General features: G+C 64.3%; 53 protein-coding genes and 1 tRNA gene. 24 read left to right on the plus strand and 30 right to left on the minus strand.

The features are described 5' to 3' along the window. The 5 genes from flgM to K8I04_06815 all read left to right on the plus strand — a co-directional run. The coding region (flgM, locus tag K8I04_06795; protein MBZ0071417.1) for a flagellar biosynthesis anti-sigma factor FlgM at positions 1–201 on the plus strand (201 nt) is incomplete at its 5' end. 7 nt (positions 202–208) lie between these two features. Next, entirely contained in the window at positions 209–697 is a 489-nt protein-coding gene (locus K8I04_06800; protein MBZ0071418.1) for a flagellar protein FlgN, read from the plus strand. Positions 698–802: 105 nt separating this feature from the next. Beyond that, positions 803–1,540, plus strand: a complete 738-nt coding sequence (locus K8I04_06805) for a flagellar brake protein (protein ID MBZ0071419.1) — start codon at positions 803–805, stop codon at positions 1,538–1,540. 84 nt (positions 1,541–1,624) lie between these two features. Then, positions 1,625–1,700: transfer RNA gene (locus K8I04_06810), tRNA-Ala, on the plus strand. A gap of 180 nt (positions 1,701–1,880) precedes the next feature. Further along, positions 1,881–3,074, plus strand: coding sequence for an integrase arm-type DNA-binding domain-containing protein (locus tag K8I04_06815; GenBank protein MBZ0071420.1), 1,194 nt, complete (start codon positions 1,881–1,883; stop codon positions 3,072–3,074). Between the two features lie 59 nt (positions 3,075–3,133). On the opposite strand, the gene K8I04_06820 is transcribed toward K8I04_06815, so the two are convergent. From K8I04_06820 to K8I04_06865, 10 genes are all read right to left on the minus strand, one after another. Continuing rightward, a complete protein-coding gene (locus tag K8I04_06820) occupies positions 3,134–3,604 on the minus strand; it encodes a hypothetical protein (GenBank protein MBZ0071421.1) in 471 nt (156 codons plus the stop codon). A gap of 241 nt (positions 3,605–3,845) precedes the next feature. After that, on the minus strand, positions 3,846–6,428 hold the full coding sequence (locus K8I04_06825) for a relaxase domain-containing protein (GenBank protein ID MBZ0071422.1): 2,583 nt from the start codon (positions 6,426–6,428) through the stop codon (positions 3,846–3,848). Between the two features lie 69 nt (positions 6,429–6,497). After that, the gene (locus K8I04_06830) at positions 6,498–6,794 is read right to left on the minus strand and encodes a hypothetical protein (GenBank protein MBZ0071423.1); all 297 of its coding nucleotides are present in this window, start codon (positions 6,792–6,794) and stop codon (positions 6,498–6,500) included. After that, entirely contained in the window at positions 6,784–7,032 is a 249-nt protein-coding gene (locus K8I04_06835; protein ID MBZ0071424.1) for a hypothetical protein, read from the minus strand. The genes K8I04_06830 and K8I04_06835 overlap by 11 nt, the downstream gene beginning before the upstream one ends. Further along, positions 7,025–7,324, minus strand: coding sequence for a hypothetical protein (locus K8I04_06840; protein ID MBZ0071425.1), 300 nt, complete (start codon positions 7,322–7,324; stop codon positions 7,025–7,027). The genes K8I04_06835 and K8I04_06840 overlap by 8 nt, the downstream gene beginning before the upstream one ends. Before the next feature lie 302 nt (positions 7,325–7,626). Further along, on the minus strand, positions 7,627–9,420 hold the full coding sequence (locus tag K8I04_06845) for a type IV secretion system DNA-binding domain-containing protein (GenBank protein MBZ0071426.1): 1,794 nt from the start codon (positions 9,418–9,420) through the stop codon (positions 7,627–7,629). Positions 9,421–9,841: 421 nt separating this feature from the next. After that, the gene (locus K8I04_06850; GenBank protein ID MBZ0071427.1) at positions 9,842–10,549 is read right to left on the minus strand and encodes a hypothetical protein; all 708 of its coding nucleotides are present in this window, start codon (positions 10,547–10,549) and stop codon (positions 9,842–9,844) included. Between the two features lie 162 nt (positions 10,550–10,711). Beyond that, the gene (locus tag K8I04_06855; protein ID MBZ0071428.1) at positions 10,712–12,634 is read right to left on the minus strand and encodes a DotA/TraY family protein; all 1,923 of its coding nucleotides are present in this window, start codon (positions 12,632–12,634) and stop codon (positions 10,712–10,714) included. Continuing rightward, positions 12,594–13,094, minus strand: coding sequence for a DotA/TraY family protein (locus K8I04_06860; GenBank protein MBZ0071429.1), 501 nt, complete (start codon positions 13,092–13,094; stop codon positions 12,594–12,596). Before K8I04_06860 ends, K8I04_06855 begins: the two co-directional genes overlap by 41 nt. 371 nt (positions 13,095–13,465) lie before the next feature. Next, on the minus strand, positions 13,466–13,870 hold the full coding sequence (locus tag K8I04_06865) for a hypothetical protein (GenBank protein ID MBZ0071430.1): 405 nt from the start codon (positions 13,868–13,870) through the stop codon (positions 13,466–13,468). Between the two features lie 537 nt (positions 13,871–14,407). Here K8I04_06865 and K8I04_06870 point away from each other — a divergent pair. Then, positions 14,408–14,596, plus strand: coding sequence for a hypothetical protein (locus K8I04_06870; GenBank protein MBZ0071431.1), 189 nt, complete (start codon positions 14,408–14,410; stop codon positions 14,594–14,596). Between the two features lie 459 nt (positions 14,597–15,055). Here the strand turns inward: K8I04_06870 and K8I04_06875 are convergent, their stop codons facing one another. The 8 genes from K8I04_06875 to K8I04_06910 all read right to left on the minus strand — a co-directional run bounded on the left by K8I04_06875 (position 15,056) and on the right by K8I04_06910 (position 21,438). Next, a complete protein-coding gene (locus K8I04_06875) occupies positions 15,056–15,352 on the minus strand; it encodes a hypothetical protein (protein ID MBZ0071432.1) in 297 nt (98 codons plus the stop codon). A 44-nt stretch (positions 15,353–15,396) separates the two neighbouring features. Next, complete coding sequence (locus K8I04_06880; GenBank protein MBZ0071433.1) at positions 15,397–16,503, minus strand: AAA family ATPase; 1,107 nt, start codon at positions 16,501–16,503, stop codon at positions 15,397–15,399. Beyond that, positions 16,500–16,886 (minus strand): hypothetical protein, encoded by a 387-nt coding sequence (locus K8I04_06885; protein MBZ0071434.1) that lies wholly within the window; start codon positions 16,884–16,886, stop codon positions 16,500–16,502. Before K8I04_06885 ends, K8I04_06880 begins: the two co-directional genes overlap by 4 nt. A gap of 203 nt (positions 16,887–17,089) precedes the next feature. Further along, positions 17,090–17,527 carry a hypothetical protein gene (locus K8I04_06890; protein ID MBZ0071435.1) on the minus strand — a complete coding sequence of 146 codons (438 nt, stop codon included), beginning with the start codon at positions 17,525–17,527 and terminating at the stop codon, positions 17,090–17,092. Beyond that, complete coding sequence (locus K8I04_06895) at positions 17,524–17,733, minus strand: AlpA family phage regulatory protein (GenBank protein ID MBZ0071436.1); 210 nt, start codon at positions 17,731–17,733, stop codon at positions 17,524–17,526. The genes K8I04_06890 and K8I04_06895 overlap by 4 nt, the downstream gene beginning before the upstream one ends. Before the next feature lie 879 nt (positions 17,734–18,612). Then, complete coding sequence (locus tag K8I04_06900) at positions 18,613–19,656, minus strand: NADP-dependent oxidoreductase (GenBank protein MBZ0071437.1); 1,044 nt, start codon at positions 19,654–19,656, stop codon at positions 18,613–18,615. Between the two features lie 328 nt (positions 19,657–19,984). After that, positions 19,985–21,235, minus strand: a complete 1,251-nt coding sequence (locus K8I04_06905) for an MFS transporter (GenBank protein ID MBZ0071438.1) — start codon at positions 21,233–21,235, stop codon at positions 19,985–19,987. Next, positions 21,232–21,438 carry a DUF3014 domain-containing protein gene (locus K8I04_06910; GenBank protein MBZ0071439.1) on the minus strand — a complete coding sequence of 69 codons (207 nt, stop codon included), beginning with the start codon at positions 21,436–21,438 and terminating at the stop codon, positions 21,232–21,234. Before K8I04_06910 ends, K8I04_06905 begins: the two co-directional genes overlap by 4 nt. A gap of 465 nt (positions 21,439–21,903) precedes the next feature. On the opposite strand from K8I04_06910, the gene K8I04_06915 reads away from it, so the two are divergent. Both K8I04_06915 and gdhA read left to right on the plus strand, forming a co-directional pair. Then, positions 21,904–23,010: an MFS transporter gene (locus K8I04_06915; protein MBZ0071440.1), complete on the plus strand. Its 1,107-nt coding sequence runs from the start codon at positions 21,904–21,906 to the stop codon at positions 23,008–23,010. 151 nt (positions 23,011–23,161) lie between these two features. Then, on the plus strand, positions 23,162–24,508 hold the full coding sequence (gene gdhA / locus K8I04_06920) for an NADP-specific glutamate dehydrogenase (GenBank protein ID MBZ0071441.1): 1,347 nt from the start codon (positions 23,162–23,164) through the stop codon (positions 24,506–24,508). Positions 24,509–24,662: 154 nt separating this feature from the next. On the opposite strand, the gene K8I04_06925 is transcribed toward gdhA, so the two are convergent. Beyond that, a complete protein-coding gene (locus K8I04_06925; protein MBZ0071442.1) occupies positions 24,663–24,878 on the minus strand; it encodes a hypothetical protein in 216 nt (71 codons plus the stop codon). A 311-nt stretch (positions 24,879–25,189) separates the two neighbouring features. Between K8I04_06925 and K8I04_06930 the strand changes: the two genes are divergently transcribed. Both K8I04_06930 and K8I04_06935 read left to right on the plus strand, forming a co-directional pair. Further along, positions 25,190–25,396 (plus strand): cold-shock protein, encoded by a 207-nt coding sequence (locus K8I04_06930; protein MBZ0071443.1) that lies wholly within the window; start codon positions 25,190–25,192, stop codon positions 25,394–25,396. A 112-nt stretch (positions 25,397–25,508) separates the two neighbouring features. Beyond that, positions 25,509–25,775: an RNA-binding protein gene (locus K8I04_06935; protein ID MBZ0071444.1), complete on the plus strand. Its 267-nt coding sequence runs from the start codon at positions 25,509–25,511 to the stop codon at positions 25,773–25,775. A gap of 107 nt (positions 25,776–25,882) precedes the next feature. On the opposite strand, the gene K8I04_06940 is transcribed toward K8I04_06935, so the two are convergent. The 4 genes from K8I04_06940 to K8I04_06955 form a co-directional block, all read right to left on the minus strand. Beyond that, entirely contained in the window at positions 25,883–26,143 is a 261-nt protein-coding gene (locus tag K8I04_06940) for a GIY-YIG nuclease family protein (GenBank protein ID MBZ0071445.1), read from the minus strand. 25 nt (positions 26,144–26,168) lie between these two features. Further along, positions 26,169–26,588 carry a SprT-like domain-containing protein gene (locus K8I04_06945; protein ID MBZ0071446.1) on the minus strand — a complete coding sequence of 140 codons (420 nt, stop codon included), beginning with the start codon at positions 26,586–26,588 and terminating at the stop codon, positions 26,169–26,171. A gap of 432 nt (positions 26,589–27,020) precedes the next feature. Continuing rightward, complete coding sequence (locus K8I04_06950; GenBank protein ID MBZ0071447.1) at positions 27,021–28,541, minus strand: DEAD/DEAH box helicase; 1,521 nt, start codon at positions 28,539–28,541, stop codon at positions 27,021–27,023. Between the two features lie 243 nt (positions 28,542–28,784). Next, positions 28,785–29,282: a hypothetical protein gene (locus K8I04_06955; protein MBZ0071448.1), complete on the minus strand. Its 498-nt coding sequence runs from the start codon at positions 29,280–29,282 to the stop codon at positions 28,785–28,787. A 419-nt stretch (positions 29,283–29,701) separates the two neighbouring features. Here K8I04_06955 and hyfB point away from each other — a divergent pair, with 419 nt between their 5' ends. The 6 genes from hyfB (at position 29,702) to K8I04_06985 (ending at position 37,234) form a co-directional block, all read left to right on the plus strand. Continuing rightward, positions 29,702–31,720: a hydrogenase 4 subunit B gene (gene hyfB / locus K8I04_06960; protein ID MBZ0071449.1), complete on the plus strand. Its 2,019-nt coding sequence runs from the start codon at positions 29,702–29,704 to the stop codon at positions 31,718–31,720. Then, positions 31,705–32,670, plus strand: a complete 966-nt coding sequence (locus K8I04_06965) for an NADH-quinone oxidoreductase subunit H (GenBank protein MBZ0071450.1) — start codon at positions 31,705–31,707, stop codon at positions 32,668–32,670. The genes hyfB and K8I04_06965 overlap by 16 nt, the downstream gene beginning before the upstream one ends. Next, complete coding sequence (locus K8I04_06970) at positions 32,667–33,362, plus strand: formate hydrogenlyase (protein MBZ0071451.1); 696 nt, start codon at positions 32,667–32,669, stop codon at positions 33,360–33,362. Before K8I04_06965 ends, K8I04_06970 begins: the two co-directional genes overlap by 4 nt. Further along, positions 33,359–34,843 carry a hydrogenase 4 subunit F gene (locus K8I04_06975; GenBank protein MBZ0071452.1) on the plus strand — a complete coding sequence of 495 codons (1,485 nt, stop codon included), beginning with the start codon at positions 33,359–33,361 and terminating at the stop codon, positions 34,841–34,843. Before K8I04_06970 ends, K8I04_06975 begins: the two co-directional genes overlap by 4 nt. After that, positions 34,840–36,429, plus strand: coding sequence for an NADH-quinone oxidoreductase subunit C (locus tag K8I04_06980; protein MBZ0071453.1), 1,590 nt, complete (start codon positions 34,840–34,842; stop codon positions 36,427–36,429). The genes K8I04_06975 and K8I04_06980 overlap by 4 nt, the downstream gene beginning before the upstream one ends. A gap of 286 nt (positions 36,430–36,715) precedes the next feature. Beyond that, positions 36,716–37,234 carry a hydrogenase gene (locus K8I04_06985; protein MBZ0071454.1) on the plus strand — a complete coding sequence of 173 codons (519 nt, stop codon included), beginning with the start codon at positions 36,716–36,718 and terminating at the stop codon, positions 37,232–37,234. 99 nt (positions 37,235–37,333) lie between these two features. Here the strand turns inward: K8I04_06985 and K8I04_06990 are convergent, their stop codons facing one another. Further along, positions 37,334–37,645: a cytochrome c gene (locus tag K8I04_06990; protein MBZ0071455.1), complete on the minus strand. Its 312-nt coding sequence runs from the start codon at positions 37,643–37,645 to the stop codon at positions 37,334–37,336. Positions 37,646–37,928: 283 nt separating this feature from the next. Between K8I04_06990 and K8I04_06995 the strand changes: the two genes are divergently transcribed. Beyond that, the gene (locus K8I04_06995; protein ID MBZ0071456.1) at positions 37,929–39,146 is read left to right on the plus strand and encodes an FMN-binding protein; all 1,218 of its coding nucleotides are present in this window, start codon (positions 37,929–37,931) and stop codon (positions 39,144–39,146) included. Positions 39,147–39,401: 255 nt separating this feature from the next. Here the strand turns inward: K8I04_06995 and K8I04_07000 are convergent, their stop codons facing one another. The 4 genes from K8I04_07000 to K8I04_07015 form a co-directional block, all read right to left on the minus strand. Next, entirely contained in the window at positions 39,402–40,409 is a 1,008-nt protein-coding gene (locus K8I04_07000) for a catalase family peroxidase (protein MBZ0071457.1), read from the minus strand. Positions 40,410–40,645: 236 nt separating this feature from the next. Continuing rightward, on the minus strand, positions 40,646–42,445 hold the full coding sequence (locus K8I04_07005; GenBank protein ID MBZ0071458.1) for an LTA synthase family protein: 1,800 nt from the start codon (positions 42,443–42,445) through the stop codon (positions 40,646–40,648). 76 nt (positions 42,446–42,521) lie between these two features. After that, complete coding sequence (locus K8I04_07010) at positions 42,522–42,905, minus strand: hypothetical protein (protein ID MBZ0071459.1); 384 nt, start codon at positions 42,903–42,905, stop codon at positions 42,522–42,524. Positions 42,906–42,945: 40 nt separating this feature from the next. Next, the gene (locus tag K8I04_07015) at positions 42,946–43,851 is read right to left on the minus strand and encodes a D-hexose-6-phosphate mutarotase (protein MBZ0071460.1); all 906 of its coding nucleotides are present in this window, start codon (positions 43,849–43,851) and stop codon (positions 42,946–42,948) included. Between the two features lie 165 nt (positions 43,852–44,016). Between K8I04_07015 and K8I04_07020 the strand changes: the two genes are divergently transcribed. Next, a complete protein-coding gene (locus K8I04_07020; GenBank protein MBZ0071461.1) occupies positions 44,017–45,885 on the plus strand; it encodes a GTPase domain-containing protein in 1,869 nt (622 codons plus the stop codon). After that, entirely contained in the window at positions 45,878–47,617 is a 1,740-nt protein-coding gene (locus tag K8I04_07025; GenBank protein ID MBZ0071462.1) for a GTPase domain-containing protein, read from the plus strand. Before K8I04_07020 ends, K8I04_07025 begins: the two co-directional genes overlap by 8 nt. Positions 47,618–48,027: 410 nt before the next feature. On the opposite strand, the gene K8I04_07030 is transcribed toward K8I04_07025, so the two are convergent. Next, positions 48,028–48,693 (minus strand): arginine N-succinyltransferase, encoded by a 666-nt coding sequence (locus K8I04_07030; protein MBZ0071463.1) that lies wholly within the window; start codon positions 48,691–48,693, stop codon positions 48,028–48,030. Positions 48,694–48,993: 300 nt separating this feature from the next. Here K8I04_07030 and K8I04_07035 point away from each other — a divergent pair, with 300 nt between their 5' ends. The 5 genes from K8I04_07035 to K8I04_07055 all read left to right on the plus strand — a co-directional run bounded on the left by K8I04_07035 (position 48,994) and on the right by K8I04_07055 (position 55,341). Next, positions 48,994–50,625 (plus strand): methyl-accepting chemotaxis protein, encoded by a 1,632-nt coding sequence (locus K8I04_07035; GenBank protein ID MBZ0071464.1) that lies wholly within the window; start codon positions 48,994–48,996, stop codon positions 50,623–50,625. Between the two features lie 126 nt (positions 50,626–50,751). Further along, positions 50,752–51,828 carry a porin gene (locus K8I04_07040; GenBank protein ID MBZ0071465.1) on the plus strand — a complete coding sequence of 359 codons (1,077 nt, stop codon included), beginning with the start codon at positions 50,752–50,754 and terminating at the stop codon, positions 51,826–51,828. Positions 51,829–51,842: 14 nt separating this feature from the next. Continuing rightward, positions 51,843–52,277, plus strand: a complete 435-nt coding sequence (locus tag K8I04_07045; GenBank protein ID MBZ0071466.1) for a phosphate ABC transporter substrate-binding protein — start codon at positions 51,843–51,845, stop codon at positions 52,275–52,277. A gap of 151 nt (positions 52,278–52,428) precedes the next feature. After that, positions 52,429–54,483, plus strand: coding sequence for a ferrous iron transporter B (locus tag K8I04_07050; protein MBZ0071467.1), 2,055 nt, complete (start codon positions 52,429–52,431; stop codon positions 54,481–54,483). Between the two features lie 561 nt (positions 54,484–55,044). Then, positions 55,045–55,341: a hypothetical protein gene (locus K8I04_07055; protein MBZ0071468.1), complete on the plus strand. Its 297-nt coding sequence runs from the start codon at positions 55,045–55,047 to the stop codon at positions 55,339–55,341. Between the two features lie 40 nt (positions 55,342–55,381). On the opposite strand, the gene K8I04_07060 is transcribed toward K8I04_07055, so the two are convergent. Then, complete coding sequence (locus K8I04_07060) at positions 55,382–56,350, minus strand: WD40 repeat domain-containing protein (protein ID MBZ0071469.1); 969 nt, start codon at positions 56,348–56,350, stop codon at positions 55,382–55,384. Positions 56,351–56,464 lie beyond the last annotated feature (114 nt).

Genomic DNA, 56,464 nt, shown 5'->3' on the forward strand with positions numbered 1-56,464 from the left:
CCCACCGACCAGGTGAGCCTGACCCCCACCGCCCAGCAGCTGCGCGACCTGGAACAGAAGGTGGCCGCCCATCCGGTCGTTGACGCCGACCGGGTCGCTACGATCAAAGAGGCGCTGACCAACGGCAGCTATACGATCGACCCGGAACGCATCGCCGGCAAGATGATGAGCCTGGAAAAGGCCCTGGGTGACCTGAGCTGAACGATCCATGCCTGACCGCAGCCACTGCCGTGATCAACTACTCCTCCTGCTGACGGAGGAGCTGCAGTACGCCATCCGCCTGGAGGCGTTACTGACGGCGGAGGGTGACGCCCTGACGGGCCGTGATATCGAACGGGTGGAAGGTCTGGTGCGGGAAAAACAGACGCTGCTGCAGGCATTCGAGACCCTCGAAGTGCGCCGCCACGAACAGGTGGCGGCGGCCGGATTCTCCGCAGATCGTGCCGGCCTCGAGGACTGCATCGCCTGGTGCGACAGCCAGGGACGCCTGGCCCGGCTCTGGTCGGAACTCATGGTCCACATCCGGCAGTGCCAACATCTGAACCGCCGCAACGGCGCCGTTGTCGATGTCAGCCGCCGCCACGTGCAGCAGACCCTGACCCTGCTACGCGGCCAGGCTCCCGCCACCGCACTGTACAGTCCCGCCGGCAGCACCACGGATTCCGGCATCCCCGGCCGGACCCTTGCCAAGGCCTGATCCGCCGGCGCGTCGATTCTGACCTGATTCCCGCCCGATTCTCATCAGTAGCCGGTGTGCGTATCATCCGCACAGGACGACAACGGGGCGGATGATGGCGGGGCAATGGCAGAGACACCCGGAAGCACCTCTGAGTACCAAGGCCAGACCGAGAAGATCACGCAGCCGACACAGATTGTCGGGCTTCTGCGACGCATCCTGGACAACCGCGTGCTGCTGAGCGTGCAGGTGCCCGGCCACCCCGGTGTCTTCAACAGCCTCTTGCTACAGCTGAACATCGAGCAGAAATTCATCACCCTGGACGAACTGAACCCGACCGCCGGACACCAGCTCGCACAACAGGCCGGCCGCCTGCAGATACACTGCCAGTCCCAGGGTGTGGAGATCAGCTTCGGCTGCGACATCGAGACCGGCAGTGATCGTGCGGGTATCGGCTACTACCGCGCCCCGCTGCCCACCCTGCTCCATTACCTGCAGCGGCGGATGAACTACCGCGTACGGATGATCCTGGATAAGGAGATCCCGGTACACCTGCAGCTGGACGCCGATACCGCGGTCGAGGGGCAACTCTTCGATCTGTCGCTGGGCGGTATAGGACTCAATCTCGCCAGCGACATCCGGCTGGAGCGGGGGCAGACGCTGGACCCGTGCACGATCCGGCTACCCAGCGGCGACACCCTGCAGATGCGAATGGAGATCCGCTTCGTCCAGACAGACGATCGCCGGCCGATCCAACGGGTCGGTGCCCGCTTCGTTGAGTTGGGGCCGCAACAGGAAAACGCGCTACGCCGCCTCGTCGCCCATCTGGAGCGCGAGATGCTGCGCCGCAAGGCACGCCTCTGACTGCACGTAAGACGCTGGCACGATGCCAGACGGTGGTGCTAGAATGCGCCGCACCCGGGCCGGACCCAACCGGCTGAATCACATGGGGCGGTAGCTCAGCTGGGAGAGCGTCGCGTTCGCAATGCGAAGGTCGGGAGTTCGATCCTCCTCCGCTCCACCATCCGCTAGATTTCATTGTACTTCGTTCGACCAACTAAGACACCCAAGCCCGTGAAAATACGGGCTTTTTTTTGCCTGCGGAGTTAAGCGAAGCACAACGAAGCGCATTGACATCTAGCGTGCCTGGGGGCATGGTTGGGGGCATTCACAGCCTCTGGCACCCCGATGCCCCCAGATCCTCATGCCCCTGACCGACACCGCAATCCGCAACGCTAAGCCCGGCCCGAAGCCCGTCCGACTGTTCGACGGCGGGGGGCTGTATCTAGAAATCTCGCCGGCCGGCGGCAAGCTCTGGCGCCTCAAGTACCGAATCGACGGCAAGGAAAAGCGGCTCGCGCTGGGCGTCTATCCCGATGTGAGCCTCGCCGAGGCCCGCGACCGGCGCAGCGATGCGCGCAAGCTGCTGGCCGCCGGCATCGATCCGAGCGTGCAGAGAAAGGCTGAGAAGGCCGCAAGGACCGCGGAGGTGACAGACAGCTTTGAAGCGGTGGCGCGGGAATGGTTCGCCCGGCACCTGGGCAGCAAGGCGCCGGGGCACCGGGATAAAGTCGTTCGGCGTCTTGAGCGCGATGTTTTCCCGTATCTCGGCGCGCGGCCGGTGGGCGACATCAAGGCTCCGGAAATCCTGGCTGTGGTACGACGAATCGAGGGCCGGGCGCTTGAGACCGCGCATCGAGCAGTCCAAAACATCGGTCAGGTGATCCGCTATGCGGTGGCTACCGGTCGCGCTGAGATCGACCCAACCCCAAGCCTGCGCGGCGCCTTGGCGCCGTGGAAGCCCGAGCATATGGCCGCGCCGACTGACCCGGCGCAGGTCGGCGAGATCCTGCGCATGCAGGATGCTTTCAAAGGCGGGCCGGTGGTCGGTGCAGCCTTGCGGCTGCTGCCCCTACTCTTCGTCCGCCCCGGCGAACTCCGCACCATGCGCTGGGAGCAGATCGATATTGAAGCGAAGGAATGGCGGTACACGACCAGCAAGACCAAGACCGAGCACCTGGTGCCGCTCTCGCGCCAGGCGGTCGCGATTCTCGCCGAGCTGCGTCCGCTCACCGACCACCGGCCCGGCGGCTGGGTGTTCCCCGGCGGACGGTCCCCGAAGTCGCCCATGTCGAACATGGCGATCAATGCGGCGTACCGCCGCCTAGGGATCGACACCCGGACCGAGCTGACCGGCCACGGCTGGCGTGCCACAGCCCGTACGCTGCTGCATGAGCGCCTGGGATTCGATCCGGTGGTCATCGAACACCAACTTGCGCACCGCGTGCCTGACGCGCTTGGGCGAGCCTACAACCGCACCAGATTTTTAGATGAACGCCGGAGCATGATGCAGGCGTGGGCGGACTATCTCGACTTAACTAGGGCGCAAAAACCATAGCAGTCGGCAGCAGCGAAACCGTCCGGCCGGGGCGCCGCGCTTGGGCCCTTTTGTGTTGATCACTCATTATTCCTGTAAACAAGCTGTCCGTCACGCTCTAAACAAATAGTGTTCCTAGAAAATAAAAAACAGAAAGCAGCTTCTGAGGCAGTGACACCTTGGAATATTACTGTCCGATAGAATCCTTTCGCGATCCTAAGAAGAAAGACAGAGCCTATAGCTAATAAAACGAACCACCATGAGTAGAGGACCGCTAGAGTAACCGCGACAACAGGCAGCAAAAGCGCAAGTATGTTAAAGAATTTGAAGCCTGCCATATCACTCGGCGCAGCAAATAACTGAAAACTTATAGGTGAAGTGGTCATCTCGCGCACTCGCACATCCCCTGAATAGAGTTTCTCTTTTAACTCCTCCCAATCTTTCTCAGGGATTTCCGGAATATGCTGGAGAGAAATTTTCGTAATTCTTTCTTTGTCTCGTGACTGGATCTCAGCGATTTCGGCATGAATATCATTCAGATTATCTTTCATCATTATTTAATCCGGTGTGTATCTAATACTGAAATCTAACAGGTTTATAGTGGCCCTTTCTACTAATACACAAGATTTCCTGTGTCAAGCGTCCCCGCCCCCAGGGGGGCGGGGCCAAGCGGCAGCACGCGCGCGGTTCAGCGCGTGCCAGGGGGCGGGGGGAATAAAAACATCCGTCCGCGTGCGCGCAGCGCACCGGACCCTCGCCCAGCGCGTAAGCGCTGGGGATCTCAAGCGTCGGTCACATCTCGATCTCGTAGCCACGGCTACGACTGCGCTGCTGCGCCTGCGCACGCTCAGACTCAGCAGCAGCCCGCTCCCGCTCGCGCTCAGCGTCGATATAGTCGAGCGTCGACGCTGCTTCTTTGCTGACTGACATCGCTTTGACGACAGCAGACATCTGCTCAAGCCGGTCTGCGCCAGGATCAAGATCCACACCCTCGCGCGCGGCCGCTGCGACGATACTGTGCCGCGTCGTGACCCACTCCGTCGTCTCTCTCGCGCGACTACCTTGCACATAGCTCAGCTCGCGTGATGTGTCTGAGCTCGCGTAGACGACAGCGCGCTCGACAGTCATGCCCTGCGATCTGTGCGTCGTGATCGCGTAGCCATGGCGCACATCTTGCGCCCCGGGGTCGATAACGCGCTCGCCGCCCCGGTCTAGCTTGACAGTAATACTGTCATCGCTGACAGCGAGCACAGTGCTCAGGTCGCCGCGCCTTAAATCCGCGTCATAATCATTGTTGTCTGCAAACAACACCCGGTCGCCGGTAGCGAAAGCGCACTGATCGACACGCTCGATCCGCTCGCCAGTGCGCCGGTCCTGCGTCGCGCGCACCGCGTCGTACGTGACGCCGCCGGTCAGCTCGCCGGCTTTGAGCCGCTGCGCGCGGATCTCTGCATTGATCGCGTCGACCCTGGCATTCGTACTCGCAAGAGCAATAGTCTGATCGTGCCCGACGTCCGCCGCATGACTCATGTACCTGCGCGCGACCTCGCGCACAGCAGCTTTATGCGTCGATTTGACCGACACCTGCCCGCGCTCTATATAGTGCGCCATCGCTGCCGCCGCCTCGCCGCGACTCAGTTGCCGGACGGCTTCGCGGTCCGCGCCGTCGCGCTGGCGGAAAATCTCTGTCAGCCGTGCGTGACCGACGCCGCGCTCAGCGTCTGCAAGATGCCGGAGCACCGCGCCGGCGGCGACGGGCTGGAGTTGTTTCGGGTCGCCAGCGAGGATCAGCTTTGCGCCTGCGTCGCCCGCTTGAGCGACAAGCGAGTGCAGATGCCGGGAACCAATCATGCCGGCCTCGTCGACAACCAGGACGCTTTTTTCCGTGAGCACGATTTTCTCGGATGCGATTCGCGCGAGTAGCGAGTCGACTGTATAGCTGTCGATCCCCGTGCTTTCCGCGAGTCCTGCCGCGGCTTTGCCGCTCGGTGCTGCGCCAACCACTTCAAAGCCTGCACTCTCGTACGCTGACTTGAGCACTTGCATGCTCGTGCTCTTGCCCGTGCCCGCGTCGCCGATCATGACGCTGACGCGCCCGCGCCCGACCAGGTGTTTAATCGCAGTGACCTGCTCGTCAGTCGCGCGATAGCCAGCCGCCTGCGCCGCTTGATCGATAGCCGCATCGACCCGCCCGGCGCTGAGCGCGTGCGCGGTGTCGCCCTGGCCCGCGCGAGCGATGTCGACGATAGCGCGCTCGATAGCGATCATTTCTGCCGTCGTGTAGCGCACATTTCCGCGCTCGTCGCGTAATGTGACGGCCTCGCCCAGGGACTCGGCGGCCAGCGCCTCGGCGGCATCTGCGCCACGGCCAGCGTGTTGAGCGGCGACGGCGGCGGCGTACGCAATGTCTCTCTCGCGCACGACAGCGCTGTGCTCCGTGACTTCTTTGAGCACGTCTTGAGCGCTGCGCTGGTCAGCGTACTCGTGCCCGCGCCCGGGTTTTGTGTGCTCTTGCTCAAAGCCGTACGTCGCAGCGCGGTCGAGCCAGGTCTGTCGCAGCTCGGCCGGATCGAGAATTTCTTTGCTCTTGCGAGTCGAGAGCGCAGCGATCTCCGCCGCTTCCGCACCGCTGACGCCGCGGTCAGACATTTCGTCTAAAATCTGCTGCCGGCGTGTTGAAAACTCTTTTTCTAGTTCCGGCGGCACGCTGGAGACTCTAAAGCTGTCGCCGTCGGCTTCGATGCCGAAGCCTAGATCTCTGAGTCCAGCGGCGAGCTCTGCGCGGTACATTGCGCCCGCGACTTTTTGCATTTCGTAAATCGGCTGGGTTTCCAAGGTGCCCCAGGTACCATCCGCCCGCCGCGCGGCGTTGAACAAAAACACGTGCGTATGCATCTGCATGTCTTGCTCACGACTCGTGCCGTGGGAAAACATCGCGGCGGCCAGCTCGCCACGCTCGCGCACCGCGCCGCCACTGCCGCGACGGGTGATGATTGCGTTGTTTTGCAGATACCCGACAGACCTACGTACCGCCCGATCTTGCAGTCGCTGCATCGCGGCGCGCATGTGCTCGTCGCCGAGACCCCACACGATTGATACAGATTTCGGCGCGCTGTACGTCAAATCCCACCCCGCCCGGCGACCTTCGTCGCCTGCGTTTTGACTGAGTGCGGCACCGGCTGGTGACCAGCCGGCGCATAAATTTGCAAAGTCTTTTGCATCGACATCGCCCGCGAGACCTAGCGCCAGCGCGCCGGTCCCGTGCCAGGTTCCGACGCCCTCTTTTGCGTAATAGTCCTCGGGCGACTCGTCTTTTTGCATATGCACGTAGTAAGATACCGCGCCGGCGGCGGTCCTCGATGAGATCGACATCATATATATAGCGCTCCAAAAAAGAGCCCCGGTAGACCGGGGCTGCGCCCCCCGGTCACGGGGCGGTGGCGGTTAGGGTTGAGGTTTTGCGCCGCCGACATTGAGATGCTTGTAGATCAGCGACATGCCTTTTTTGGCCTGAGCTGCGTCGTGCGCGACTGTATCAAGACGCTCTCGCAGATCACGAGTCACTGCGACGAGATCACTGATCTGCGTGCTGATGTCAGCGACCTGCTGCGCGACGTGCGCAGTCACGACGCTAGACATGATCGCATGCCGCATTCGATCAGATCGCGTAGCCCCGGGCATCGCGTCGAGCGCAGCGAGAGTGTCGCTATCAAGCCTCAGCGCAATCGGATCAATGCTCATGCACACCTCGCTTGCTCGCGTCGTCAAAGTCGACTGCCAGGCTGTAGAGATCGCCGACAGCTACATGTGCGTTCCGTGCGTGGATGCACGCCTCGCGCGCCTCGGCACCAACAACTTCGAGCCTGTGCACGATGCCCGAGTTTTGCGCGCGAAGCGCTGTGACTTGAGCGCCGATCTCTTCGACTCGTGCGCTGATACGCCCGAGCAGCACAACGATTTTGTCGTCAAAATCACTCATAGCTATTCACCTCCGCGCGCTCAGTCACGCGCTCATCTTGATCAGTATTTGTCGCCGCCGGCTGAGCGGGGCGGGCGACGATGACGCGAAAAGCGTCTTCGAGGTCGCGCGCGGTCAGCGCCGTATCGAGCAGACCCGCACGACCCGCGGCGCGGACGACGCGCTTGCGCATCCGCTCCCGCTCTTCGTCCGCCGCCGCTGCGGCCTGCGCTTCAAGCGCCGCGATTTCCGCCGCCGCCGCGGCTTTGGCCGCTTCGATACGCGCTGCGATTTTTTCAGATTTCGTTGCCATTTCCGCATTCTCCTGCCGTAGTTTGTGAATACATTGAAAAACAAGCACTTAACCCGGTTCTGTATTCGGCCTTGAATACGCACAGGTCGTTGATAAACCAGCGAATCCGCCGCTGGCTGAATACAGCCCGCGCACCGCTAGGTGCGTGGGGTGTGAGAAAAGACCGCGCAGCGGGCTTTTCGACCCTGGCTCTCGATCTCGGGTCCGCTCCGCGCTTCCCCGCCCGCCGCTTCGCGTCGGTCGTGGCCCCGGCGCGGACTGCAAAGATCAGTGCTCTTACAGATACGGTCACGCGCAACACCTCACGAGTCCGGATCAAAGTCAGCGCCGTCGGCAGCATCGAAAGCGTCGATAGTCGCGTCGTCGTCTGCGTCCCCGTCCGCGACCTCGACCGCATCGACCGCATCGTCCGCATCGTCCGGCGGCGGTGCGGCAGCGGTATCGGCGGCAGGCACGGCGGCGGGCGGTGGCAGTGTGGCGGCAGGCGGCGCGGTGGCAGCAGCGACGTGCGCCGGCACGCGGCGCGATAGCTTGATGATCGGCACAGTGACGCGACGCGCAGCGACAGTGTCACCGGCGAGCAGCAAATAGCCGCGCAGGTCCGGCAGGCCTTGGATCTCAGCGGGCAGCACAGCGCGACGAATCTCGCTGACAGTCGTCGTGCTCGTGCTCGTGCCGTGCCCGTGCCGCGCGCTCTGCGCAGATCGTGATCTCGATACCTGCGCGCGCTCGCGCTCGATCTCGCCGATCTGGCGGCTCAGTCGATCCGATGTTTCGGGGTCAGGCGTGCGCAGGATCAGCGTGTGACCCGTGCAGCCGAGGACGCTTTCCGCGCCGTCGCGGCCGTAGACCTCTCTGAGCTGCGCAGCAGTTTGATAGCCCAGGACCAGTCTGAGCCCGTATTTCCGTCCGCGTGCTGCTGCGCCGGCGAGCGCCGTAAGCTGACCGTGCGCTGGCAACTCATCTAAAACAATCCACGTCCGCCGGGCGCGGTCGGGGTCGCTGTCGAGCACTGCGCGCACGACAATATCGAGCCAAGCGCGACGCAGTGAGCGCGACGACTCGGCGGCAGAATCGCGGTACGGTAGCCACAACCAGCCCTCGCCGCCATCGATCCAGTCGCGCAGCGAGAAAGCATCTTGACTCGCGCGGGCGTCGAGCAGCGTCAGCGCGCTGAGATGTGTACCGATGATGCCGAGCACGCTCGCCAGCATCTTGTCCGCGCCGCCGCCGACGAGGCGGGCCGCCGGCGTGCTAGCGAGCAGTGCGCCTAGGTCGTCTTTATCCGCGTGCAGCGCGGCTTGGACCAGCGCACCGGTCGTCGCATCGCCGCGCTCACTCAGCGACTTGAGCAACGCACTCACAAGCGTGCGCGCGTAGCCGTGCCATTCCGCGCCGCCGCCGTGCCCTGGCGGGATAAGTGATGCAGCGAGCGTGTCGCACTCGCTTGCGTCGCGCAGGTCCGCGAACGGCGACCACGACACAGACCGTGCGTCACCCGGCGCAAGAATTACGTCTGTATCACGATGCAGGCGGGCGAGTATGTCGCCCGCCGGGTCTGCGATGATGACGCGATCCCCGCGCCTGCGCGCTTGCGTCAGTAGCCCTAAAATCGCTTGCGTTTTGCCCGTGCCCGGTGCGCCGCAGAATTGAAACCCACGGCTCTCTAGCGACTCCGGCAATCGCACCCCGGCAAGCATCACGCCGTCAGCTTTGCCGACCTCACCACCATCGCCCGCGCCGATCACGGCACCGCGCTCAGTTTTTTTTGCCGGAGGCGGCACGATGATCATCAAAATCTTGCCGCAGCCCGCACCGATCACGGCACCGCCGGCGGTCGCGAGCGCGAGCAGATCCGCGCTCTGTGTGATTATCGACCAGACCGCGCGCACCAGCAGCCGATCGATACCGCGCGGCGGCCAGGTCGCGAGCACGCCAGCAGCCCACGTCCAGCCGACCCAGGCCCCGCCGGCGGCGGCGAAGGCGACGACGAGAGTCACGGGCAGGTATCGCGTGCGCTCATGCTGTAGATAGATCATGCCGCCGGCGACGGCGACGCCGACGATCGGGGCAAAAAGTGTCGTAGTGATTTGCATGTGTGCGCTCCAAAAAAAAAGGTCTTATATAGATACGGTCACGCGCAACACCGCAGCCAATTTGTTGCGCTGCCCGTACCCGCGCGCGCAGGGATGCGCAAGCGAAGGTCAGGAGAGCGCCCCGGCGGGGCGCGGCGACGGAAGCTGAGGCGTGCGTATGCGCGCCGAGATCACCGCACCGCACCGCCACCGCCGCCGGTCACTAGTGGTACCACTCACGCCCTTCCGCAGCGCATCTGTCATCGCATCACGCAGCACTCTGATCACTGCCGCCGCCGCACCCTGTATGCCGCTTTTTACGCCGCTTGTCGGCGCGCCGCGCAGCGGCAAGCGCCCGCGCCGCACTCACAGATCACCGCGCCCGGCGCAAAAAAAACCCCGGAGGACCGGGGCAAAGGGACGACGCACAGCGAAGAAAAAATCAGATCAGTTTGCACGTAAATCGAATCACGCCGACCGGCTCATACGTAAAATCCTGTACTTTGTTGCCGTACCCCGGCGGACATCCGTACCCCGGGTCCCAGCCGCCCGGCCAGTGACCCCAATACTGCCCGTTGTGCAGCGGCCACAATTCAACCGACCCGCAACCGCGCACATACAGATCGCAATTGTCCAGCGGTGTAACTGTCACCTCCGCCGGCCACGGCGCCGGCGGCGCGGCGATGTCATAGCAGATGTAATCGCGATATGTTGAGTCCGACGTCGGCCCGATTGTCTGATGCCACTGCTTGAGCCCCGGCGGGCACGAGACTGCGGGATTGTGACCGTCACACGTCGTCGTCACGATCCAGTGATCGCGCCACTCATACATCGACGTCCCGTCGTTCGGTGCAGGGCTTTTGACATCAAAAGTCGGCACAGCCCGCCCGCAGTACCGACTGCCGACCGGCGTATCACGTCCGGTATAGTCGTATGTCGCCGCCTGCGCGTCGTTGATATACGCATACACTACACCAGCGCCACCGGCGACCAAGCTGGTGCCGAGGATCACAGCAGTGACGACGAGTGTAGTGCGTACATACGACCACACCGCTTTGCGCGCCGCGGTCCAGGTGTTGCGGATCTCGGGCATCGTCTCGTCGATGCTAGCTAGACCGTCGCGCAGCGATTGATACAGATTCTTTTTCATCATAGCCTCCAAAAAATTAGATCGTCAGACCGATACCGACAGCCATTGCCGTGATCATCATCCCGAGACCGAGCAAACAAGCCGTGGCTACGATCAAAGAATGCACGCAAATCGCCAACCATTTCATTCCACACCTCCGTCACCGTCAATTAAATTTCAGAATCAGCCCTCGGCCACCGGCCCGTACTTTGACCGCGGCTTAGTCGCCCGCGCCTGCATTTTCGCCGACGCCCTCGGTGCAGGTGCAGGAGCGGAAGCCGAATATGCATCACTCCAGCCCCCGCCCCAGGCGTCGCGCGAGTCCGCCGCGCCACCGCTGCCGCTGCTCGCGCTTGCTGGCGCCGGCGTAATCGTCGGTGTCTCTAGCGTGTCGCCACCGCCAGCACCGGCACCACCGGCAGCACCACCACCACCACCACCGCCCGGACTCTTACCACCACCGCCCGCGCCAGCGATCTTCTGCGCGCTGAGCGCACCAGCAGCACCACCGACCACGCGCCGCACGCCGACGCTACCGCTCTCGCCTTGCTCGACAGCTCGTGTCGCGGCAGCGTCAGTGCCCAGGTCAGATCCTTGCGTGCCGCCAATCCACATGGGCACATGCTGCGCCAGATGCGTCACGAGACGCATGACGTAGTAGACGAGCGCAGTGATTGCAGCTAGCACGACGCCGATTGTGCTCAGGATCATCACAGGCCCAGTTGTCGTGCCGACGAGACTGTATAGATACACTTCGAGAGCCATCCCCAAAAATGCCATGCTCACGTCGATCAAAAGCCAGGCGAAAATAAACCCAAACGTCAACAGGAGCGGGCGCATCGTCGCGCCGATTGCGACAGCGTAGCCGTGCCGGGTCTCCGGCGCAGCGAAATCACTGCCGCCAGCAAACGCATGCGCGACAGCGAGCAGTGGCGCGGCTACAAGCATTTCGATGACGAGTACCATCCAGCCGACAATAGCCAGGACCATCAAGATTGCAGGCGTCATCGGAATCACGTACTTGAGTATCGCGCCCTCGATAACGAGCACGACGCCCGCGGCGGCCGCAGCAGTGCCGAAAAAGCCAGCAATCGCTGCCGCAGTTGATGCACCGCCCAGCGCGCCCACCGGCCCGCCCGTCACGCCACCCGCTGCCGCACCGCCGATCGTCGCAGCAAGCACGCCCGCTGTGCCGACAGTCCAGGCCGAGCCGCCCCAGGTAATCAATGTGTCGCCAACGCCGGCAAGCGAGACGAGCGCATTACCGCCGCGCAGCGCGCCGGGCAGTGCGTAGAGCGTGCTGTCAGCGATCTTTTTGCCGAGCCAGCCGCCTTCTGGGCCGCCGCTCACAGCACGCGCATTTTCGGTCGTTGCGATGCGTGACAGATAGCCGTCGACCACAGCTTGATAGTCTGCGTCTGCACCGTCCGTGAGACGCTTAATAGTGCGCGGATCGGGGGCGGTAAAGTCCGGCAACAGCGGCGCAAGCAGTGTCTGCCCGCGCTCGTTGATACTAGTGAGGGTCCACCAGTACATCGCCGAGCTCGCCCATCCGAGGTCTTTCGACATACGCGCAAAATCATCTGTCTCACTGCGTAGCTGCTCAAGCTGCTCTGCATGCGCAAGCTCGCTAGCACGACTCAGCTCTTCTGCGTACGCGCTCGCGTACGCGGTAAATAGCTGCGGTGATAGCTCAATCGGCTGCTCGTCGTATGCGCTCATGATGTCTTGCGCGATCGCGCGCGCGGCGTGGATCATATTGGTGACAGCATCGACTGACGCTTGACAGATAGCTGTCGAGTGCGCCGGCGTCGGCGCCGCTGGATGATCTTGCAGCGTCAGCGTGCGCACAGCAGACATCACTGTCGTATCGATCGCTGATAGCGTCCGCCCGATCGTCGACTCGCCACACGAGATACTGATCGCGCCAAGCGTTGTGTCGATGCCGACGCCGCGGCGGCGCTGCGCGCCGTACGTCCACGTGCCGCCAAAGTCATTGCCAGTCCAGTCCCACCGTGGCTGTAGCGGGTAGTCCGCTTTGTCATGGATGACGAGATAAGTCACCTCATGCCGCAGCGCGCGCGACTTGATCGAGTGCGTCGGCATCGTACGGCGCTTTTTGTGCGATGACGCCCGACTGCGCCGGGATTGCGTCGACAAACCGACCCCAGACTGTGTCCGCAATCCCAATCCCGTAGTAAGTAGCAATCAGCAGCATCACTTGTAAGATGCTGTAGCCTTTCGCAATCGGCGCGAGCAAGAAAAGACTCACCGGCGCGCGCATCGGCGCCCATACGCTGTGCATGCGGCGACCGAGCGGCGTGCCTTCGCGTGCGGTTTCCATCGCGCCGATGGTTACCTGCCACACCATCATCGCAGACACAAGCGCAATGAGCGCAGTGTTCACAACGACGAAAAGCTCGGGCAGGATCGCGCCGGAGCCCGCATCGATAGCGCCGACACTGAAATCATGCCAGCGATCGCCGAGTAGCGTGTCGAGCATCGTGACGCTCAGGTCCTGCGGCGCAGGGGTGAGCAGTGCTTGCTGCTCTGCGGTCATAGTCATGTGTGTGCTCCAAAAAAGGTCTTATATATAGAACGGTCACGCGCAACACTCAGCCGCCGATCACTGCATCGTCGCCATCGCCGCCCGCGCGCGGGCTGAAAAAGCACGGGACGGGACGCAGAGAAGCACGCGGACATCTGCCCCGGCACATTGCGCGCGCGATGACACGAGGCGCGGAGTAACGTAGACGCCGCGCCATCCATCAGGCCCGGAGATCAATAAATCTCTGCCGTCGTCTAACGTAATCGCTACACCGTCGGCGTGCTCGCGCACGCTTGTCACTGCGTGGGCGTGATTGTCGTCGCGGAACAAGACGTGAGTCGGTAGACGTCCTGCGCTGGACAAAAAACGAAAAAAAGTCATCGCGTGCATCATGACAACCCGCTAGCTAAAAACGCTTTGAAGCTCACGCCGCGCCCGCGCTCGATCATCGCCGCCTGCCACAATCGCAGCACAGCGACAAAAAGATACGATGCGGCAGCGAGCGCGAGGACCGTGGTCACTGTGATCGACAGCACTGTGCTGTAAAGCCACGCGCATGTGCCCATGACGCCCGCGAGTGCGACGAAGCCCACCGCCGCGGTGCGGTAGCTGCGCGCCAGGTGGCGGCGGTCGTCGGCGGGGATTTGATCGAGTTTTGTGCGCTGTTTGCGACCAGTCGCAGCGCGGAAAGCGCGCCAGGCGGCGGCGATGCGACCGATGCTCGGGGCGCCGGCGAGCGCAGGGATGGTCTTGTGCAGCGGTGCGGGCTTGAGAAGTTCTTTGATCTTGCTCATGTGCGTGATCCTCGTTGAGTTGACGTGTCCATATATATGACTGTCACGCGCAACACCCTCGTGCAGTAGCGAAGGAATGCGTATACGTACGTATTTCGTTCAACACGGAACGAATGCCGAGAACTATTACCCCTAAGTCCTATTAGGGGACGAATGACCTACAAGGTCGGCGGCGGGAATCGGTCGAACGGCAAGCGGACGGAAAAGGCATTAAATCAGGCGCTTAGGCGCTGATGAGCGGAGTGACGCACTCACCGGCGGCGATGTGTCACTTGAAGTGACACTTAAGGTGTCACTTGAGGTGTCACTTATAGTGACACTTGAGATGTCACTACAGCAGCCCGCGTGCAGGGTTCGCGGAGCGGTTCCGGCGCGCGGGCTGCTTAGATGCTTTTGCGTGCGAGCGATCAATCGACGGAGACAGACAAATGCAGGGAGGCGCACAACGTTCGCTATGATGTACACGATAGCAAACGTATGATTTATAACGAGATTGTGCGATACTGCGCGTGAGTTTGAGCGGAAAGGAGATGCGAGATGGAGTATGTGATCGAGATTGAAGAAGGGTGCCCGGTGGGCCCGGCGGGCGCGCGGGTTGTGTGCAGCGATGAGCTCGACCCGGCGCCGAGGCGCTGGGTGCTGGTCGAGGGTCCCGGCGGTGCGCCGGCGCTGACGCGCTGGCCGACGCGCTGGCCTTGGCTTGCGACGCTGGTGCTGTCCACGTAGTCCACGGCCCACAGCCCGGCACGACCCCGCCCCTCACCAGGGCAAGGGGTCAAGGCCGGGGCCGCGCAGCGGCGGCGGTGGGCACACGGGGTCAGCGCGGCAGTGGGCTGGGCAGGACGGCCTGCGGCCTTTCAGAGCCCCCGGGGCGGGGGCTCCAACCCCGGCGTGGGGGTCGTGACGTGGGGACGGCTAAGGTGCCACGCTCACACGTTGAGCATCTTAAGCACCTTAAGCACCTTAAGCGCCTTTGAACCCACCCCTTACCATACAATTTTTATATATATATTAAGTATTTATCTGCCGCCTTAAGCACCTTAGCTGCTAAGATGCTTAAGGTGCTTAAGATGCTCACTGTTTTTGAGTAGAGCACCTTGCCCAACCAAACCCCACACCCCAAAACCCAAACTCGACCCCCACGCCGGGGTTCCCGGGCGCGCCCTCGCGCCCGGTGGGTGGGAGTTAAACCCGCTGACCGGCGGCTACAGACAGAAAAAACAGACGGGCCGCGGCGCTGGTGCGACATCGCTCGATCGTCTCAGCAATGATCTCCTCATCATCTTCTTCGATCCGCGCCAGCCAATCCCGTATCGCTGCCTCGTCCTCGACACTTAAGTCGGTACCCGGCTGCTCAGTGAGCTCGCGCCGCAGCACATCTAGCACGCCCGGCTTCTGAGCCGCCAGCGCTGGGCGCCAGGTCGCCACGGCCGCGGCTGGGCCCGTGGCCCGGATCGTGCCGCCGCCGGCGGCTAGTCGCACGTCCAGTCCTGCTGTGCGTGCTCTAGCAATGATCTCTGTCGGTGTCATATCTCTACCTCCTCAAGCGCCGCCGCCCCGGCGGTTTGAGCTGCGGGCAGGCGCCAGACCCAGCGTCCCTTGCCCCCGTACCCCTCTTTGATCGCCTGCACACCAAGCGCCTTCTGCGCTCTGCGTATCGCTGCCCACGACCACCCCGCATCGTCAGCCTCAGCCTTGATTTTTTTCACAGGCATCGGTTGATCAGCGAGCAGATCAGCTAAGAACCGCTCCGCATCCCGCGCGCCGCCGCCAGATTCATCCGGCTCAGCGGCGGCGAGCAGATCCCGCGCAGACCCTTGCAGCACGCCACCCCAGGCAACAGCTGACGACATGATGCCGGGATGCGATGCAAGCTCGACTTGCCGCAGATCGTATTCATATCCGCCACCGTCGGGACCAATGTTTGACTTTACGCGGCAGAAAATCCGGCTTGTCGTCCCGTCCTCGTCGTCCTGCTTTGCAGCAGCAAAGACGACTCGCGCCAGCGCGCCGAACGCAAGCGATCCCGTGATGCGCTCGATTGGATCTTTGCCGCTCGTCGATTTCGTAAAGTGTGTGATGCCAATCAGCGCCGCCCCAGCCGCCGCCGCGAGATCGACGAGTGGTTGTAGCGCCCGGCGCACCTCGCCGTTTTTGTGACTATCACTGCTGACAGCGGAGACAATAGGATCGACGATGAGCAAGCGCACGTCGCCGATTCGCTCGACCGCGGCGACTAGACCGTCCGTGTCTTTCGCGGGGTCGAATGCCCGGGCACCGTCTTCGCACATCGTGTCATGCACGAAATGCACTCGACGAAGATCAGCGCCCATGGCGTGCATCCGCGGCACGAGTGTGTCTTTCAAGTCATCTTCGCCTGACCAGATCACGACACTGCCGGCAGCTCGCGCCGGAGTGCCGTCAGGCCATCGTTCGCCCGCGGTCACAGTAGCAGCTAGAGCAAGCGCGATTGTCGTTTTGCCGGTGCCCGGCGAGCCCGCGAGAATGTGCAGCTTTCCAGCCGCAAGGTACTCATGCCACAGCCAGCGGATCGGTTCCGGCGCGATGTCCGCCGCACAGATCGTGCGCACTTGCGGCGGCGTCTGTTGCTCGTACATCATCATCTTGCTCATGCCGCCGCCCTCCGTGCCCGTACCGCCTTCGCCTCGGCACGTGCAGACTGATCGAGCACGCGCTGTAGTACAGCGATATGCTGCGCACGTATCCAGCGGCTCTCCGGATCAGCTAGCAGCGCACGTGCCTGCTGCGCGATCTCGCCCGCCACCGCCGCCGCGGTTGGCCAAGCCATTGCTTGCAAGCGATCTGCGCTAGTCGTGATCTTATGCGACAGATACAGCATCTCATCGTCACTAAGATCGTCACTCAGTAACAGCGCAGCATGTGTGTGTACCGCATCTGCAATCGCCGCACCGCTACGCCATTGCCCGATGCCGCGCAAGCGGCGGCTGGGGCTGCTGTGCTCACCGGAGCCGGGAAAAAGGTCTCTGACGTGCATACCAAGCGCGTCGAGCACGTCGCCTGTGCCGCAACCGCGGTGACAGTGCAGCAAGACTTTCCCATCACTCGTCTCAGCAACAGAAAGTTTCAGAGCTTTGTCGCACGCTGGACACGTCGCGCGATGTGCTCGCACGACCTGCGGTGCCGGCGACTGCACTGTCCGCACGCCGTCAAGTCGGCTCAAGAGGTCGTCGTACGCGCTCATACGTCACCCCCGGCGCCAGCGCTGAGAGCAAGCGGCATCTGCCGCGCGGTCATACTGACCTGCCCGCTCTGCACAGCCCGCCCGATCTTACACAGCAGCGCCCGCACTGCCGCGGCACTCGCGAGACCCGCGTACGCCGCGGCTTGCTCTGTGTCGAGTCCCTTCAGGATCGCCCAGACCATTTTTTTCTGAGCCGGCGTACAGCCGCGAGTAGCCGCGAAGATCATGTTGCGCTGCCTGCGCTTGCGCATGAGTCGCTCGCGCTCGATGTCGTACTGCGTCGTGCTCTCGACAGCGATCAGCGCGTCGAGCACACTGATCGTCCGCGGCTCAGGCGCGCGGCGCTTGCGGTATGCGGCGCGATCGAGTGCGCGTTTGATGTCGCGAGCAGTGTCAGGGATTTTGACGCGATTGAGATCGACGAAGATGCTCATTTTGCACCTCCGGCGATCTCGCTACGCGCATCGAGCCAGGCCCGGATGTCAGAGAAACGAAAGCCGACACGACGCGGACCGAGTCGCACCGGTGCAGGGAAGTTTCCAGATTTAATGTAGTTGTAGATCGTGCCGCGGCTGACTGTGAGCAGCGCAGCGCAGTCACGGATAGAGATGATCTGATGATCGTGATGAGTAGCAGACATAGCGTTGTCTCCGGCTCACGACCGAGCGCATCATGCGCACTTGTCGCGTGTCTGAGATCGCTGTCCGCCTGCCTGTGAGTCCCGGGCGAAGCCCGGGCAGGCTACGGCTGTTTGCATAAGTTCCGCTGCGCGTTTTTTTCCGAAACCGCGGGGCTCTCGAAACTCGCGGACACGCTGCGGCTGTTGCTACAGTTATCAGCACTTTTCGCTGTAGCTCACACTGCTGTCTGTGCAGTGAATTCAATCGCTGCCACTTGTTGTGCAGAGAAAGAGAAGGATGACTTCTGAGAGCAAAGATAACAAAGAAAGTCAAACCAATCAACACTTGATTGATTTGATTAGCGTTTTTTGGTGAAATGGGTTATAAGATAAGGCAAAACGAAATGCGAGCAGGTGCCTGGAACTGCGCGCGGGGGCATATTTGGGGGCATGAGTAGATCAAGGTATGCTACAAAACGCGATAGATCAGAGCGTTATCGCGATTATTCGGGAGTCCTCCGCCCACCAATTGCACATCCTATCAAATCCAACACCATCCAAAGGCCCGCTCAATAGCGGGCTTTTTCATTGGGTTAGCGTTTGACATGGGGTGACATCGGGCGGGCGCCGTACGAGTACATAAAATACCGGAATGAGTACCAGGCTGAGGAAGGTCCGGCAATGCTGGCAACCCTATCATCAATGAATAAATCGGCACACCCGTTGCGCGAGAACGCCTGCCGGAATGTATTGCGGAAACCCTGCTCCAGCCGGCTGCAAGCGCAAAACACGATTAGCGGTTACACCGGTAACCGTGGTCGGCGCAGACATCGGAAATCCATCTCTGCCCGAACCTGAACCAATTCTGGCGTCGCATGCGGCGTGCCCATCGGTCGCGTTTCAGACCCTATCATCGGCACCGACACGCACCACCAGCTTGCCGAAATTACCGCCTGCGAACATCTTGATGAAGGCCTTGGGTGCGTTTTCCAGGCCGTCCACGATATCTTCGCGATAATGAAGCTTGTTGTCTTCCAGCCACGGTCGCATGACCTCGACAAAGTCGTCATAGCGATCTTGGTAATCGTCGAAGATGATGAAACCTTGCATGCGGATACGGCGTTTGAGCAAGGTACCGGTAAGCAGTGGCAGCCGGTCCGGACCAGGCGGCAGCGCAGTATCATTGTAGTGCGCGATCAGGCCGCATAGTGGGATGCGCGCCTTCGGGTTAAGCAGCGGCAGTACTGCGTCGAAGATCTTGCCGCCGACGCTCTCGAAGTACACGTCAATGCCATCCGGGCAAGCCTTTTTCAGTCGTTCATCCAGATCATCCTGGTGATGATCGAGACAGGCATCGAAGCCGAGTTCGTCGGTTACATAACGGCATTTTCTCTCACCACCGGCGATACCGACTGCGCGACAACCGTGCAGTTTAGCGACCTGTCCGACCACGGAACCAACTGCGCCAGAGGCTGCCGCCACTACTACGGTCTCACCCGCTTTCGGCTGACCGATATCCATCAGCCCCATATAGGCGGTGAAACCGGGCATACCGAGAACACCCAGTGCCCACGATGGCTTTATCTGCGTGGTATCGAGCTTGGTAAGGGTCTTGCCGTCGGCTAACGCGTAGTCCTGCCAACCGCTGTACGCCAGAACCCAGTCACCGACCTGGTAGTCCGGGTGTTTCGTTTGCAACACTCGACACACGGTGCCACCGACCATCAGCTCGTTGAGTTTGATCGGCTCGGCATAGGATGGCGCATCACTCATGCGTCCACGCATATAGGGATCCAGTGATAGATACACGGTACGCAGCAGCACTTGACCATCTTGGGGTTGCGGCACCGGGGCGGTTTCGAGGCGAAAGTTCATCGGGGTCGGGACGCCTCCCGGACGCGAGGCGAGTACAAAGCGGCGATTGTGATCGGCAGTCTGTGACATAGTAGAAACCCTGTTGGCGAGACACTCAGGTAAAGTGTAGAGGATTACTCAGGAGCCGGGATTTATCGCTACCGTCGTGCGATGTCAGCCCCCAAAAGCGGGATGATGAGTTGCACACTATGCAGCCAATACGACTGACCACTGGGTAAGACCTGGGGGTGGCGCCGCCTTCGCAGGAGCGCCATTCCTGGCGCGATGACTCGGGTTCGCCGTGCACATGAATCGCGGCAGGAATGCCGCTCCTACAGGGTGGGCGTCTGATTTGCCACAAGCATTCAGACGGCGCCTGCGCGGGCGAGCGCACTCGCTGACTCATCGTTGCGAATCGTCAATCCGCTCCAGGCGGGCATTCCATGGCAGCGCCCGGACGCGGTTGCTCCGTCTCGATCGACGGCAGGAATCCGGCGAGCAACCCGATGAGCGGGAGGAAGGAACAGACGTGATAAACGAAGCCGATGCTGGTCACGTCGGCGAGCTGGCCAAGCACCGCCGCGCCGATACCGCCCAGGCCGAAGGCGAAACCGAAGAATAAGCCGGCGACGGCGCCGACCCGCGACGGCATCAGCTCCTGCGCGTACACAATGATTGCCGGGAACGCGGAGGCGAGGATGATGCCGATCGGCACGCTCAGCAGCCCGGTCCAGAACAGATTGGCGTACGGCAGCACCAGTGTGAACGGCAGCACCCCGAGGATCGAGGCCCAGATCACCGCCTTGCGGCCAATGCGATCGCCGATCGGGCCACCGGCGATGGTGCCGACGGCGACCGCGGCGAGAAACACGAACAGATGAATCTGCGCGCTCTGCACCGACACGTGAAAGCGGTCGATCAGGTAAAACGTGTAGTAGCTGGTCATGCTGGCCATGTAAAAAAATTTCGAGAAGATCAGCGCGATCAGCACGGCTACCGCCAGCCACACCCGGGCACGCGGCAGGGCGGCATGCACCGCGGCCCGGCGCGTGTGCGCGGCGATGCGCGCCAGCCCGTGTTCCTTGTACCAGTGCCCGACGTTGATCAGCAGGAAAATAGCCAGCAGGGCGGCCAGCGAAAACCAGGCGACGCTCGACTGCCCGAAACGCAGCACGACGAACGCTGCCAGCAGCGGACCGATGGCGGAACCGATGTTGCCACCCACCTGGAACACCGACTGTGCCAGCCCGTGCCGTCCGCCCGAGGCCATGCGCGCGACGCGCGAGGACTCCGGATGAAACACCGAGGACCCGGTGCCAACCAGCGCCGCGGCCAACAGCAGCACCGCGTAGTTGTGGGCGTAGGCCAGCAGCACCAGCCCGGACAGGGTAAAGCCCATGCCGACGGCGAGCGAATACGGCTTCGGTTTGCGGTCGATATAGAGGCCGATCAGCGGCTGCAGCAGCGAGGCGGTGAGCTGGAAGGTGAAGGTCAGCGCACCGATCTGGCCGAAGTCGAGACTGTAATTCTGTTTCAGTATCGGATAGATCGCCGGCAACAGCGACTGCATCATGTCATTCAACAGATGACAGACGCTGATGGTCACGAGAACGGTAAAAGCCGTTTTCCCGTCGGCGTCCGCGCCAGGAGGGGCGGTACTGGTATTCATGCGGATGGCAGCGGCTGTTGGAAGCGCCCAGGATAGCAAAGCGCGGCGGCCCCGCCTATGTTGGGCGTGACATTCTCAGGATCCATGCGAATCAATATGTTCTGACCGGCCGAGGATACCTCCAGATCGAGACCCTCGAGCGGGTACAGCACGTGCGGCTGCATCAGCCGGATCTGCGCCGAGGCGTCCGGTGTCGCCAGCATGTCTCCCTGCGTCAGAATAGGTGGGGGCAGTATGGGTGAAAAGTGACTCCAGACAGGCTCGACGGCTGCGAAAGTCCGTGGTAGGTTATGGCTCGGTACAGTGATCCGGTACACGGATCAGTACATCTGACTCCGCCTGAGACCGTGCCAGACGATAGAGAACAAATACGTACAAGATGACAGTGTGAGGATGTCTGCCCCTCCACCCCACCATCTTCAACATCTCAGAACGTCCACCCGTAGGGTGATCACCAGTACGTAGCCGGTGAGGCGGATCGCACCGTACCCCGTACCGATACCACGATCCACAACGCCACTGACTCACCCGATCACCCGAAGATACTTTTCCGCCATGTCTACCCCTCGACCCCTCGTCCCGGGCACGCTGTGATTCGTCCTTTCCCAGGCCGCGGCAATGTCCTGCGCCTCGCGGTCTGCCAGGCGCTGGTGCTGTCGGCCATCGTCATGGCCATGACCCTGGGCGCCATCCTGGGCGACGCCCTGGCCGTCGACAAACGACTGGCCACCTTGCCGATCGCGGCGATGGTCATCGGTACGGCGGTCGCCTCGCTACCAGCGGCGCTGCTGATGCGTTGGCAGGGGCGGCGTAGCGGCTTCCTGCTCGGCGCGACACTGGGCGTGGGCGGCAGCCTGCTATGTGCCTGGGCGCTGCGGGAGGCGTACTTCAGCGGTTTCGTGGCTGGGCATTTCCTGCTCGGCGCCTACCAGGGCTTCGCCAACTATTATCGTTTCGCCGCCGTCGAGGCCACCGACGCCGACCACGGCAGCCGCGCGATCTCCCTGGTGATCGCCGGCGGGATCGTCGCGGCCTTCCTCGGGCCGCAGCTTGGTCAATGGGGGCGTGATTGGATCACGGAACAGCACTTCGTCGGGGCATATCTGGCGCAAGGCGGCTTGAGCCTGCTGGCATTGCTCCTGCTGGCGCGCCTCAAACTGCCGCAGGTCGCGGCGGTACAGGCCGGTACGCGCCGGCCGTTGGGCGAGATCCTCGCACAGCCGGTGTTGCGCGCAGCGATCTTCGGCGCCGCTATCGGCTACGCCGTGATGATCATGGTGATGACGGCCACCCCGCTTGCCATGCTCGGCAGCGGACTGTCCGGTACGCACGTCACACCGGTCATCCAATGGCATGTGGTGGGGATGTTCGCGCCCTCCTTCTTCACCGGCAGCCTGATCCGGCGCTATGGGGCGCCGCGCATCATGCAGATCGGTTTCGCCCTGTTGCTGACGCACGTACTGCTGGCGCTCGCGGGCGTCGAATTCCTGCACTTCCTGTCGGCACTGGTGCTGCTCGGCGTCGGCTGGAATTTCACCTTCATCGGTGGCACGGCGCTGCTGACCCGGACCTACCACCCGGCGGAGCAACTGCGCGTGCAGGCGGTCAACGAGTTTTCGGTATTCGGGCTGGTCGCCCTGGCGACGCTGTCGGCGGGCTGGCTCTACAACCAGTTCGGCTGGGTCACGCTGAACCTCGCCGTCGTGCCGCTACTGCTCGCCGCGCTGCTGTCGACCGTCGCCATCGGGCGACAGCCGCGGACCATCACGGCCTGAGAATCTCCAGAGGCAGCCGGGCTTCACCTGCCGCGCCACCCGCCGGCCCGACAAAGATCAAACTCGCGTCCGCCCGATTACCCGGTGCGTTCACCCGGCATTCTTGGCTATACTGCGGCGCCTGTCAGTCCCACCGTGAGTCGAGGAAGAGATGGCCGAGAGCGAAGCAAGAATCCAGAGCATTTTTGAGCAGGTCGTGCGGCGCAATCCCGGCGAGAGCGAATTTCACCAGGCGGTGAAAGAGGTCATCGAGACGCTCGGCCCGGCGTTGCGCCGACACCCGGAATATGCCGAACACAAGATCATCGAGCGCATCTGCGAACCGGAGCGGCAGATTATCTTTCGTGTGCCCTGGCAGGACGACCGCGGGGAAGTGCAGATCAACCGTGGCTTCCGCGTCGGCTTCAACAGCGCGCTGGGGCCCTACAAGGGTGGCCTGCGCTTCCACCCGTCCGTGTATCTCGGCACCATCAAGTTCCTGGGTTTCGAGCAGGTCTTCAAGAACGCCATCACCGGCATGCCGATCGGTGGCGGCAAGGGCGGCTCAGACTTCGATCCCAAGGGCAGGTCGGACGGCGAGGTGATGCGCTTCTGTCAGAGCTTCATGACCGAACTCTACCGCCACATCGGTGAGCTCACCGACGTACCGGCCGGCGACATCGGCGTGGGCGGCCGCGAGATCGGCTACCTGTTCGGCCAGTACAAGCGCATCACCAACCGCTACGAATCCGGTGTACTCACCGGCAAGAGCCCGAAATGGGGTGGCGCCCTGGTGCGTCGCGAGTCGACCGGGTATGGCGCCGTATTTTTCGTCGACGAAATGCTCAGGGCACGCGGCGACGGCCTCGATGGTAAGACCTGCGTGGTCTCCGGCTCGGGCAATGTCGCCATCTATGCCATCGAGCAGTTGCACGCACTCGGTGCCAAGGTGGTCGCCTGTTCGGACTCGAACGGTGTGATCTACCATGCGGACGGGATCCAGCTCGACACCGTCAAGCGACTCAAGGAGGTCGAGCGGCGCCGTATCAGCCACTATGCCGACGAGCACGGTGACGCGAAATACATCGAGGGGGGGCATGTCTGGGACGTCCCCTGCCAGGTGGCGCTGCCCTGCGCGACACAGAACGAGCTGGACGAGAAATCCGCACGCACCCTGGTCGCCAATGGCTGCATCGCCATCGGCGAGGGCGCCAACATGCCGACCACGCCCGCGGGGGTGAAGGTATTCCAGGACGCCGGCATCGCCTACGGGCCCGGCAAGGCCGCCAACGCCGGCGGCGTCGCAACCTCGGCCCTGGAGATGCAGCAGAACGCCAGCCGCGACACGTGGTCATTCGAGCATACGGAGGAGAAACTGCGCGAAATCATGCGCGGCATCCACGACGATTGCTATGAGACCGCCGCCGAGTTCGGCAGCCCGGGCAACTACGTGATCGGCTCGAACATCGCCGGTTTCCGCCGCGTCGCCGAGGCCATGCTGGCGTTCGGTGTCATCTGACCGGTACCGTTGCAGGGGGTTGCAGCCTTGAATCCGTCAGGGCCTTCGGCATTTTCCGTGGCAGGTTTTTTGCTGTGACAACGAGCAATGCGTGACGGGGTATGGTGCAACGAACCGTGGGGTGCAGCCGGAAACCCGGGACCCCACGTGGGCCTCAGAAGTCCGGATCCATGATCATTTCGGCCCAGAAGACCTTTTCCGGCTCCTTGGCCTGCAACTCCGCCGCCTTGCGGCCAGCTTCCCCGTAGGTCATTTCCTCCGGGAAATGCCCCTTCTGAAAACCATATTTGAGCTTCCAGGCCACCCGGTAACCGGGATCCGACTCCCGCCGCACCAGGGAATCCGCGCGATTGATATAGGTGCCTGCCATAGCATGTCCTCCTCGATTCGATCGTCACGAACAGGGCGATGGTCTCCAGAGAAAGACCGGAGACCTGCCTCCACCAACTGTGATTGTATCCACAAGGCCGCGGGAAGTGCGAGGTCCAGGCAGTTGGATGGCCCGCTGCCTTCCGGCCAGCCGACCCGAAAAATATTCGTATTCTGCCAAACCTTGGGCTACACTTGGGCCCATTGCAAGTTTGCTAGGTCATTTCAGAGGTTTCCTTGCGGTATCTCTTGTAAGTTACTTAGCCTCATTGCAATACCCAACACCGTTCCAGCTTTACCGAGGTAAGTTACATGGCAACAGGTACCGTCAAGTGGTTCAACGAGACCAAGGGCTTCGGCTTTATCGCACCGTCGGATGGCGGCGCTGACGTTTTCGTCCACTTCTCCGCAATCGAAGGCAGCGGCTTCAAGACCCTGGCTGAAGGCCAGGCCGTGAGCTTCGAGGTCGAAAAAGGCCCCAAAGGCCTGCAGGCCACCCACGTTACGGTTCAGGGCTAAACCCGCTTCCGCATCGTAGTGTGCAAGAGGCCCCGCAGCGATCCTGCGGGGCCTTTTTGCTTTTCCACGTCGTCGTCTTGACGTCCATCGCCTTACCTGAGGAGACGTAGCGATGAAAAGCATTTTTGTTGGCAACTTGCCCCCCGAAGCCTCCGAACAGTTCGTAACCGATCTGTTTACAGCGTTCGGGACAGTACGCTCCATCCGGCTGGTGGCCGACGTGTTCACCGGCAAGTGCCGTGGATTCGGCTTCGTCGAGATGGAAGGTCATGAGGCGCGCGCGGCCATCGCCGGCCTGGATGGAAAGACGGTCGAGGGGAATTCCCTGCGGGTGCGTTTCGAGGAGCCCCGCAAGCCCGGCGGCCGCGGCCGCCGCTGACCAACGCGCCGCGACGCAGTCATACACCCCCGGCAACCGATGCGACTGGAGGTTTGCGTGGCGATGGCCTCCGCACCCCCGGCTGATGCCGTTCGACCACAGGGTTCTCAGTTGCGTGGCGCGCCCGCAGCGAGGCAGTTCGTCGCCGCGGCGATCAGCTGCAACTTCTCATCACGCCGCAGTTTCTTGATCGCCGCCTCGCGCCGGCTGGCGCTGCCGCGCGTGTGCCCCGTCTCGAGATAGACCACCGGCCCTGGCGCGCGACCGTTGAAGAACTTCGCGCCCTGCCCCGCCGCATGCCGTGCCACCCGGCGCTCAAGATCATTGGTGATGCCGGTATACAACGACGTATCCGAGCACAGGATCATGTATACCTGCCAGTCGGCGGACACCTCACTCACCGCCGTTCACCGTGCTGTCCGCGACGCCACGCTGTAACGGGCCGGCAAGCCGTAGTTCGGACTTGCAGCGTCGGCACACATAGCGCGCCTCACCGCGACTTACCGCACGGTGGCGGCGCGTGCCCAGCTGATGTTCGGTGCAAGCGCACCGATAGACAACGCACCGCTGCCGGCGCAGCGGTATGCCGGCGAGGTCATAGCGCCCGGTGGCGCGCGGTTCAGCGCCCAGTCGGCGCATGACCGCCTGCCATTCGCGCCCATGCGGCCGCACCCGGCGCAGACCGTAGAGCAGATCGGTGACATAGTGTGCCACTTCGTGCGGCACGGTCTGACTCAGACCGTCTGCAAAATACTTGGCGAAGATGTAGGGGTTATAGCGGATGCAGCGCACGCCACCGCGCACGCGATACATCCCGGCGCTGCGGCCGCGCAGATCGAAGCTGATGGGAATGACGGGAAAGCGGCGTCCGAACAGCACCTCGGCACGTGCCAGGCAGACCTCGGTGGCGTGCACGACCTGCACACGCCGCTGACTGTCAATGGGCTCTATCAACCTGAGGACCGCATTTGCCACGGAATTCACGGAAGAACATGGCGATCGCGTACGGGGGTAGATCTAACGCTGTCTCCCTGCGGGCCGGTGTCCCCTGCGGGCGTGCGCGCCACCTTGTGTGCGGATGAAGTACGGTACGTGGGTCCGCGGTGTTGCAGCATCACCGGCATGGGAGGCGGCCGTGTCCGACCGCCCCATTATGCCGTCACTGTATCGACGATACCACTGAGCACGACCCATCCGGCACCCTATCGAGCAGCCCGCCCGGCCCCCTGCCGGTGGGTGCCATACTCAGCGGTCGATCGACGTCTGCGAACGGTAATGCGGACGCTTGGCCTTCAGGGTCGCGCGGGGGCGGTCGGTACGCTGTTCGCGCTGTGGCGCCCCGGAACGGCCGGCACCAGCGGCACGGTTGCCATTGGCGTAGCTGCCCGGTGCACGCGGCTCATGGCCACGCGCATCACGCGCCTGACCTGCGGGGCGCGCCGCAGCAGTGTTGCCCGGGTCCCGTGTCGACCGTGCCCCCTTGGCGAAGGCCGGACGCTCGACGCCGCTACGTTCACCGTAAGGCCGTGCGGACGCGCCACGCGGCTGGCCGCCATAACCCTGCCGCGGGCGGTTGCCGCCCGGGCGGCCAGCGCCACCCTTGGAAGGTGGACGCCGGCCCGGCTCGGAACGCGTCGGCTCCAGGCCCTCGATCACGTCGCGATCCAGGCGTCGGCCGGTCAGGCGCTCGATGCCGGACAGCTTGCGCCAGTCGTCGGGACCGACCAGGCTGACGGCCATGCCGGTGGCGCCGCCGCGACCGGTGCGGCCGATGCGGTGGATGTAGTCTTCCGCCACCATGGGCAGATCGAAATTGATCACATGGGTGATGCCCTTGATGTCCAGACCGCGGGCGGCGACATCGGTCGCGACCAGCAGACGGAAGCGGCCGCGGCGCATCTGTTCGACGGTGCGGCGGCGCTGGCCCTGCCCCATGTCACCGTGCAGCGCGGCACTGCTATGGCCCTGCTCGGTGAGCTGCCGGGCGAGCTCATCGGCGCCGCGCTTGGTGGCGGTGAAGATCAGTGCCTGCGTCAGTTCCTCGTGACCGAGGTAGTGCGACAGCAGACGATGCTTGTGGCCGATGTTGTCGGCCTGATGCAGGCGCTGGGCGATGGACGCGTGCTGGTCGTGGTTGGCGGCGAGCTGGACGCGCGCCGGGTCCTTCAGCAGCTGCTTGGCGATCGCCAGCACGCGGCCTTCCAGGGTCGCCGAGAACAGCAGCGTCTGGCGTGTGTCCGGGGTGGCGGCGGCGATGTCGCGCACCGCGTCGACGAAGCCGAGATCCAGCATGCGGTCGGCCTCGTCCAGCACCAGGAATTCGAGGCGCGAGAAGTCGACACGGCCCTGCGCCATGTGATCCATCAGCCGGCCCGGTGTGGCCACCAGCAGATCCAACGGCCGCTGCAGCAGCTTCATCTGCGGCGGATAGGGCATGCCGCCGACGACGCTGCCGGTGGTGAAGCGGCAGAAGCGGCCGAGCTGACGGATGTTCTCGTTCACCTGGTTGGCGAGTTCACGCGTCGGTGTCAGCACCAGCACACGCGGACCCCGGCCGTTTACGGCGGCCGGCTTGAGCAGGCGCTCCATGGCCGGCAGCACGAAGGCTGCCGTCTTGCCGGTGCCGGTCTGCGCCGAGGCCATCAGGTCACGGCCGGCCAGTACCAGCGGGATCGCCTCGCGCTGGATGTCGGTCGGGTTGGTATAACCGCTCGCCTGGACGGCGCGCAGCAGTTGGGCATTCAGATTCAGAGCTTCAAAAGACACGATAAGCACCCCGCCTGCCGCCGTTCCCGGGACAGGTCCGTTAGTAGTGAAGACACGAACGAAGGCGGAATTGCACGGGGCAATCACGGCACCTGGTTCAGTTCAAGGCGGCTTCACAATGGAAGCGGCCTGCACGTTGCCAACCAGGTAACCGATGAGGGACTACGGGGAAGGTCAGGAACGGCTTGGGCCTCCCGAAGGAGGAGCGCGCACTATACGGGTTCAGTGCTCCCGATGCCAGCACTATTTCGGTGGGGCCGCCGGTGCGGTCGTCGGTGCGGCTTGGGGAGCCGGTGTCTGGATCGGTACGCCGTGTCGCACGACGTCCTCGGGTCCGCGGTAATCGGCACAGCCGTTGCCGTGTGCACGCCAGCTGACGGCCAGGCCCTGCGGATCCACGATGAAGGTGAACTCGCAGTAGTACGCGTAATAGTCGGGCGGGAAGTACTCGCCGGGGTAGATCACCGCACGCGTCCCGGTCTCGGTGCGGTAGGTGCGGATGACGTCGGGTGTGCGATACCCCGGCCGCAGGCTCTGTTCTGCCCAGACCCAGGTGTAGGCCCGCATGCCGTCGCCGAGGTCGCGCTCGACGTAATTGTAGCCGAAGCGCTCGCGCAGCTGGTCGATGTGCCAGCCGATATAGCCGTCCATATTCTGCTGGAAGCGTTCCAGCGAGGCGCAGCCCGCCACGGCCAGCAGCAGCCCCACAAGCAACCAGTGCGTCATCTGTATCATCCGCATGCCCCGTCCTCCGCAGCGCGCAGTGCCCCTTTGTTCAGCATAGTTCTCAGGCCGCCCCCGGGTTCGTCACCACACGCCGCCCGGCAACCGTCCAGCCGACAAAATTCACCAGATCACCCGACTTTCTGATCATAGCTCATACCAAAAGGGCTGTTTCAGCCACGGAAACACCTAATAAGACGCGGGGACGCGAGGCCCCTCAGGTAACTGTCCGTACCGTCCAGCCGCGTAAGACGGCTGCATAAAATCAATGATCCTGCCCGTCGCCTGGCGTGGGTGAGGGCGGCGCATTTCAAACCCGCACCAGACAAAGTAGAATCCCCCCGGTCACGTCCTGCAGGACAAGGACTCTGACCGTCCCAGGTCGGGCCTGCCCCTTCACGGATCCTGTTTCCCCTTCGCGCGGAGGTCGAAGTCTCTTGGCGTTGAACCTTGCATTCGCCGCAGTGATGGCCTCGCTGCTTTCCGCTGCGGTATCCCTCGGCGCCCACCGGCGCATCGCGGTCCTGCGCGCGCTGGCGTTCCCGTTGCTCGGACTCGCGGGGGCGACCGCGGCGGTCGCGGGCCTCATCACCCTGTCGTCGGGTGCGGTCTTCACCGACACCCTGCCCATCGGCCTGCCCTGGCTGCACTGGCAGGTGCGCCTCGACCCGTTGAGCGCGCTGTTCCTGATCATTATCGGCATCGTCACCTTTGCCGTGGCCCTGTTCGGACCCGGCTACCTGCGCGAGTACGAGCACGGCGATCACCCGCTGGTGCAGCTCGGCGTGTTCACGGGGTTGTTCATCACCGGCATGCTGCTGGTGGTGCTGGCCGACGATGCCTTCATGTTCATGATCGCCTGGGAAGTGATGTCGCTGTCGAGCTATTTCCTGGTGGTATTCCATCACGAGCAGGCAGCCAACCGCCGTGCCGGCTTTCTCTACCTGCTGATGGCCCACGTCGGCGGGCTGATGATCCTGCTTGGTTACGGCGTGCTGGCGACCTTCGGCGACGGCTTCGCCTTCGCGTCCATGCGGGTGGCCGAGTTGTCACCGCTGTGGGCGAGCGTGGCCTTCGCGCTGGGTTTCATCGGCTTCGGCATGAAGGCCGGTCTGGTGCCACTGCACGCCTGGCTGCCGGAGGCGCACCCGGTGGCACCCTCGCACATCTCGGCGTTGATGTCGGGCGTGATGCTCAAAGTGGCGGTATACGGATTCATACGCATGAGCCTGGACCTGATCGGCGACGTGCATTGGGGCTGGGGCGTCACCGCCCTCCTGGTCGGCAGCGTCTCGGCGCTGCTCGGCGTGCTGTATGCCCTGCAGCAGAACGATCTCAAACGCCTGTTGGCCTATTCCTCCATCGAGAACATCGGCGTCATCTTCATCGGCCTGGGGCTGGCGATGGTCTTCATGGGCAGCGGCCACCCGAAACTGGGTGTCATGGCCCTGGTCGCGGCGCTGTTCCACGCCTTCAACCACGCGCTCTTCAAGAGCCTGTTGTTCCTCGGTGCGGGCGCCGTGATCCAGCGTTCGCACGAGCAGAACCTCGAGCGCATGGGTGGTCTGCTGACGCGCCTGCCGTACACCGGCGTGTTCTTTCTGGTCGGCGTCATCAGCATCTCGTCGCTGCCACCCTTCAACGGCTTCGCATCGGAGTGGCTGATCTTCCAGGCCGCACTGCAGGCCGGCACGCTGGACAACGGCGTGCTGCGCATCCTGATTCCGTTCACCGCCGCGATGCTGGCGCTGACCGGTGCGCTCGTCGTGGTCTGCTTCGTGAAGGCCTACGGCATCGCCTTTCTGGGACAGCCACGCAGCCGCCGCGTCCGCCATGCCCGCCAGGTCACCTGGGGTATGCGCAGCGCACAAGGCCTGCTGGCAGTGGCGTGTCTGCTGGCCGGGGTGTTGCCCACTACGGTGGTGAACCTGATCCTGCAGATCCCCACACAACTGCTGGGCACGGGGCTCCCCTCCGTTACTGCTCACGGCTGGCTGTGGCTGACACCGGTATCGCCCGAGGTCGCCTCCTACAGTGCGCCGCTGGTACTGCTGGGCCTGCTGCTCGCCTGGTTCCTGGCCTGGCAGCTGTTGCACCCGCGTGGCCCGCGCAGCATCCGCCGCGGCGACCCCTGGGATTGCGGCTTCGGCCCGTTGAGCTCACGCATGCAATACACCGGCACCGCCTTCGCCCAGCCGCTGCGGCGCATCTTCGCGCCGGTATGGAAGGTGGAGGAACGGATCGAACGACAGACGGAGGCGGACGGGCTGCGCGTCATCCGGCTGTCGCATCAGCAGCAGATCATCGACCACTCCTGGGCAGCGCTGTACGAACCCATCGGGCGCTGGGTGATGCTGGTGGCGCGGCGCGTCACCCGGCTGCAGCAAGGCAACATCCGCATCTATCTGGCGTATTCGTTCTTCACGCTGCTGCTGCTGCTATGGCTGATATCATGACCTGGACCGGTTGGTTGCTGGCGCTGCTGCAGACTACGCTGTTCGTGGCCTGTGCACCCTTACTGGCGATCTGGATCAAGCGCAACAAGTGCTTCTGGCAGAACCGGCGCGCGCCGCGCTACGTGCAGCCCTACCGCGACCTCATCAAGCTGTTCCGCAAGCAGGTGGTGCTCGCGGAGAATGCCTCGCCGCTGTTCCGCATGGCCCCTTACATCGTGTTCGCCGCGACCATCGTCGCGGCCGCTACTGTGCCGCTGGTCGCCACCGAACTGCCCACCACGGCCATCGCCGACATGCTGGTGCTGATCGGCTTCCTGGCCCTGGCACGCTTCTTCCTGGCGCTGGCCGGCATGGATATCGGCACGGCCTTCGGCGGCATGGGCGCATCGCGCGAGGTATCGCTGGCATCGCTGGCCGAGCCGGCGCTGCTGATGGTCGTATTTACCATCGCCATGAGTGTGCAGAGCACCAACCTGTCGAACGCGATGACGCACCTGTTGGAATCCGGGCTGGTGCTGCGCCCGTCGCTGCTGTTTGCGTTGCTGGGGTTGCTGCTGGTCGCGGTCGCCGAGACCGGCCGCGTCCCGGTCGACAACCCCGCTACACACCTGGAACTGACCATGCTGCACGAGGCAATGATCCTGGAATACAGCGGCCGCCATCTGGCCCTGATGGAGTGGGCGGCACAACTCAAGCTGATGATCTTCGGCGTACTGATCGCGAACATCTTCTTCCCGTGGGGCATCGCCACCGAGTTCACGGCCGCCGCGCTGGCGACCGGTCTGGCGGCCGTCGCGGTCAAGCTGGCGCTCCTGGGCGCGATCCTGGCGATCGCCGAGACTGCGCTGGCCAAGATGCGGCTGTTCCAGGTACCGCAATTCCTGAACCTGGCATTCCTGCTCGCCCTGCTCGGTGCGTTGACCCATATCATCCTGGAGGCGGGCACATGAACATCGCACAGATCAGCCTGCAGGAGCAGGCCATCATCTTCAGCGCGGCGCTGGTACTGTTCACCTCATTCGCGCTGCTCGCGCAGCAGCGTATCCTGGCATCCATCCATGTGTTCGCCTGGCAGGGTTTCCTGGTGGCCACCACGACCGCCCTCATCGCGCTCGTCTCGGGCCAGCACCATCTGTATTACTCCGCATTGCTGACGCTGGTACTGAAGGCCCTGCTGCTGCCATGGATGCTGCATGAGCTGGTACGGCGACTCGGTATCGTGCATCACGTCGAGACGGTCGTACAGCCTGCCATGATCCTGCTGGCGGCGGCCGCGCTGGTGGTGTTCAGCTATTACGTCGCCCTGCCCATCGAGAAGCTGTCGTCGTTATCGACACGCAACACCATCGCCATCAGCATGGCGGTGGTGCTCATCGGCATGCTGATAATGGTGTCGCGACGCCAGGCGGTCAGTCAGGTGATCGGCTTCATGTCCATGGAGAATGGCCTGTTCTTCGTTGCCGTCGTCTCCACCCACGGGATGCCGATGGTGGTCGAGCTCGGCATTGCCTTCGACGTACTGGTCGCGGCGGTGCTGTTCGGCGTGTTCTTCTTCCAGATCCGCGACAGCATCGAATCCCTCGACGTCGACCAGCTCAACCGCCTGTCGGAGAGTGTAGAGCCGGACGGGACCGCCGAATGAACGGCCTCTATCTGACCCTGTTGCTGCCGCTGGGCGGCGCGATCCTCCTGGCGCTGGTGCGCAGCCCGGCGGTCGCCGGCTGGCTGAACGTGCTGATCTGTGGAGCCACCTTTCTCGCCTCCCTGGACGTGGCCCTCGCCGTGCTGGCCGACGGCCCGCTGCTCAGCCCCGGCGAGATGTTCTACATCGACGCCTTCAACGTCTATCTGGTCGCACTCACTGCCTTCGTCGGCGTCACGACCGCCATCTTCTCCCGGCCCTACATGCAATACGTGCTGGGCGAGGGCTGGGTGCGTGAGCGGCGCCTGCGCCTGTATCACTCAATGTATCAGGTGTTCCTGGCGACCATGCTGCTGGCGCTGACGACCAATAACCTCGGCATCCTCTGGGTGGCCGTGGAGGGCGCGACGCTGGCGACCGTGCTGCTGGTGTCGCTGTACCGCACCCCAGAATCGGTGGAGGCGGCGTGGAAATATTTTATTCTGTGCGGCGTCGGCATCGCCCAGGCGCTGTTCGGCACCGTGCTGGTGTACTTCGCAGCGGCCAATCTCCTGCAGATCCCCGAGGCCGGGCTGCACTGGACGGTGCTGCGCGATGCCGCCCCACAGCTCGATCCGACGGTGATGAGTATCGCCTTCGTGTTCCTGCTGGTCGGCTACGGCACCAAGATCGGGCTGGTGCCGCTGCACCACTGGCTGCCCGACGCGCATTCGGAAGGCCCCACGCCGATGTCGGCGGTGCTGTCCGGCCTGCTGCTCAACGTCGCCCTGTACGCCGTGGTGCGCTTCAAGATGCTGGTCGATCCGGCACTCGCCGATCCGGCCTGGGCCAACCCGCAGCTCGCCGGTCATCTGATGATGGGTTTCGGCCTGCTGTCGTTCCTGGTCGCCGGCTTCTTCCTGCACCGGCAGCGCGACATCAAGCGCATGTTCAGCTATTCATCCATTGAGCACATGGGACTGATGACCTTTGCCTTCGGCCTCGGCGGCCCGCTGGCGACCTTCGGCGGGCTGCTGCACATGGCCGTCCACTCGCTGACCAAGTCGGCGATCTTCATCACCGTCGGTCACGCCACGCACATCGCCGGCACACAGTCCATCGAGAAGATCCGCGGTCTGATCAAGACGCAGCCCGCAGTCGGCTGGGGCCTGCTGATCGGCACCGCCGCCATCGCCGGCTTCCCGCCCTTCGGCGTGTTCATGAGCGAGTTCCTGCTGCTCACCGCGACCATGCAGAGTTGGCCATGGCTGACGGTGGTGCTGCTGTCCGGTCTGGGGATCGCCTTCGCCGGGCTGTTCCGCAACATCCATCCGATGGTCTACGGGCAAGTGCCCGAGGGCCAGGTGGCGGTGCGTGCGAATATGCTGCCGGTGGCCCTGCATCTGTTGCTGGTACTGTGGCTGGGGCTCGCCATCCCGCTGTTCCTGGCGCAGTGGTTCGATCAGGCCACCCTGCTGATCACCGGGAGCAACTTCCTGTGAGCGCATACGACTGGCTGCCCGATTTCATCACCCGTCTGCGGGGGGCGTTCGTCGCTATCGCCGACGACGTCGAACCGGTGCGGATCGGTGACGCGCGTCTGCTGCCACTCGAACCCGAGGATTGGGGCCATGCCGGCCAGGAGGCCGCCGCCCTGGGATTGCGCTGGGCCGGCGGCTGGGGCGAGCCGTGGGGCGACGGGTTCCGGATCAACGCCTGTCTGATGCGCGGTGGCGAGACCCTGCTGTTGCGCACCCACGTGCTGCAGGTGACGCCGGCCCTGCCCTCGCACACACCCTATTTCCCCGCTGCCGACCGGATGGAACGCCGCACCCAGGACATGCTGGGTATCGTCTTCCTCGATCACCCCGATAGCCGCCGCTGGGCGCGCCACCATGCCTGGGGGGAGAACGAGTATCCGCTGCGCAAGGATTTCCCGGTTGCCGGCACGCGGCACGAGCCGCTGCCCACCGATCACGACTACCGTTTTCTCCAGGCGCAGGGCGCGGGTGTCTACGAAATCCCGGTGGGCCCCATACACGCCGGCATCATCGAGCCCGGACACTTCCGCTTTCAGGCCGTGGGTGAGCACATCCTCAACCTGGAACAGCGTCTCGGTTATACCCACAAGGGCACCGAGAAGATCGCCGAAGGCCGTGATGCCGCCGGCGCGGCACGTCTGGCCGGGCGCGTGTCGGGCGACAGCACCGTGGCCCACACCTGGGCCGCCTGCCGCGCCATGGAGCAGGCCGCCGGCATCGAGGTGCCGGAGCGTGCGCTCTACCTGCGTGCCATCATGGCCGAGCGCGAGCGTATCGCCAATCACCTCGGCGATATCGGCGCCATCTGCAACGATGTCGCCTTTGCGTTCGCCAACTACCAGTTCAGCCGCCTGCGCGAGCACTGGCAGCGTGCCAGCGCCGCGGCCTTCGGGCACCGTTTCATGATGGATTGCATCATCCCCGGGGGCGTGACGGTGGATCTGGACGAGGCTGCGGCCGGCAGCCTCACCGCGGACCTGCCGCCGCTGGCCCGCGAGATGCGGGAACTCATCCCCATCCTCGATGAAAACCCCTCGCTCGAAGACCGTCTGGTCACCACCGGCTTCCTCAGCAGGGACATCGCCGCCCGCCTGGGATCGACGGGTTATGTCGGCAAGGCCTCGGGGCAGGACTACGACGCGCGCCGCGACCTGGGCTATGCGCCTTACGACCGTCTGGAGATCACGGTGCCGGTCTACGAGGACGGCGATGTCGCCACCCGTCTGCGCGTACGCGCCGAGGAGATCCTCATCTCCCTCGACCTGCTCGACCGGCTGCTGCGCACGCTGCCGCCCGGGCCGATCGCGGCCGACTGGGTGACCCCACCGGCCGACGCCGAGGGCCTGGCCCTCGTCGAGGGCTGGCGCGGCGAGATCCTCTGTCACGTGCGCTTCGGCGCGGACGGGCGGATCGCGCGACTGTTCCCCCGCGACCCCAGCTGGTTCATCTGGCCGGCACTGGAGCAGCTGATCCACGACAACATCGTTCCCGATTTTCCGGTGTGCAACAAATCGGTGAACGGCTCCTACTCGGGGCATGACCTGTGACGGCGGCAGCACATGAACATGAAAATTGCATTGGCCACGGAAGCACACGGAAAAACACGGAAGATACGGAAACAAAACCACTTCGCGGAGCGTCGCCTCGACACGTGGCGGATGACGTGGGTTGGTCTGTGAAGCCTAGGATCTTGTCCGTGTTGTTCCGTGTGCTTCCGTGGCCAATGGGTTTTCGGGTTTCGGGGCCCGCAGTGTTTGTGAACGCACTTGGTGTGCTTGCGTGGCTGAAATGAACTTTTCCAGGATGAAACGACCCGTCGGGCAATGACCAGCGATGTTTAGGATCTTCAACAAAATTCGCAAGATCGGTGTGATCACCGAGCCGGCCCTGAGCGACGACCCGGCCTTCGAGGCGGTTGGCGAGCAACTGCAGGCACGCGTCGGCGAACTGTTCAGCGGCAGCCTCGCAATCCGCGCCGTCGACGCCGGCTCCTGCAACGGCTGCGAACTGGAGATCCACGCACTCAATAACCCGTACTACAGCATCGAGCGCTTTGGCGTGCACTTCGTCGCCTCGCCGCGCCACGCCGATCTGCTGCTGGTGACCGGCCCGGTATCCACGCACATGGAAGCCGCCTTGCGCCGTGTCTATGCCGCCACCCCCGACCCGAAGCTGGTGCTGGCCGTCGGCGACTGCGGCGCCGACGGCGGTGAGTTCGGCTGCAGCTATGCCAGCCGCGGTGGTATCGGCGCCGTCATCCCCGTCGACGGCATCGTGCGCGGCTGTCCACCCACGCCCGCCGCCCTGATGCACGCCATCCTCAAGCTGATCGAGCGGCGCGGCAGCGCGTGATCCGTTCCGCCGCAGCGCCACGCAACCCATGACCCGTCGCTCGCGCCGCCACCTCCCACGGTTCCCCGGGGACGGGGCGAAAACTACCCGGGCCGTCGCTCAGGGTGTGTCCTCCAGCTTGTAGAAGGTACGCGCAAGATAATCGGCCACATCACCGATCTCCTCGTCGCCCCAGCCCAGTCCGGCATGCACGTTCCAGGACGCCACATAGCGGCGCAACTCGTTCAGGGTGGCCACCTTGCGCGCATCCCGCGTATGCACCCAGCTCTCGTGACAGGACTGGCAGTGATTCTCATACAGCCCCTGGCCGCGCGAGAACTCCTGTGCCGCGGCGGGCGCACCGCCGAGCAGCACGGCGGCGCACAGCCCCAGACAGAACGTCCACATGTTCGAACCCGACCTGACCTGCATAGCAACATCCTCCCCATTCAGCACACCAGAACCTGTCTCAAAACACACCCCAATCTTGCCGGCGGTGTCGTGGCCCTGCTCCGGTGCTTAGTTATTCGATATGAACTCCGCTCCTCGCAGCGACCACGCCTTGCCTGGAGGCCCGGTCTGATGTCGAGACAGGTTCCGGAACTATAGCGCACCGGCACATCCGACCGGCAGACCGCCTGGCTGGCGCATCTGCCGTCCGCTATAGTCGGTAGAACCGCGTCGTCCCCACCGCGAGTGGCAAGGATGAGTCAAGATGGCTGCACGAGCGTTCCTGAGCGGTGTGTTTCTGTACTGGCTGGGGCTGTCGGCCGCTGGCGCCGCGCCGCTCGCGGTGGCGGGTGGCATTGCGCAGGAGTATCCCCAGGTCGTGCAGTTTTTCCCGGACGCGGACCGCTTCGGGGACGTGGCCGGCGACCCTCCCGCGGCACCCGTTTTCCGCGGCGACACCCTGCAAGGCTATGCCTTCCTCAGCGACGCCGTGGCGCGCATCCCCGGCTATTCCGGCCGGCCGATCAAGCTGCTGATCGGGCTGGGTCTGGACGGCGTCATCACTGGCGTGGAGCTGCTCGAACACCAGGAGACCATCCTCAAGTCACATTTCCCCAAGGGGGCATTGGAACGCTTCATCACCGGCTATGTCGGCCGGTCGATCCGCGAGCGCTATGAAGTCGGTAGCGGTCGGCGGGCCGGCTATGTCGATATCGATGCCCTGACCGGTGCCACCGTGACCTCGATGGCGGTCAATCACACCCTCCTGGTCACGGCCCGCGAGGTCGCGGTGTCACGCGGCCTGCTCGAGGTCCGCGAACCTGTACGCACCGCGCCGGCAACGGTTCGTGGCGACCGCTTCCAGGCGGCCGACTGGATCTTTCTTACCGGCAACGGCGCCATTCGACGCCTATTGCTGACCCGCGGGGACATCGAGCAGGCGCTCGCGGAGCGTACCGCGACCGGTCCCGTGGAGCCGTTGACCGGGAACCGCGACTGCCACCCTCTACCGGAAGGCGATTCCTGCGATGTCTTCATCGATCTCTATTACACCTATCTGAATGCGCCGACCATCGGCCGCAATCTCCTCGGCGAGCCGGCCTATGAACGCCTGCTGGCGGAGCTCAAGCCGGGCGAGCATGCCATCGCCGTGCTGGCCCGCGGCCTGTATTCGTTCAAGGGCACGGCCTACGTACATGGCGGCTTCTTCGACCGGGTTCAGCTCCGACAGGACGACCAGACCATCACCTTCCGTGACGCCGACCATCAGCGCCTGGACGATCCGGCGCTGGCGGGCATGCCCGACTTCACGGAGCGTTCCATCTTCATCGTGCATGCCGAGGCCGGCTTCGACCCCGGCGCACCCTGGGCGCTGGCGCTGCGGGTGCGGCGCATGGTCGCCGCGCGCACCGGTGTCGCCGTGACTTTCGCCGGTGATTACCAGATCCCCGCAGACTATGTCGTGCGATCTGCCCGCCGCTGATCCGGTGAAACGGGGACGGAGAGGAAGGCGCATACTTAAAGCTGAGCTCCTGGGAAAATGGACACGGAAGCACACGGAATAACACGGAAAGAATTCACTATGTAAACCAGGACTATCCCTCGAGGTTTGGCTTCCGTGTCATTCCGTGTGCTTCCGTGGCCAAGAATGGTTTAAAAGTAAGCATCAACCTCGACACAAGCTGTCTGCTGATCAGGCTTCACACGCACAACGATTGGTTGTTGCATTCGCAGCCGGCTAATCCCCACTCATCCGCTTGCCGAACGAAATTGCGTAGGCCGGTGAACGGAACAGCAGGACGGGATCATTCGTCGGTTCGATACCTTCCGTCATCACCAGGGGATCGAAGTTGATCTTTTCACACGCCGCCCCCTTCTGCGGCATCGCCGAGGAGATGGTCAATGTCCCGGCCTTGATCTCCTTACGCCCTGCGGGCCACAGCCGTGTCGGGTCATCCACCGGATCGCCGGCCGCACCGATCGTCACCAGCATGTCCCAGTGCACCGGACCGCGCTCGGTTCGATCGATCAAGGCCTGTTCGAGGAAATCTGGCGGAAAGGACTTGAGCTCGTCAGCGGACATCTGCTTTTCCCCATCCTGAGGAACGAAGCGCCAACGGACCAGCGTGGTCTTGCCGGCACGATCCACGAATTTGAACGTGTGGATGCCAAAGTAGCTGCTATTGGCCCAGCTGGGTGGGGGGTTGTGCCGGGCGAGGAATTCCGCCTGCGGCCAGCTGTCGGGATGCGAGGCCTTGAATGCCTTGATCTTCTCCGGATCAGGCTTACCGGTTGCAGGAACGGGTCTCTTGGCGACGATGTCATCGAAGAAGGTCTGTGGCGATGCCGCGCCGAACATCGGCGTGTTCAGCATGGTCATGTGCTGCAGACTGCCGTCGGCCAGCCTGAACTCCACGGCCATTCCCCGCGGGGTCTTTGCGGTATCGGGGATCTTGGGGTTGCCGCCAGGCATGGAAAAACGTGCAACGACCGGTACCGGCTCGCCGGAAAAAAGTGCTGCGCGCGTATACGCCTCCATCTCCGGGGAGCCGACAAACTCACCCGCGGCACACGTCCCCTTGGTGTGATTGCGGCGTTCTCCCGGGTGTACCCCGAACGTATCCTCGAGGGCGGACACCACTTGATCTGCAGTCACACCCTCGCCTGCCGCCACCCCCAGCGGCGTGGCGATGAACAGCATGCCGGCCAGCAGCCGGATGGGGAAATTGTTGCTCTCGATGAACATATACCCTCCCGTCATTGCACGCAGTCGGACCAGACGCTCAACGACCAGACCCGCCCTCGGCTGCAACATAGAATGTCGAATCGGACACCTCAGTATGGACGGAAAAACAGACCACAGGGCCGGTGGGGTTATTGATTACCCACCGCAACCCGTCTTCCGGGTTCGTCCCCGGTACCGCTGCCCTGTCCAGACACCATGTGTCTCATCGATCCGTGACCCGGTCACCCGGCTATTCCTCATTCCCTCCGCCCCCTTTCCGGTTGGCGGGTGAACTGCTGGCCGATGAACAGGTCGTTGGCGACGACCAGGACGTTCTGCAACCAACCGGCGGAAACCGCGCAGGCACCTGTATACGGCGGTTCCTTGCACGCCTCGACCTCGCCATTCGCGAGCACGTCGATATGCAGCCCCGGTAGTGGCCGCACCTGCATGCCGGCCGGTGGCCGGGTATAGTCCATGATCGTCGCTTCGTCGTAGTGCAGTAAACCGAGCAGCAGACCCGGGACCTCGTACATGGCCAGATCGCCGCTCCGTAGCGGACCGTGCCGGCCATCGATGATGATCAGGGGGGTACTGACATAGAACCTGAACATCGTTGCGGTGAAGTCGCTGCGGGTCATGGCGAGCACGCCGGAGTCGACGTAACCGGCGAAATTTTCACCCATGAACGGCAGGTGATCACCAAACAGCACGATGATGCCGTCGGGGTCGCGCCGCTGCAGTGCCGCGACGAAGGCCATCAGCTCACGCGACTTGTAGTAAATGGTATTCGCATACGTGGTCACCTCCTCGACGCTGGACTTCGAGGTGATCCGGGGCGGGCGCGAGGCGCTGAGTGGATAGTTCCAGTGACCGAAATAGGTCACGATGTAATTCAGCAGCGGCTGCCCGCTGTCGAGCTGCGGTTCGATCTTCTCCAGCACCTGCCGATACAACGAACTGTCCGCGAGGAACTCGCGGTTCATGTCGTCGAGCACGAAATCCTGTTTCGCCCAGTAGGTCTGGAAGCCCATGCGCTTATAGGCGTTGACGCGATTCCAGAAGACCGGCACGTTCGGGTGGGACGCCACGGTGCGGTAGCCGCGCCCGGCCAGCAGGTGCGGCAGGCAGGGCACATCATTGAGCATCTGTCGCTCGAACTTGACGCTGTCCTCCACCACCGGGAACCCGCACAGGACCTCGAACTCGGCATTCGCCGTGTAGCCGCCGAATACAGGGCTCATCACCCGGGCATTGCCGGTGCGCTTCCAGAGTTGCCGGAACGCGGGGTCGACCGGATCCTGACTGTAGCCCGCCTGTTTGAGCAGCAGCGGATCCCAGAAGGATTCCAGCAGCACGATATGCACATTGCGCGGCGTGAATTCCGCCTTCGCGGTGTCCTTCGGCGGGGCGGCGCTCAACAGGCTATCCGCGGCGCGCAGCGCCAGGTCGCGGTCCGGCGGCACGGCGGCGGCGGCGAAGTAGCGCGCGCCCTCCTGCAGCGAGTACAGCGTCGCACCGCGGTACAGATAATTGGAGCGCTGGTCCCACACGGAATTGCCGAAGTAGCGGTCGAGGGGAGCCAGAATGACGGCGGGCTCGTACACCAGCGTCATCGAGCACAGGATGACCGCGAGGCTGGCCAGATAGGCACGCCATTGCCGCAGCGAGATGTTGAAGATGAACAGCGCCGCGATCGCTGCCAGCGGCAGCGCCGCGGCGAGGAAGTGCCAGCCTTCCAGGACCAGCAGCAGCGAGCGCAGGGCATACACATCGTCCGGCATGATCGGCCCACCGAAAAACGAGATCTTGACCGCGTTGCCGACATACAGCACCGCCATCAACAGTCCCTGCAGCACCACGAATACCCGTGGGCTGCGCGACAGCGCGTACAGTACGTACCCGACCAGCAACTGCAACAGATAATCGTACGGCACCGCACGGGGGGCGATGTGCACGTCGAACTGCAGCGCACTGACGAGGTAATACAGGGCGTAGAACGCCGCCGTGGAGAACACCGGCAGCAGCGGGCCCGCTACGGCTTTGCGGATCGGCATCGAAAGACCCTTCAAGGATAAGACGTCCCGAATACCATACTGGTGCGGCCCCGCGCCGCGGCACACAGGAGGGCCGCTACGCCTTGCCACGCTCCGGGAACATATGGGTGTACTCCGTCGCGTCGAAGAAGGCCTCGAGCGTGAGAATCCGTCCCCGCTCGATCTTCGCCCACAGTACCACGGGGGTGTGGGTCACGACATTGATGCGGATGCGGAAGTCGAGGATGGCACAGATCTCGTTGCCGTCGACGAAGATGCGCCGGCGGTCGATGCCGTCGAGGATCTGACCGATGCGGGCAACGATGTCGGTGATGAACACGTCGACATCGGTATGACTGGTGACGGGACTGCGGTAGCAGAAACCCGTGTCCGCGAGCGTCGCGCGCACGGCATCGAGATCGCGCGCCGCGAACGCATCGAGATAGGCATCAAAAACCGCTTCGGGCGTCGGCAGGGTCATGAGTCGGGGAGATGGATCGGGGCGCCCGGATCAGCCCGAATCAGCCCGGATCCTCAATGGCGTAGCGCACCCACAACCGGTGCTCGGCACCCGGCGCGATCTCGACCACATCGCTGTCGGCGTTGGCGCTCTCCACACACAGCATGTGCAGATAGCCATCCCTGCCCAGGTCGCCCATCTTCGCGGCCTTCGCGGTCCAGGGGTTCCACACCACGGTGGAGGCGCTGCCGCGCTTGGCGATGCGGATCCGGCGCTCGAGCACCGGATCCTCGATCACACAGTCGGCCGTCGATTCCAGGTAGATGCGGTCGACCTCGCCGGCGATGGTCAGCGGCCCGCTCTGGTGCTTGCGGGCGCCGCCATCGACCTTGTCGAGATAGGGACAGCCGTCCAGGCCATGTACCTTGACCTGGCGCACGTCACCAACTGCGAAATAGGTGTGCAACGCCTGGCCGACAGTGAAGGGCGCGCTGCCGGTATTGCGCGTCACCAGTTCGATCTCCAGCGTCGGGCCGACCACCATGTGGATTTCCAGCTCGGACGGGTGCGGCCACTGCGCGCGGGTGGCGTCACTCTGCAGGAGGCGCAGGACGAGACGGCTGGCGCCGTTGGCCAGGCGCTCAGCCTCGACCAGTTCCCAGGGTACGGTCCGCGCGAAGCCGTGACCGGGGAAGGCAGGCTCAGTCGCATGCGGACCGAACCAGGGCCAGCAGACCGGTACGCCGCCACGGATGGACTTGCCGGGCGCAAGCCGGGCGTCCTGTGACAGCCAGATCACCGGCGGCACACCCTTGGGCGTCCAGGTCATCAGGTGCGCGCCCTGCAGCGCGATCGAGGCGTCCGCATGCGGGTTGCTCACCTCGAGGACGATCATACCGCCGTCCCGCTCGGTCAGGCTGACCTCGCCGGGAATGCCGTAGCGCGCGTTCAGCGCCGAAATATCCATGCTCATAGATTCTCCCGCCAGCGATTTCTATGGGAAGTCCGGGGCAAACTCAGCCAAACGCGCACTCTACCCCGCGCGGGAGTATCCGTCACGGACATCCCGCCCACAATCGTCCCGGCAGCCGGAACGGCCCATCCGGACCGCGGCTGGGTCATAATAGCGGACGTGACCCGCCACCCGCACACCCCCGCCTCCGATTCCGCCGGCGCCCGCGCCGCCATCGCGGGGCTGATCGATGCCCTGCTGCGCGCCGGAGACACGCCGTCCGCCGATCCGACTGGGCCAACCGGGCGGACCGGGGAACAGACCGATGCCCGGGCCGGGCGCCTGGCGGGCCTGCGCCTGGCCGCCGCCGCGTTGCGTGACCTCGACGGACTGACCGCCGGACCGCGACCCCTGCAGGTGGCGGTCGTGGGTCCCACCCAGGCAGGCAAGAGTACGGTCGTGAATCTGTTGCTCGGCCGGGTCGCGGCCGAGACCAGCCCACTGGCCGGCTTCACGGTGCACCCCACGGGCTTCCAGCTCGCGGCGGACCCGCTCGCGCCCTGGGCGGACGCCTTCTTCACCGGCTGGGAACGCCAGCCGGCCAGCGCGCTGCAGCGTGAACGGCTGGACTGTTACGCCCTCGAGTCCGTACCGGCGGCCACCGGCCTGCCCGCCGGCACCGTCGTCTGGGATACCCCCGATTTCGACTCGCTGCAGGCGCACAGCTACCAGCGCGGCGTCCTGGATGTCGCCGCACTCGCCGACGTCATCGTGCTGGTACTCAGCAAAGAGAAATACTCCGATCTGTCCGTGTGGCGCCTGCTGCAGCTGCTGCGACCCCTGCTGGAGCCGCTGGGCGGGCGACCACTGCTGATCTGTCTGAACAAGGTGAACGCCGCTGCCGAGGCGGCAATCTCCCAGTCATTGCGCGCACGCGTCGCGGAACTCTATGACACGCCGGACAGCCGCGGCACGATCAGCGCCGTCGACATCGTCACCCTCCCCCATGATCCCGCCATCGCCACACTGCCGACGCATGCCCCGGCGTCGGTCGTGCGCCTGCGCGCGGCCCTCACCGCCGCCCTTGACCGTACCGACCGCAACGGCCGGGCCGCGGGCGTGCGCCACCTGCTCCGCGCCCACTGGGATGACTGGACCGCGCCGGTGGTCAGCGAACTGGAGGCCGTACGGGCCTGGCACGCTGCCGTCGAGGCCACGACCACCGAGGCGCTGCAGGCCTACCGCCGCGAATTCCTCGAACATCCCCAGCGCTTCGATACCTTCCGCCGCGCCGTCGCCGAACTGCTGCTGCTCATGGAGGTGCCGGTGCTCGCGCAGACACTGACCCGCATCCGCCAGGTACTCACCTGGCCGGCGCGGCAGCTGTTCGCGCGCGCGCGTGGCCTGACCCGCACCGGCCCGGGTGCGGCAGGCAGCGCTGCCGACCTGCCCGCCGAAGAGCGTGTGCTGCGCGACCTGTTCGAACAACAGCTCACCGGCCTGGCCCGCGATACGCTGCGGCGCGCCGAGCCGCAGCGGCCGGGCATGGTCTATTGGCTGGCGCTCAGTCGCCGTCTTGCCGAGCGCCACACCCCGCTGCTCGCAGACTTCGCCGCCGCGGCGCACGCCCATCACCAGGCCTTCCAGCCCGAGATCGAGGCCGCCGCCCGGCAACTGCATGCGACGCTGCAACAGAAGCCCGCACTGCTCAACACCCTGCGCGCCGCGCGGGTCACCACCGATGCCGCCGCCGTGGTACTGGCGGTGAAGACCGCGGGACTCGGCGTGAACGAACTGCTGTTCGCACCGGCCATGGTGGCGCTCACCTCGATGCTGACCGAGGGTGCGGTCGGCGGGTATATGAACCGCGTCGCCCACGAACTGCGCGAGCGCCAGTACGCGGCGGTCACGGCACAGGTCTTCGCGGCCGTCGTCGACCCGCGACTGCGGGAGCTCGGCGCGGGACTGGACGCGCCCGGTCTGCTCGGCATCGACGAGGCGCAGTATCGCCGCGCGACCGCGGCCCTGGAGGACTGGCCCGATGCGTGATCCGATGCCTGACCCGATGCCCAACCCGATGCCTGACGCACTACGGCACCTGCATACCGCCGTCGCCGCCTGGTTTGCGCGCGCGCAGGCCAGCGGCTGGCTCGATAGCGCCGCTGTACAGTCCCTGCAGCGGCTCGAACACGGTACACCCGCCGACCTGTTCGCCGCCGACCCACAGGCCGGCACGCAGCGTCCGCTGGTCGTGGCCTTCTTTGGCGGTACCGGCGTCGGCAAGAGCAGTCTCATCAACCGCCTCGCCGGCGCGCCCATCGCCCGCGTCGGCGTGGAGCGCCCGACCTCGCACGAGGTCACGATGTATGTGCACGAGGCCGTCGCACTTGCGGACCTGCCCGCCGAGCTGCCGCTGGAGCAGGTGCAGATCACGCGCCATGCCGACGCGACGCGCCGTGACGTGTTGTGGCTGGACATGCCCGACATCGACAGCACCGAGCAACGCAACCGCACGCTGGCACTGGCCTGGCTCGCACATGTCGATCTGCTGATCTACGTGGTCAGCCCGGAGCGCTACCGTGACGACGCCGGCTGGCGCGTGCTGCAAGCCCGTGGCCAGCGCCATGGCTGGCTGTTCGTGATGAACCACTGGGACGAAGGTGCACCGGAGCAGCTGCAGGATCTGCGCGAACTGCTGCGCCGGGACGGCTTCGCCGATCCCGTGATACTGCCAACCTGCTGCGCCCCGGATAACGGCGCGGGGCGCTGCGCCGATGACCAGTTCGATGCCCTGGAGACGACCATCGGCGACCTGCAGGCACAGCACGGTCAGGAGGAACTGGAACGTCTCGGCCGGCATGCGCGGCTGCAGGATCTCGGTGATGCCGTGCGGGATGCGCTTGAACAATGCGGCACACCGGATACCTGGGGCGCGCTGCAGCCCGGGTTCAACGCACGCTGGACACGGACCACCGAAGAATTGCGCGCAGGTCTGGACTGGCCCATCCGCGAAATCGCCGCCGAGTTCGCCGCACGCGATGCGCACCTGCTCACACGTCTGCTGGATGCGCGGGCGGCCCGCCGTAGCGCTGAGCAATCAGCGCCTGCGACCGGTGGTGCGGACGGCGAGCGCCGCGCCGTGGAGACGCTGTGGGACGAGTGGGCCAACGCCAAGCTGCAGGGCATCGCCGATCAGACGGAGATCGCACTGCGCTCCGCGGGCATCCGTCCGCAACCACTGCTGGGACGGCTGCAGCCGCAACTCGAACAGGCGGCCGCACACCTGCGGCCACGCCTGCAGGATGCCCTGCGCCAAGGGCTCGCGCGGCCGGGCACGCCCTGGCAACGCAGCCTGCACCGTATCACCGGCGCGGCCACGGCGCTGCTGCCCATCACCGCCCTGGCCTGGGTGGCCTATCACATCGTGCGGGGATTTCTGCAGGGCACCACCGGCGCGGGCGCGTTCCTCGGCAGCGACTTCGCCATCAACAGCATACTGCTGGTCGGCAGCGCCTGGCTGCTGCCCTGGCTGCTGCACCGCCGCCTGCGCCCGTCGGTGGAAAAGAGCGTCGTACGCGCGTTGCACAGTGGCGTCGTGGCGGGTCTGGAGGAAGTGAAGGCGGCCGTGGACGCCGCCTTCGCGGAGGCCGAGGCGGAACGTGAGGACCTGCTGACCGCGGCGCGTGGTCTCTTGCAGGAGCTCGCCGCAGCCGCTGGCGGTGCGGTGCGCCCCAATCCCATCCTGGCACGGCTGCTGCCGGTCACGGGGCACAACGTCTGACGCCACGCGCGTACCCGCACCCTCTGGCACGGGCCGATGCAACTATTCGCCGCGGAGACACACGCAAGTACACGGAAGGTGTCGCAGCGGTGGGTTTTACATTCCGTCACTGCTGTCCCATAAACGTTCTACCTAGCGTGATAGGCGGCGAGTCCTGGCGCGGCCATTGGCATAGTTGGCAGCGGCGGGGGCATGGTTCCAAGCGGCCACCGGCAAGACCCGCCGTAAATACCTCCCTGTAGGCTCGACGGCCGCATCCCTGCGGCCGACGGTCTTGCCGGTGGCCGCTCGGAACCATGTTGCAGAGTTTATGGGACAGCAGTGACATTCTGTGTATTTCCGTGTGGTTCCGTGGCCATGTACCGTATCGGGGCGAAACCTACCACACCGATGCCATCACCACCGGCAGCTCATTCCTTGAGCGTGATCTTCAGGCGGCCATCCTCGACGCGGATGTCCTCGACGCCGTCGGCGAAGGCCTTCCAGAAACCCTGTTCGGCACCGAATTCCCGCACCAGATCGATGTTCTTGAGGCCGCCGATCCAGGCATTCGGCAACGGCACGCCCATGAGGCTCACACCCTTCAGCACCACCACCGGCCGGCCGTCGCGGTAGGCCAGTTCGACCCCGGCACGCACCTTCAGAGTCTGTCCCCCCAGTATGGGAAAGTCGGGGTCCATCGGCAGCAGCAGCTTGGCACTGACCAGGTCGTCGCCGAGATCGATGGCGAGCTTGCGGGCGAGGTCGGTGTTCCGCGCCAGCAGTGCATTCAGTTCCTTCTCGGTGAGCGTGACCGCACGGCTCGCACCCACCTCGCTGTAGGCCTCGGGTACCAGAGGTGTGGCGGGCAGTCGTGACGGCCGGGTGTGCGACCGGCCGGTTTCCAGCGTCTCCAGCCGCTCGAGCTTGGCATCGAGCGCACGTCCCTCCCGGGTGCTCAAGGTCACCGGTGTGAACTCCGCTGGGAACAGATAGACCGTGAACACCCAATAGGCGATGCCGGCCGTGAGCATGATCGTGACCAGCATCAGCAGCAACACGTGCAACCAGTCGAAGCGCCGCCCTGACACGGGCATCGGGACGGGTGGTGGGGTCGGCGTGTCCTGCGGAGGGGTGTCCATACGGGCATGGTCGGGCACGGGCGGGGGCGTGTAAAGAGCACGGCGCGTGAGTCAATCTTCCGCCACTCGATCCCCGATCCGTTCTCCCCTCCCGTGCGCCAATCCCGCACGTCCCGACCACCACAGTGTGGCTTCCTCCATCCGCTTACATTTCCGTTACTCACCGTAACAAAGATTTGCAGGGTGCATGCCGCAAACACCGCACGAACACAACAACCACGCACGACGACCCGGGTTTGCACAGCGGATATCGACATGGCACGGACACCGAGAATTACCATACGCGCGAAGATTCTGTTGATTCCATTCGTCGGGATCATCGGCTTCTCACTCTATCTCGCCTACTACTACACCGTCGTCAGCGAGAACACCCGTCTGCTGCATCTGACGCATCAGGTCAACTTCCCCACTCTGGACGTATCGAAGGAGAGCCTGTTCGGCCTGGAGCGGATCAAGGAGATGCTCAATGCGGCGGTAGGTACCGGCGAAGCGGATCTGCTCGCCTCTACTGACACGCTGAAGAACACCATGGATGAACGGCTGGCAGGGATTCCATCGCTGAATGAGGCGCTGGCGACCGACGTGCGCATCGCCCGGGAGCATCTAACGGCCTATTACGATGCAGCTCGCAAGCTCTCCCTGGGTATGATCGAAGGCACTATTCCGCCAGACGCACTCGGCGCCGCCGTCGCCGGGATGACGCAACACCACGACGAACTCAAGCAGACCCTGTCCGACCTGCACGCCTCCGCCCTGTCGCGCTTCACCGATACATTGTCCGTGGCCAACGAGGCGGCCGGAACCGCACTGCGCGTGGGTCTGGCCTTCGGCTTGGTCACGATGATCATCCTTGCGCTCACTGCCGTGAGTGTCTCATCCATGGTCGTCCGCAACATAAAGCTGGTCTCCGGTTCGCTGCGTGAAATTGCCAGCGGCCGCGCCGACCTGACACGTCGCCTCACGGCGCGTGGCAATGACGAGATCGCCGAACTCGTGCACTGGTTCAATGCCTTCGTGGAGAAGCTCGAATCCATGGTGAGCGGCATAGCCGCGTCAATCAGCCAGGTCGCCGTGGCAGCGGAACAGCTCTCGACCGTCGCCAACGGAACCACCGACGGCATCGACCTGCAGCGCAGGGAGACCGAACTGGTCGCACAATCCATGAGCGAAATGCTGGACACCATCCGCCACGTCGCCCGCAGCACGGCGGAGACCGACGATTCGACCGGACACGCGGACGACGACGCACAACGCGGTGCGGACATCGTCCGGCGCATCATCGACGCCAACACCACCGTCGCCGACGAGGTCGAACGCGCGGCAGAGGTCATCGCCAGACTGGAGGAGGACACGCGCAGCGCCGCCGTGGTCCTCGATGTCATCAGGACGGTCGCCGAGCAGACCAATCTGCTCGCCCTGAACGCCGCCATCGAAGCCGCACGCGCCGGCGACAACGGCCGTGGCTTCTCGGTGGTCGCAGACGAGGTGCGGGCCCTGGCGCTGCGCACCCAGGAGTCCACGCAGAAGATACACGCGACCATAGGGCAGTTGCAGAGCAACGCCCGGCAGGTCGTGGAGGTCATGGAGATCGCCCGCAACGAATCGCGGGTCAGTGTCGGTAATGCCGACGAAGGCGGCCGGGCACTGCAGTCTATCCGCGACCGGGTCGCGACGATCAAGGGCATGACGGCCCAGATCGCCGCCGCGACGGAAGAACAGAGCAACGTCGCCGAAGAGATCCAGAAGAACGTCACCACCATCCAGCGCATCGCCGGAGATTCCACGGCGGGCGCGATACAGACCGCCACCGCCAGTGACGAGCTCGCCCGTCTATCCACGCAGCTCCAGACCATCGTCGGCGATTTCAGCACCAGCAGGCGCTCATGAGCGCGAAGACCAACGACCACGGATCGGCATGCTGTGCCACCCATTCCAGAACGAAAACACATCGGCCGCGTGCTGCCCGCGTGTGGCCGTTCGACTGACGCAAGACCGTACCCCGAAGGAGAGAGCATGAACAAGAAGTCAACCGTTGTCTGGGTCGCAACGCCGGCCCTGATCCTCGCCACCGCCGTGGCATCCGCCGAGCCGCGGATCGCTATCAACGGCTTCCTCACCGCAGCCGGCTCGGTCAGCGATTCGGAGGTCGCCTACCTGAACGGCATCACCGATCAGGCCAGCTTCGAGAACGACTCGAGGTTGGGTATCCAGTTGAGCGGTACGGTGGCCCCCGGTCTCGACGTGACCGCGCAGTTGCTGGCGTCGGCGGACGATGACACCTACGACATCCGTGCCGACTGGGCCTTCCTCAGCTATGCCCTCGGCGACGACCTGAAGCTGCGCGGCGGGCGCATCAAGTTCCCGCTGTTCCTGGTGTCGGATTATGTGGAGGTCGGCTACGCCTACCCCTGGATCCGTCCGCCGCAGGAGGTCTACGATGGACTGCCGCTCAACTCCATCTCCGGCATCGATGCGCTGCTGACCCACAACATGGGCAGCGTCGACCTGCTGGTCCAGCCCTACTTCGGCAGCAACTCCGAAGATACCGAACCGAGCGGCCTGCAGATGTCCAGCGACATGCGCGACGTCATGGGGATCAATCTGGTGGCGTCGACCGACGCATTGACCGTGCGTGCCGGCTATATGGAAAGCAAGATCACCAGCCGTCTCACCGGACCCGCGATGCTGCCGCCGGGGGTCGACATCACCCTCAACGACGACCAGGCCCGCTTCTTCGGCGTCGGCGCCATGCTCGACTGGAACAACATCGTCGTCTACTCGGAATACACTGACACCAGTATCGCGAAGTCCTTCCCGGATTCGACCGCATGGTACGTCACGCTGGGCTACCGGGCCGGGCGATTCCTGCCCCACGTCACGGTCGCCGACCGCGACACCGACGAACGCACGCCGCTCGCCCGCAAGCAGCGCTCCACCACCCTGGGCCTGCGCTATGACCTGAACACCAGCACGGCGCTCAAGGCCGAATGGCAGCGCGCCGAGGCGCGGGACGGCACCGCCGGGCTGTTCGAGGCCCCGCCCGGGGAGGATGTCAACATCCTGAGCTTTGCCGTCGACGTGGTATTTTGAGGAGACAACACATCATGGGACATCTGACTTCAAAACGTGCACCGTGCCTGCTCGCGGCCCTGCTCTGCCTCAGCACCGCGTCGTCCATGGCCGACCCCGTGCCGATCGTGCATCCGTCCAACGCGGCCGCCACCATCAGCGTAGACGACCTGCGTCGGATCTATCTCGGCAAGAGCGGCACGCTCGCCGACGGAACGGCCGTGGTGCCCGTGGACCAGACGACGGGCACAGCATCCCGCCAGGCGTTCTATACCGGCTTCATCGACAAATCGGAAAGCCAGGTCACCGCCTACTGGTCGCGCCTGATATTCACGGGTAAGGGCCAGCCGCCGCAGGCCGTTGGTGACGACGCCGCCGTCAGGAAATGGGTCGCCGGGCATCCCGACGCCATCGGCTACATCGACGACAGTGCCGCCGATGCGACCGTCAAGGTACTGCAAGTGCGGTGACGGCCCGCTCGGACAACGCCCGGGGTGAATCGAAAACCGATTTGTCGGGCGAGACGTGAGAAGGGGGCCTGGCGGCCCCCTTTCTCCATCGATCCATGTCCTCCCACAGCATGCGCTTGTCGCCACCTCCCCGGTGCGAAACAATAGCCGCATGAAAAAAACACCGGCCGAGGCGCGCGTCGCGCTACGCACCCCCCTGTTCCGCGGCACGAGACACCTGCGCATCGCCCTGGTCGGCCTGCCCAACAGCGGCAAGACCACCCTGTTCAAGGCCGTCTCCAGCACCGCCATCCACACCGGCGAACTGGCCGGTACCCACCGCGCCTACGGCGAGTGCCGGGTGCAGATCGGGCTGGACGAGGCCAACCTGGTCGACCTGCCGAGCATCCAGACACTGCACCACCTCGAACCCGACGACCGGGTGACACTGAAATACCTGCTGTGGGGCGATGAGCGCCCGCTGGTCGCCCGCCACGAGCCGGACGGACCACCGGCGCCGTTCGCGCCGCCGGATGTGATCGTGCAGGTGATCGACGCCACCGCCCTGGACCGCCATCTGGAGCTGACTCTGGAACTGAGCCAGATCGGCCGGCCGATGGTGATCGCGTTGAACATGATGGATCAGGCCTGGGAGAAGGGTCTGCACATCAACGTCAAGACCCTCAGCCGCCTGCTGGGCGTACCGGTGGTGGCGACGGTCGCACACATGGGTCACGGCATCGCCGCGTTGTTCGCCGCTGCCGCGGACGCCGTGCGTGAGGCCGCGTGCCCGCTCCCGCAGCCGGCCAGCCCGCACATCTGTACGAGCCTGCAGCCGCTCGGCCGGGTGCTGAACCGGCCCGAGATCCGCACCGCCTTCCGCGCACCGTACGCCTTCCTGCTCACCCAGATCGCGGCCGGCGACGACTATTTTCTCGACGAGATCCGGGAACACTTCCCAGAACACTACACCGAGCTGAACGCACTACGTGCCGCCGCCGAGCGGCACCTGCCGCGCCCGCTCGACGAGGAACTGCATGCCGACCGGCATCACCGCGCCGCGATGTTGTTCGAGGCGGTCACACGCGTCGGCGCGCCGCATGCAGGACGCGGCTGGCGCTACTGGCTGGACGAGCTGTTCCTGCACCCGCAGTGGGGCTTGGTCGGCAGCCTGGCGGTGTTCGTCGCCGTGCTGTTCGTGGTCTTCGAGGTGAGCACCTGGCTGGACGACATGACGGCCGTACGCCTGATCGACGCCCTGGCGGACTGGCAGCCGCAGTCGACCGGCGGCGTGGTCGCCCGCGCCGTCAGCGATGGCCTGATCGGCCTGATCGGCATCGTCGTACCCTATATGATTCCGCTGGTGCTGTTGCTGGTGGCGCTGGAACAGGTGGGCATCATGCAGCGCATCGCCTTCGTGGTGGACCGTGGCTTTCATCGCATCGGCCTGCATGGCGGCGTCGCCGTACCCTTCCTGCTCGGGCTTGGCTGCAACGTGCCGGCGATCTCCGCTGCGGCCCGGGTAAGCCGCGGGCGCGAGCGCGTCATCGCCTCGGTGCTCATCACCTTCGTACCCTGTTCGGCACGTTCGGCTATCATCCTGGCCCTGGCCGGCAAATACCTCGGCGGCATCGGCGTGTTCGCGATCTTCGCCCTGACCATGGTCGTCATCGCCGTGATGGGCCGGTTGCTCGCCCGGCGCGAACGCGATCTCGGCCCCGGCCAGGTGCAGGAGATCCCCCCCTACGCCCTGCCACAAGGCCGCGCCCTGCTCACCGAGACCTGGAACCGCACGCGCGACATCCTCACCATCGTCACGCCGCTGCTGGTCGGTGGCAGCGTCATCCTGGCGCTGCTCGGCCACGTCGGTGCCGACGCTGCCATCAACACCGCGCTCACGCCCGTGACCGCCTGGGCGCTGGGGTTGCCGGTGGTGCTGGGCGTACCCATTCTGTTCGGCATCCTGCGCAAAGAGTTGTCGCTGCTGATGATCTACCAGGCGCTCGGCACCTTCGAGATCGGCACGCAGCTCGACTGGGTGCAGATCACCACCTTCCTGCTGTTCCTCACCTTCTACATCCCCTGCGTATCGACCTTCGCCGTGATGCTGAAGACCATCGGCCGGCGCGACGCCCTCTTCTCCGTGGCGCTGTCGGTGGGCGTGGCACTGGTGGTGAGCGTGGTGATCCGCGGCGTGCTGGAGACGCTGCGGTACGTGGCGGCGTGAGTGCTCGCGGTTGACCGCCAACCCGCAAAAAGTCAACGACAGACCAGCGATCCGCGTCCATAACCCATCCAAGCGGCGGTCCACGGCGGCAACTGCTATCATCCAGAAAAAGCCACGTCAGCCACGGAAGCACACGGAAGACACCGAAATGAAACAGCGCCGCAACGCGCCGGCTCAGAACCTGGCGGATGAGGCGGGCTGTGGTGTGAAGCGGTTGACCTTGTCCGTGTCGTTTCGGGTGCTTCCGTGGCAACTACGGCTTTTGGGATCATCTGCAGATACGCGCCCGGCTGACACCACCGCTGTGTGACCTGCCGATCCCGGCATACTGGAGACCCTGATCGTGAGTGGATTCTGGATAGTCGGCATCATCCTCAATGTAAGCCTGACCGGCCTGGCGATCTGGTGGGTGCGCAGAGCGATGAAGCCCAGGGACGACGCGGTGCGGGCCGACGACGACCGCGACGACACCGCCTGATCGGTGGCGACAGGGTTCTGGATCCGCGGCGGTGGGGTCAGCGCAGCAGGTGGAACACCTGCGCAGACGGAGGAGCCGAACCGATGACCGACGAAGCCCGCAAACCACCCCGGTGGCGCGCCCAGGCCCTCTTCAATCCGGCATCGGTGTTCACCAGCCCGGAGGAGGTCGTGGAGCATCCCGAGCTGACGCTGACGGAGAAGATCAGGGTGCTGCGTTCCTGGGAATATGATGCCGCGGAGATCGCGGTCGCCGAGGAGGAAGGCATGCAGGGTCCGGACAACGACCTGCTGCGGCGCATCCTGCTGGCCCTCGCCGGCCTGACTCCCGGCCAGGATGTCGAGTATGTAGCCCCCACCAAACAGCACGGACTGTTGTGATCGTCGGCCGCAGCGGCGTGCACCAGCGGCCAGCGTAGCGCTAACGCAACGGCCCCTCCAGCCGCCACACCCGCACACTGGCATCGTCGCTGGTGGTGGCGAGATAGCGTTGATCGGGCGACACGGCCACCGCCGCGCCGCACAGATCGTGACGCCGGAAACGCCGCAGTACCGTACCGTTCAGGGGGTCGAGGAGATACACGGAACTGTCCGTCTTGCGACTGATGCTGGCGACATAGCGCCCGTCAGGGCTGTAGTCGAGGGATGCGATGAGACCGTGGTGTTCGGTCGGCAGGGTGACCAGCGACGCAGCGGCCAGATCCCAGCGAAACAACCGGAACCAGCCGCTGCCGATCAGCCAGCGTCCGTCGGGCGAGAACTGCAGCGCGCGGCTGGCGGTGGGCGGACCTGGCAGGGTCTCGGGCCGCGCGTCCTGTCCACGCCACAGGAACACGCGCGCATCATTGCCGCTCGAGGCGATGTAATGTCGCTCCGGCAGATAGGCGACGGCGGTAACGGCGCTCGCGTGCACCCGGTACCGATGGCGCAGCCGCAGGCCGTCGAGCTCCCACACCTGGACACTGCCGTCGGCGTGCCCGGTGACCGCGACACCATCCAGCTCACCCGCCGCCAGGGCCATGACCGGGCTGCCCGTCTGCACATGGCGCAGGCGTTGCCCGTGGGTATCCCATTCGGCGAGTGCGCCATCGTAGCCGGCACTGAGGATGTGCCGGCCGCCGTCGAGAAAGACAATGCCGTTGACGGTGCCGGCATGCGCCCGCCAGCGGCGCACCGCAGCGTCGTCGGCCAGCCCGCGCAGACCGATCGTACCGCGCCAATCACCGAAGGCGAGCTGCGTCGAATCCTGGTCGAAGGCAACAATGCTGCCGCCGACCTGCGCATTGGTGATCACGAGGTCGGGCGGCTGCAGCGGCCCGCGGGCCGCGCAGGCGGTGAGCGACAGCAGCAGCCACGCCACGATACCGCCAGGATGGAGAAGTCTGGGCACGCCACGTCCCATGAAGCGCCGGAAATTCCGCCGGACACTATATGACTAGAGATACAAGGTGCAAGTCACAAGCAAAAGCATGTCCGCCCAGAGGTAATGATTTTTGCCCCTTGC

It is taken from the genome of Gammaproteobacteria bacterium (genome assembly GCA_019911805.1).
In the GTDB taxonomy this organism is placed as follows: Bacteria; Pseudomonadota; Gammaproteobacteria; order Thiohalobacterales; family Thiohalobacteraceae; genus JAHJQQ01.

Coding starts and splice junctions, on each gene's coding strand:
- K8I04_07000 (MBZ0071457.1), bottom strand. CDS start 40,409: ATGTTCATCGAGAGCAACAATTTCCCCATCCGGCTGCTGGCCGGCATG.
- K8I04_06830 (MBZ0071423.1), bottom strand. CDS start 6,794: ATGAGCATTGATCCGATTGCGCTGAGGCTTGATAGCGACACTCTCGCT.
- K8I04_06940 (MBZ0071445.1), bottom strand. CDS start 26,143: ATGATCCTGTGCTCGGATACGTCGTTGTATACCGGCATCACCAATGAT.
- K8I04_07035 (MBZ0071464.1), top strand. CDS start 48,994: ATGGCACGGACACCGAGAATTACCATACGCGCGAAGATTCTGTTGATT.
- K8I04_07050 (MBZ0071467.1), top strand. CDS start 52,429: ATGAAAAAAACACCGGCCGAGGCGCGCGTCGCGCTACGCACCCCCCTG.
- K8I04_07025 (MBZ0071462.1), top strand. CDS start 45,878: ATGCGTGATCCGATGCCTGACCCGATGCCCAACCCGATGCCTGACGCA.
- K8I04_06970 (MBZ0071451.1), top strand. CDS start 32,667: ATGAACATCGCACAGATCAGCCTGCAGGAGCAGGCCATCATCTTCAGC.
- K8I04_07045 (MBZ0071466.1), top strand. CDS start 51,843: ATGGGACATCTGACTTCAAAACGTGCACCGTGCCTGCTCGCGGCCCTG.
- K8I04_06865 (MBZ0071430.1), bottom strand. CDS start 13,870: ATGAGCAAGATCAAAGAACTTCTCAAGCCCGCACCGCTGCACAAGACC.
- K8I04_06990 (MBZ0071455.1), bottom strand. CDS start 37,645: ATGCAGGTCAGGTCGGGTTCGAACATGTGGACGTTCTGTCTGGGGCTG.
- K8I04_06905 (MBZ0071438.1), bottom strand. CDS start 21,235: ATGAATACCAGTACCGCCCCTCCTGGCGCGGACGCCGACGGGAAAACG.
- K8I04_06910 (MBZ0071439.1), bottom strand. CDS start 21,438: ATGCTGGCGACACCGGACGCCTCGGCGCAGATCCGGCTGATGCAGCCG.
- K8I04_06955 (MBZ0071448.1), bottom strand. CDS start 29,282: ATGCGGATGATACAGATGACGCACTGGTTGCTTGTGGGGCTGCTGCTG.
- K8I04_06855 (MBZ0071428.1), bottom strand. CDS start 12,634: ATGCCGACGCACTCGATCAAGTCGCGCGCGCTGCGGCATGAGGTGACT.
- K8I04_06860 (MBZ0071429.1), bottom strand. CDS start 13,094: ATGACTATGACCGCAGAGCAGCAAGCACTGCTCACCCCTGCGCCGCAG.
- K8I04_07010 (MBZ0071459.1), bottom strand. CDS start 42,905: ATGACCCTGCCGACGCCCGAAGCGGTTTTTGATGCCTATCTCGATGCG.
- K8I04_06845 (MBZ0071426.1), bottom strand. CDS start 9,420: ATGCAAATCACTACGACACTTTTTGCCCCGATCGTCGGCGTCGCCGTC.
- K8I04_06850 (MBZ0071427.1), bottom strand. CDS start 10,549: ATGAAAAAGAATCTGTATCAATCGCTGCGCGACGGTCTAGCTAGCATC.
- K8I04_06870 (MBZ0071431.1), top strand. CDS start 14,408: ATGGAGTATGTGATCGAGATTGAAGAAGGGTGCCCGGTGGGCCCGGCG.
- K8I04_06975 (MBZ0071452.1), top strand. CDS start 33,359: ATGAACGGCCTCTATCTGACCCTGTTGCTGCCGCTGGGCGGCGCGATC.
- K8I04_06815 (MBZ0071420.1), top strand. CDS start 1,881: ATGCCCCTGACCGACACCGCAATCCGCAACGCTAAGCCCGGCCCGAAG.
- K8I04_06885 (MBZ0071434.1), bottom strand. CDS start 16,886: ATGCACGTCAGAGACCTTTTTCCCGGCTCCGGTGAGCACAGCAGCCCC.
- K8I04_06995 (MBZ0071456.1), top strand. CDS start 37,929: ATGGCTGCACGAGCGTTCCTGAGCGGTGTGTTTCTGTACTGGCTGGGG.
- K8I04_06835 (MBZ0071424.1), bottom strand. CDS start 7,032: ATGAGTGATTTTGACGACAAAATCGTTGTGCTGCTCGGGCGTATCAGC.
- K8I04_07055 (MBZ0071468.1), top strand. CDS start 55,045: ATGACCGACGAAGCCCGCAAACCACCCCGGTGGCGCGCCCAGGCCCTC.
- K8I04_07005 (MBZ0071458.1), bottom strand. CDS start 42,445: ATGCCGATCCGCAAAGCCGTAGCGGGCCCGCTGCTGCCGGTGTTCTCC.
- K8I04_06825 (MBZ0071422.1), bottom strand. CDS start 6,428: ATGATGTCGATCTCATCGAGGACCGCCGCCGGCGCGGTATCTTACTAC.
- K8I04_06965 (MBZ0071450.1), top strand. CDS start 31,705: ATGGCTGATATCATGACCTGGACCGGTTGGTTGCTGGCGCTGCTGCAG.
- K8I04_07030 (MBZ0071463.1), bottom strand. CDS start 48,693: ATGCCCGTGTCAGGGCGGCGCTTCGACTGGTTGCACGTGTTGCTGCTG.
- K8I04_06925 (MBZ0071442.1), bottom strand. CDS start 24,878: ATGGCAGGCACCTATATCAATCGCGCGGATTCCCTGGTGCGGCGGGAG.
- K8I04_07040 (MBZ0071465.1), top strand. CDS start 50,752: ATGAACAAGAAGTCAACCGTTGTCTGGGTCGCAACGCCGGCCCTGATC.
- K8I04_06945 (MBZ0071446.1), bottom strand. CDS start 26,588: ATGTATCGCGTGCGCGGTGGCGTGCGCTGCATCCGCTATAACCCCTAC.
- K8I04_06800 (MBZ0071418.1), top strand. CDS start 209: ATGCCTGACCGCAGCCACTGCCGTGATCAACTACTCCTCCTGCTGACG.
- K8I04_06935 (MBZ0071444.1), top strand. CDS start 25,509: ATGAAAAGCATTTTTGTTGGCAACTTGCCCCCCGAAGCCTCCGAACAG.
- K8I04_06890 (MBZ0071435.1), bottom strand. CDS start 17,527: ATGAGCATCTTCGTCGATCTCAATCGCGTCAAAATCCCTGACACTGCT.
- K8I04_06900 (MBZ0071437.1), bottom strand. CDS start 19,656: ATGTCACAGACTGCCGATCACAATCGCCGCTTTGTACTCGCCTCGCGT.
- K8I04_06840 (MBZ0071425.1), bottom strand. CDS start 7,324: ATGGCAACGAAATCTGAAAAAATCGCAGCGCGTATCGAAGCGGCCAAA.
- gdhA (MBZ0071441.1), top strand. CDS start 23,162: ATGGCCGAGAGCGAAGCAAGAATCCAGAGCATTTTTGAGCAGGTCGTG.
- K8I04_07015 (MBZ0071460.1), bottom strand. CDS start 43,851: ATGGATATTTCGGCGCTGAACGCGCGCTACGGCATTCCCGGCGAGGTC.
- K8I04_06880 (MBZ0071433.1), bottom strand. CDS start 16,503: ATGAGCAAGATGATGATGTACGAGCAACAGACGCCGCCGCAAGTGCGC.
- K8I04_06805 (MBZ0071419.1), top strand. CDS start 803: ATGGCAGAGACACCCGGAAGCACCTCTGAGTACCAAGGCCAGACCGAG.
- K8I04_06985 (MBZ0071454.1), top strand. CDS start 36,716: ATGTTTAGGATCTTCAACAAAATTCGCAAGATCGGTGTGATCACCGAG.
- K8I04_06895 (MBZ0071436.1), bottom strand. CDS start 17,733: ATGTCTGCTACTCATCACGATCATCAGATCATCTCTATCCGTGACTGC.
- K8I04_06820 (MBZ0071421.1), bottom strand. CDS start 3,604: ATGAAAGATAATCTGAATGATATTCATGCCGAAATCGCTGAGATCCAG.
- K8I04_06930 (MBZ0071443.1), top strand. CDS start 25,190: ATGGCAACAGGTACCGTCAAGTGGTTCAACGAGACCAAGGGCTTCGGC.
- K8I04_06915 (MBZ0071440.1), top strand. CDS start 21,904: ATGGCCATGACCCTGGGCGCCATCCTGGGCGACGCCCTGGCCGTCGAC.